At 64.8% G+C, this 45,224-nt stretch carries 38 protein-coding genes and 1 pseudogene (1 of these 39 only partly in view); 22 read left to right on the top strand and 17 right to left on the bottom strand.

Translation table 11 applies throughout. The features are described from left to right. A pseudogene (locus tag ACXJKC_RS07895) lies at positions 1-516 on the top strand (tetratricopeptide repeat protein); the annotation flags it as partial. Between the two features lie 12 nt (positions 517-528). Here the strand turns inward: ACXJKC_RS07895 and ACXJKC_RS07890 are convergent. Both ACXJKC_RS07890 and ACXJKC_RS07885 read right to left on the bottom strand, forming a co-directional pair. Continuing rightward, the gene (locus tag ACXJKC_RS07890; protein ID WP_456696141.1) at positions 529-2,643 is read right to left on the bottom strand and encodes a S9 family peptidase; all 2,115 of its coding nucleotides are present in this window, start codon (positions 2,641-2,643) and stop codon (positions 529-531) included. Beyond that, positions 2,640-4,016 (bottom strand): DNA polymerase IV, encoded by a 1,377-nt coding sequence (locus tag ACXJKC_RS07885; RefSeq protein WP_456696140.1) that lies wholly within the window; start codon positions 4,014-4,016, stop codon positions 2,640-2,642. The genes ACXJKC_RS07890 and ACXJKC_RS07885 overlap by 4 nt, the downstream gene beginning before the upstream one ends. Before the next feature lie 81 nt (positions 4,017-4,097). On the opposite strand from ACXJKC_RS07885, the gene ACXJKC_RS07880 reads away from it, so the two are divergent. From ACXJKC_RS07880 to ACXJKC_RS07860, 5 genes are all read left to right on the top strand, one after another. Beyond that, entirely contained in the window at positions 4,098-5,117 is a 1,020-nt protein-coding gene (locus ACXJKC_RS07880) for a DUF4192 domain-containing protein (RefSeq protein WP_456696139.1), read from the top strand. Positions 5,118-5,153: 36 nt separating this feature from the next. Beyond that, a complete protein-coding gene (locus ACXJKC_RS07875) occupies positions 5,154-6,632 on the top strand; it encodes a glutamate-cysteine ligase family protein (protein WP_456696138.1) in 1,479 nt (492 codons plus the stop codon). A 102-nt stretch (positions 6,633-6,734) separates the two neighbouring features. Further along, on the top strand, positions 6,735-8,096 hold the full coding sequence (locus tag ACXJKC_RS07870) for an RNA polymerase sigma factor (RefSeq protein WP_456696137.1): 1,362 nt from the start codon (positions 6,735-6,737) through the stop codon (positions 8,094-8,096). 229 nt (positions 8,097-8,325) lie between these two features. Then, complete coding sequence (locus ACXJKC_RS07865) at positions 8,326-9,840, top strand: glycosyltransferase family 61 protein (RefSeq protein ID WP_456696151.1); 1,515 nt, start codon at positions 8,326-8,328, stop codon at positions 9,838-9,840. Positions 9,841-9,956: 116 nt separating this feature from the next. Continuing rightward, entirely contained in the window at positions 9,957-11,492 is a 1,536-nt protein-coding gene (locus ACXJKC_RS07860) for a phospholipase D-like domain-containing protein (RefSeq protein WP_456696136.1), read from the top strand. Positions 11,493-11,506: 14 nt separating this feature from the next. Here ACXJKC_RS07860 and ACXJKC_RS07855 read toward each other — a convergent pair whose 3' ends face one another. Then, positions 11,507-11,773, bottom strand: a complete 267-nt coding sequence (locus tag ACXJKC_RS07855; protein ID WP_456696135.1) for a DUF7455 domain-containing protein — start codon at positions 11,771-11,773, stop codon at positions 11,507-11,509. Positions 11,774-11,933: 160 nt separating this feature from the next. On the opposite strand from ACXJKC_RS07855, the gene ACXJKC_RS07850 reads away from it, so the two are divergent. Beyond that, positions 11,934-14,021 (top strand): DNA gyrase/topoisomerase IV subunit B, encoded by a 2,088-nt coding sequence (locus tag ACXJKC_RS07850; protein WP_456696134.1) that lies wholly within the window; start codon positions 11,934-11,936, stop codon positions 14,019-14,021. A gap of 112 nt (positions 14,022-14,133) precedes the next feature. Here ACXJKC_RS07850 and ACXJKC_RS07845 read toward each other — a convergent pair whose 3' ends face one another. Genes ACXJKC_RS07845 through ACXJKC_RS07830 form a run of 4 tightly spaced genes read right to left on the bottom strand, consistent with a single transcriptional unit; the run spans position 14,134 to position 19,641 of the window. Continuing rightward, positions 14,134-14,628 (bottom strand): beta-class carbonic anhydrase, encoded by a 495-nt coding sequence (locus ACXJKC_RS07845; RefSeq protein WP_456696133.1) that lies wholly within the window; start codon positions 14,626-14,628, stop codon positions 14,134-14,136. A gap of 30 nt (positions 14,629-14,658) precedes the next feature. Continuing rightward, positions 14,659-16,416, bottom strand: coding sequence for an MFS transporter (locus tag ACXJKC_RS07840; RefSeq protein WP_456696132.1), 1,758 nt, complete (start codon positions 16,414-16,416; stop codon positions 14,659-14,661). Between the two features lie 23 nt (positions 16,417-16,439). After that, a complete protein-coding gene (locus ACXJKC_RS07835; protein WP_456696131.1) occupies positions 16,440-17,153 on the bottom strand; it encodes an LppX_LprAFG lipoprotein in 714 nt (237 codons plus the stop codon). Positions 17,154-17,157: 4 nt separating this feature from the next. After that, entirely contained in the window at positions 17,158-19,641 is a 2,484-nt protein-coding gene (locus ACXJKC_RS07830) for a DNA gyrase/topoisomerase IV subunit A (RefSeq protein ID WP_456696130.1), read from the bottom strand. Between the two features lie 98 nt (positions 19,642-19,739). On the opposite strand from ACXJKC_RS07830, the gene ACXJKC_RS07825 reads away from it, so the two are divergent. The 4 genes from ACXJKC_RS07825 to ACXJKC_RS07810 all read left to right on the top strand — a co-directional run bounded on the left by ACXJKC_RS07825 (position 19,740) and on the right by ACXJKC_RS07810 (position 24,855). Next, positions 19,740-22,433: a bifunctional acetate--CoA ligase family protein/GNAT family N-acetyltransferase gene (locus tag ACXJKC_RS07825; RefSeq protein ID WP_456696129.1), complete on the top strand. Its 2,694-nt coding sequence runs from the start codon at positions 19,740-19,742 to the stop codon at positions 22,431-22,433. Then, entirely contained in the window at positions 22,433-22,999 is a 567-nt protein-coding gene (locus ACXJKC_RS07820; RefSeq protein ID WP_456696128.1) for a DUF5998 family protein, read from the top strand. The genes ACXJKC_RS07825 and ACXJKC_RS07820 overlap by 1 nt, the downstream gene beginning before the upstream one ends. Next, on the top strand, positions 22,996-24,105 hold the full coding sequence (locus ACXJKC_RS07815; RefSeq protein ID WP_456696127.1) for an alkaline phosphatase family protein: 1,110 nt from the start codon (positions 22,996-22,998) through the stop codon (positions 24,103-24,105). Before ACXJKC_RS07820 ends, ACXJKC_RS07815 begins: the two co-directional genes overlap by 4 nt. 63 nt (positions 24,106-24,168) lie before the next feature. Further along, positions 24,169-24,855, top strand: a complete 687-nt coding sequence (locus ACXJKC_RS07810; protein ID WP_456696126.1) for a ferredoxin--NADP reductase — start codon at positions 24,169-24,171, stop codon at positions 24,853-24,855. A 62-nt stretch (positions 24,856-24,917) separates the two neighbouring features. On the opposite strand, the gene ACXJKC_RS07805 is transcribed toward ACXJKC_RS07810, so the two are convergent. Next, positions 24,918-25,754, bottom strand: coding sequence for a hypothetical protein (locus ACXJKC_RS07805; protein WP_456696125.1), 837 nt, complete (start codon positions 25,752-25,754; stop codon positions 24,918-24,920). A gap of 173 nt (positions 25,755-25,927) precedes the next feature. On the opposite strand from ACXJKC_RS07805, the gene ACXJKC_RS07800 reads away from it, so the two are divergent. Then, positions 25,928-26,581, top strand: coding sequence for a thymidine kinase (locus ACXJKC_RS07800; protein WP_456696124.1), 654 nt, complete (start codon positions 25,928-25,930; stop codon positions 26,579-26,581). Positions 26,582-26,589: 8 nt separating this feature from the next. Here the strand turns inward: ACXJKC_RS07800 and sepH are convergent, their stop codons facing one another. Further along, positions 26,590-27,570 carry a septation protein SepH gene (sepH, locus tag ACXJKC_RS07795; RefSeq protein ID WP_456696123.1) on the bottom strand — a complete coding sequence of 327 codons (981 nt, stop codon included), beginning with the start codon at positions 27,568-27,570 and terminating at the stop codon, positions 26,590-26,592. A gap of 118 nt (positions 27,571-27,688) precedes the next feature. On the opposite strand from sepH, the gene ACXJKC_RS07790 reads away from it, so the two are divergent. After that, positions 27,689-28,309, top strand: a complete 621-nt coding sequence (locus ACXJKC_RS07790) for a trimeric intracellular cation channel family protein (protein ID WP_456696122.1) — start codon at positions 27,689-27,691, stop codon at positions 28,307-28,309. 15 nt (positions 28,310-28,324) lie between these two features. Here ACXJKC_RS07790 and ACXJKC_RS07785 read toward each other — a convergent pair whose 3' ends face one another. After that, positions 28,325-31,735 carry a proline dehydrogenase family protein gene (locus ACXJKC_RS07785; RefSeq protein ID WP_456696121.1) on the bottom strand — a complete coding sequence of 1,137 codons (3,411 nt, stop codon included), beginning with the start codon at positions 31,733-31,735 and terminating at the stop codon, positions 28,325-28,327. Between the two features lie 51 nt (positions 31,736-31,786). Further along, positions 31,787-32,956, bottom strand: a complete 1,170-nt coding sequence (locus tag ACXJKC_RS07780) for an MFS transporter (RefSeq protein ID WP_456696120.1) — start codon at positions 32,954-32,956, stop codon at positions 31,787-31,789. A 50-nt stretch (positions 32,957-33,006) separates the two neighbouring features. Between ACXJKC_RS07780 and ACXJKC_RS07775 the strand changes: the two genes are divergently transcribed. The 3 genes from ACXJKC_RS07775 to ACXJKC_RS07765 all read left to right on the top strand — a co-directional run bounded on the left by ACXJKC_RS07775 (position 33,007) and on the right by ACXJKC_RS07765 (position 35,216). Further along, positions 33,007-34,047, top strand: coding sequence for a ferrochelatase (locus ACXJKC_RS07775; RefSeq protein WP_456696119.1), 1,041 nt, complete (start codon positions 33,007-33,009; stop codon positions 34,045-34,047). Then, entirely contained in the window at positions 34,044-34,853 is an 810-nt protein-coding gene (locus tag ACXJKC_RS07770) for an inositol monophosphatase family protein (RefSeq protein ID WP_456696118.1), read from the top strand. The genes ACXJKC_RS07775 and ACXJKC_RS07770 overlap by 4 nt, the downstream gene beginning before the upstream one ends. A 63-nt stretch (positions 34,854-34,916) precedes the next feature. Then, a complete protein-coding gene (locus tag ACXJKC_RS07765; RefSeq protein WP_456696117.1) occupies positions 34,917-35,216 on the top strand; it encodes a DUF4193 domain-containing protein in 300 nt (99 codons plus the stop codon). On the opposite strand, the gene ACXJKC_RS07760 is transcribed toward ACXJKC_RS07765, so the two are convergent. Both ACXJKC_RS07760 and ACXJKC_RS07755 read right to left on the bottom strand, forming a co-directional pair. Further along, the gene (locus ACXJKC_RS07760; protein ID WP_456696116.1) at positions 35,191-35,646 is read right to left on the bottom strand and encodes a DUF4235 domain-containing protein; all 456 of its coding nucleotides are present in this window, start codon (positions 35,644-35,646) and stop codon (positions 35,191-35,193) included. The two genes, ACXJKC_RS07765 and ACXJKC_RS07760, sit on opposite strands and share 26 nt — an antisense overlap. Next, positions 35,630-36,106 carry a DUF3093 domain-containing protein gene (locus tag ACXJKC_RS07755; protein WP_456696115.1) on the bottom strand — a complete coding sequence of 159 codons (477 nt, stop codon included), beginning with the start codon at positions 36,104-36,106 and terminating at the stop codon, positions 35,630-35,632. The genes ACXJKC_RS07760 and ACXJKC_RS07755 overlap by 17 nt, the downstream gene beginning before the upstream one ends. 54 nt (positions 36,107-36,160) lie before the next feature. Here ACXJKC_RS07755 and dut point away from each other — a divergent pair, with 54 nt between their 5' ends. The 4 genes from dut to ACXJKC_RS07735 are packed head-to-tail and all read left to right on the top strand — an operon-like array spanning position 36,161 to position 38,270. Beyond that, complete coding sequence (gene dut, locus ACXJKC_RS07750) at positions 36,161-36,628, top strand: dUTP diphosphatase (RefSeq protein WP_456696114.1); 468 nt, start codon at positions 36,161-36,163, stop codon at positions 36,626-36,628. Continuing rightward, positions 36,628-37,254, top strand: coding sequence for a DUF3710 domain-containing protein (locus ACXJKC_RS07745; RefSeq protein WP_456696113.1), 627 nt, complete (start codon positions 36,628-36,630; stop codon positions 37,252-37,254). Before dut ends, ACXJKC_RS07745 begins: the two co-directional genes overlap by 1 nt. Positions 37,255-37,263: 9 nt before the next feature. Beyond that, on the top strand, positions 37,264-37,614 hold the full coding sequence (locus ACXJKC_RS07740; RefSeq protein ID WP_456696112.1) for an OB-fold nucleic acid binding domain-containing protein: 351 nt from the start codon (positions 37,264-37,266) through the stop codon (positions 37,612-37,614). Further along, positions 37,611-38,270 carry a DUF3159 domain-containing protein gene (locus ACXJKC_RS07735; protein WP_456696111.1) on the top strand — a complete coding sequence of 220 codons (660 nt, stop codon included), beginning with the start codon at positions 37,611-37,613 and terminating at the stop codon, positions 38,268-38,270. The genes ACXJKC_RS07740 and ACXJKC_RS07735 overlap by 4 nt, the downstream gene beginning before the upstream one ends. Positions 38,271-38,397: 127 nt before the next feature. Here ACXJKC_RS07735 and ACXJKC_RS07730 read toward each other — a convergent pair whose 3' ends face one another. After that, positions 38,398-39,060 (bottom strand): potassium channel family protein, encoded by a 663-nt coding sequence (locus ACXJKC_RS07730; RefSeq protein WP_456696110.1) that lies wholly within the window; start codon positions 39,058-39,060, stop codon positions 38,398-38,400. Then, entirely contained in the window at positions 39,060-39,722 is a 663-nt protein-coding gene (locus ACXJKC_RS07725; protein ID WP_456696109.1) for a potassium channel family protein, read from the bottom strand. The genes ACXJKC_RS07730 and ACXJKC_RS07725 overlap by 1 nt, the downstream gene beginning before the upstream one ends. A 69-nt stretch (positions 39,723-39,791) precedes the next feature. Between ACXJKC_RS07725 and ACXJKC_RS07720 the strand changes: the two genes are divergently transcribed. Further along, positions 39,792-41,804, top strand: a complete 2,013-nt coding sequence (locus ACXJKC_RS07720; RefSeq protein ID WP_456696108.1) for an APC family permease — start codon at positions 39,792-39,794, stop codon at positions 41,802-41,804. Then, positions 41,801-43,015 (top strand): class I SAM-dependent RNA methyltransferase, encoded by a 1,215-nt coding sequence (locus ACXJKC_RS07715; RefSeq protein WP_456696107.1) that lies wholly within the window; start codon positions 41,801-41,803, stop codon positions 43,013-43,015. Before ACXJKC_RS07720 ends, ACXJKC_RS07715 begins: the two co-directional genes overlap by 4 nt. 103 nt (positions 43,016-43,118) lie before the next feature. On the opposite strand, the gene ACXJKC_RS07710 is transcribed toward ACXJKC_RS07715, so the two are convergent. Continuing rightward, positions 43,119-44,609, bottom strand: coding sequence for a DUF6297 family protein (locus tag ACXJKC_RS07710; RefSeq protein ID WP_456696106.1), 1,491 nt, complete (start codon positions 44,607-44,609; stop codon positions 43,119-43,121). Further along, positions 44,606-45,224, bottom strand: partial view of an ABC transporter ATP-binding protein gene (locus ACXJKC_RS07705; RefSeq protein ID WP_456696105.1) — the 3' portion only. Its footprint extends 20 nt past the window's final position; the window shows 619 of its 639 coding nt (coding positions 21-639); the start codon falls outside the window, past its right edge; it ends in the stop codon at positions 44,606-44,608. The genes ACXJKC_RS07710 and ACXJKC_RS07705 overlap by 4 nt, the downstream gene beginning before the upstream one ends.

The following is a 45,224-nucleotide window of genomic DNA, read 5'->3' as shown; positions in this document are numbered from 1 at the left end:
CATGCCCTGGCAGCTCGCGCGCGCGCCACGCGTACGGGACTCGTCCGCGAAGCCTGCGGTGAAACTGCCTACGCCGCCGGTAAATGGGCCGAGGCGCTCTCAGAATTCCGCACCGCCCGCCGCATGAACGGCAACACCGCCTACGCACCCATGATGGCCGACTGCGAACGCGCCCTCAAACGCCCCACCAAAGCACTTGAGTACGACACCCCCGAAACCCGCTCCCACCTCGACGAAGCCGGCAACATCGAACTCACCATCGTGGTGGCCGGTGCCCGACGCGACCTCGGACAACACGACGCAGCACTGCGTCTCCTCGAAACCGAGCCCCTGCACACCAAGGGTCGTGGGGAGTGGGTCCCGCGGCTGCGCTATGCCTATGCTGACACGCTGCTCAGCGCTGGCCGCAAGGACGATGCGATCGAGTGGTTCCATCGCACCGTTGCAGTCGACGGCAACAAAACCACCGACGCCGAACAACGCCTCACCGAACTCGGTGAGACGCCGCAGAGCTGACCCAGCGAGCCGTTATGCCTGGGTGGCAGTTTCGATGATCCAGGCGAGTTCCCAGGCTCGTTCCTTCCAGGAGGCGTAGCGGCCGCTGACGCCGCCGTGGCCGGCGTGCATTTCGGTCTTCAACAGGATCGGCGCACCGCCGGTGGCGCTGGCACGCAGTTGCGCTACCCACTTGGCCGGTTCGACGTACATGACCCGCGTGTCGTGCAGGCTGGTCACCGCGAGAATCGCCGGATAGTCGTGCTCACCGACGTTCTCGTAGGGGGAGTAGGACTTCATGTACGCGTAGACGTCGGGATCGTCGAGGGGGTTGCCCCACTCATCCCATTCGATGACCGTCAGTGGCAATGACGGGTCGAGGATCGTCGTGAGGGCGTCGACGAACGGAACCGCGGCCACGATGCCGGCGAATGCGTCTGGCGCGAGATTGGCGACTGCGCCCATCAATAGCCCGCCAGCACTGCCGCCCTCCGCGATGAGCCGGTCGGCCGAGGTCCAGCCTTCATCGACCAGATGCCGTGCACTGGCGATGAAGTCGGTGAACGTGTTGCGCTTGTTGAGCTGTTTGCCGTCGTCGTACCAGTGCCGACCAAGCTCTCCGCCGCCTCGCACGTGCGCGATCGCGAAGACGAAGCCGCGGTCGAGCAGCGACAGACGCATGACCGAGAAACTTGGGTCCATGCTGGCTTCGTAGGAGCCGTAGCCGTAGAGCAGCGCGGGCGCTGAGCCATCGCGCGGAGTGTCTTTGCGGCAAACGATCGATATCGGAACACGGGTTCCGTCGTCGGCGATCGCCCAGGTGCGGTGCTGCTCGTACTGATCGGCATCGTAACCGCCGAGAACAGGTGCCTGCTTGCGCAGGATCAGTGTGCGGTTCTCCGGGTCGTAGTCGAACACCGAGGACGGCGTGACGAATGAACCGACACCGACTCGGATCAGCGGTGGGTCCCATTCGGCATTCGAACCGACGCCGCTGGTGAACAGCTCCTCGCCGAAGTCGATCTCGGTCAACTCGCCGATGCCATCGGGCCCGATCGGCATGATTGCTACCCGGGCCAGCGCGTCGCGACGCAATGAGATCACCAGATATCGTGCAAAGACATCGACATCTTCTAGGCGGGTCGTATCACTGCCGGTCAGGATGACCGTGCGGTCTTCGGGATCGTCGACGGGCACTGTGACGAGTTCGAAGTTGAGCGCATTCTCGTTGTGCAGGATGACGAAGCGGTCTTCTCCGTTGACGACCGCATGTTCCAGCGAATACTCGACACCTTCGCGGCGGGGGAGTACTACGCGGAATTCGCCCTCGGGCTGATCGGCTTCAAGCACGCGATACTCGCTGGTGATCTTCGAGCCGATTCCGATCACGAGATAACGCTCGGAATGGGTCCGGCCCACCCCGATGAAGTACCGCTCGTCGGACTCCTCGAAGACGAGGACGTCGTCGCCGGTCGTGCCGACGGTGTGGCGCCACACACGATGGGGGCGCCAAGCGTCGTCGACAGTCGTGTAGAACAGGTGACTGCCGCCCGCTGACCAGGTGGCCCCGGCGCTGGCGCCGGCGATCTCGTCGGGAAGCACTTCACCGGTGCGCAGATCTTTGATGCGGATCGTGTAGCGCTCATCGCCTTGCACGTCGATCGACCAGGCAAGGAAGTTCTCGTCATCGCTGATACTGAAGGCGCCGAGCGAGAAGAACTCGTGACCTTCGGCCTCCACATTGGAGTCGAGCAGGATCTGCTCGCCCGGGATGGCGGTTTCGGCGTCGAGGTCAGGCGGCGTCCAGTCGTCGACGTCGTTGACCGCGCAGCGGCAACGGATCGCGTATTGCTGTCCCTCGACAGTGCGGGCGTAGTACCACCATGCGCCGTGCCGCGTGGGTACCGACATGTCGGTCTCGAGGGTGCGGGACTTGATCTCGTCGAATATCTGCTGACGCAGCGGCTCGAGATGCGCCGTTGCCGCGTCGGTGTGTGCGTTCTCTGCTTCGAGATAGGCCAGCGTGGCGGGATCTTCCTTGTCACGCATCCACTCGTAGGCGTCGACGAAGTCGTCGCCGTGGTGACTGCGCGTGATGGGGCGGCGCTCGGCAACCGGCGGGGGAACGATGGAAGCAGGGACAGTCATGTCTGAAACGTACCGGTGTGCCCCGCACCGAGTGCAGGGTCATCGGCCGCAAAGGTGTGAACAGGTCCCGGCGGCGTCCACCGGGTTTCGAAACGGACTGTCACTCGGCCGAGCCCGGCTCCCCAGACCCAGCCGTCGCCGTGGGCTTCGTGGTGCACGTCCATGCCCGGATGCCAGCGCAGGGGGCGCTCCTCGGGAGTTTCGGGCTCGTCGTGTTGATCGACCGGCTCGTCGATCTCTTCGTCGGCGAACAGGTCGTCCTGCACCCAGTCGGCCAGGCCGCTGACCCCGACACCGAGGAGGCGTAGTCCATTGCTGATGTCCTCGCCGGCGAGGAGACCGCGAGCGGTCGTCGCGAGGATGCGGGCATTGTCCGTCGGATGGGGCAATGTGGAGGATCGGGTATGTGTCTCGAAGTCGTGATGACGCATCTTGAGTGTGATGGTGCGTCCTGACAGGCCGTTCTTGCGCAGTCGTGCCGACACGCTGCGCGCCATTCGGTCGATGATGGTCTCGAGCTGCAGCCGATCGGAGATGTCTTGGTCGAAGGTGTCCTCGACGCTCACCGATTTGGTCTCACGATGCGCCACGACAGGACGATCGTCGATGGCTCTGGCCAGGCGGTGCAACGACCGACCTGACGATTGGCCGAGCAGCCGGACCAGTTCATCCTCGCTGGGCACGCGAAGGTCGTCGACCATCACGATGCCGACCCGGCGCAGGCGTTCTGCCGTTGCCGGACCGACACCCGGTATCGCGGTGACCTGCATCGGCCCGAGGATCGCGGACTCAGCGCCGGGGGCGACGATGAAGACGCCGTCGGGCTTGTTGATCTCGCTGGCGATCTTGGCCATCAGTTTGGAGGACGCGACACCGACCGAAGCCGTGAGGCCGCCGGTGATCTGGGTGATGTCGGCCCGGATCGCAGCGACGATCTCGGCGGTACGGTTCGGATCGAACTCGCTTCCGGCCGACAGATCGACGAATGCCTCATCGAGCGAGAGGGGTTCGATGAGTTCGGACTCCTGCCGGAGCCGATCCATGACGAGGCGGCTGGCTTCGCGGTACGCGTCGAATCGTCCGCCGAGGAACGCTGCGTGGGGGCAGCGGGCCCGGGCCTCGGCGGTGCGCATGGCTGATCGCACGCCGTGCACGCGCGCCTCGTAGGACGCCGTCGCGACCACTCCGCGCTGGCCGATCCCGCCAACAATGACCGGGCGTCCGCGCAGGGAGGGTTTGTCGCGCTGTTCGACCGACGCGAAGAAGGCATCGAGGTCGAGATGCATGATGGTCCGCCGTGAGGTCGGGGTGCTCACCGCAGCGGACGCCATGAGGACATTGTGACCGGTGCCTCCGACATCTGTGTTGTCCACATGCGCGCGCCTTGATCTGGTCGTCCACAGACGGGCCATGTCCGGGTGCTCACCCCCGGGTATGAAGGTGAGGCTGGCTGTATGACCAATTCACCCACGCGATTCACGGCCCACGATGTTCCCGACTTGATCAATGCGCTGCCGACGCTGTTCGGTTTCCGTCCTCGGGAGTCCCTTGTCGCGATCGCGACGCACGGGCCCAGGCGGCGATTCGGCTTCCGAATGCGTATGGACCTGCCGGGTGTGGCGTCTTCAGCGGCGGCAGCACGAATGGTCGTGGGCCACCTGCGTAACAATCACGCGGAGGGGGCGATTCTGATCGCGGTCACCCAGCACCAAGACACCGCCCTCGCACTCCTGGACGCGATCCATCGCGAGCTGGACGATTGCGGTGACATCGAGCTCATCGTCCGTGCGAGGGCGGACGACGAGCGCTACTGGACCGATGAACTGGCCGCGCCGCCGGACGGCACGGCCTATGAACTATCACTCCATCATCTGTCGATAGTCCAGGCCGTGGCTGCCGGCCAGGAGATACTGCGTGACCGCGAAGAGCTGGTCGCCCGATTCCAGGCTGTGTCGGGAGAACGCCGACGCTGGCTCGAGGCCGGCGCGACGGCTGTCCTGGCCGAGGTCGTACCGCAGGTGGCGCGATCGACACCCGGTGAACTCTCGTCTGTCGGGATGTCGGTCGTGGGTCCCATCCTCGAGCGTGGCCTGGCCGGAGAGGCGATGTCCGACGCCGACCTTCTGCGAGTCGCCATCTGGGTCTCCTGCGTCTCGGTGCGTGACGAGGTGTGGGGCCGCATAACGCATGATTCAGCGCGTGAGATGTTGACGGTTCTGACCACCGTGTCCCAGAGCGTGGTTCCGCCCTTCGAACCGGCGGTCCTGAGTCTGACCGCATTCGCAGCGTGGTTGGCTGGTGACGGCGCGCAGGCGATCATCGCCGTCGAGCGCGCCCTCGACGCCGACCCATGCTATTCGATGGCGTGTCTGTTTCTCAGAATCTTGGACGATGGCATCCCACCGACCGCGTGGGGCGCAGCCCGCATGGACGAGGCGACGCAGATGGGATCCGAAGTCACAGTTGTTCTCTGACGCGACGTGGCTCGCCAACGCATCTAGTGTGGGCCCATGGGTCAGGACGTCGATGCGCGTGAGTTCAGCCGTGAGGATCGCACCAGGTACAGGGCCAAAGTGCGTCGTTGCCTCGACGTCTTCGCCCAGATGTTGGGGGAGCGGGACTTCTCGTTCGACCACACACAGGTCGGGATCGAGATCGAATTCAACCTCGTCGACACCCAGGGTGATCCGGCGCTCCGCAATGCCGAGGCGCTTGCGGCGATAGCCGATCCCGACTTCCAGACAGAGCTCGGCCTCTTCAACATCGAGATCAACGTTCCGCCGCAGCGGGTCGACGGCATGGGACTGGACCGGCTGCAGGAGGCTTTGCGCGATGATCTCAACGCAGCCCAGGACAAGGCTTCGGGGGTGGATGCCCATCTGCTCATGATCGGGATTCTGCCAACTTTGCAGGACGGACATTTCAGCCGTAGCGCGATCTCAGCCAATCCGCGCTATCACTTGTTGTCAGAACAGATTCTGGCCGCACGGGGTGAAGACATCGAGATCGTCATCGACGGCGTCGATCGCCTGGAGACCACCGCTGACACGATCATTCCCGAGGCTGCCTGCACCAGCACCCAGCTGCATCTGCAGGTCCAGCCCGAAGATTTCGCTGCGACCTGGAACGCCGCTCAGGCGATCGCAGCAGTCCAAGTCGCGATCGGCGCGAACTCGCCATTCCTTCTGGGTCGGCACCTGTGGCACGAGACGCGAATCGCTCTGTTCGAGCAGGCCACTGACACCCGCAGCGAGGAACTCAAGGCACAGGGCGTCCGGCCTCGCGTGTTCTTCGGTGAACGTTGGATCACCTCGGTGTTCGATCTGTTCGAGGAGAATGTGCGCTATTTCCCTGCGCTGTTGCCTATCGTCGATGAGGAGGACCCCGTCACCGAGCTCGAGGCAGGTCGGGTGCCGAACCTCGGGGAGCTGCGACTGCACAATGGCACGGTGTATCGCTGGAACCGGCCTATCTACGACGTTGCAGATGGTCGCCCGCACCTGAGGATCGAGAACCGTCTGCTGCCAGCGGGCCCGACAGTGCTCGACACGATGGCGAATGCGGCGCTGTTCTACGGTTTGGTCACAGTGCTGCGATCGAGCGAGCGTCCGGTCTGGTCGCAACTGTCATTCAGGGCAGCCGAAGACAATTTCCATCAGGCGGCCCGCGAAGGTATCGACGCCGAGATCTACTGGCCCGGCGTGGGGACGGTTGCAGTGCGAGAACTCGCTTTGCGCCAACTCCTTCCGCTGGCGCACGCCGGTCTCGAACAGATGGGCGTCGACGCGAGCGTTCGCGAACGTCTTCTCGACGTCATCGAGCAGCGGTGCATCACCGGACGCAATGGGGCCACCTGGCTGATCCAGGAGTTCGAGCATCACAGTCTCGGCACGACTGACCGTCTCGCCGCGATGCGCGCCACGACGCAGACATATGAGTCGCATATGCATGACGGAGCTCCGGTTCACCTGTGGCCGACGCGAGCCTGAGAGCACCCTGAGATGGAAACACTTGGATGCTCATGACACACTGGAGCGAGAGGTTGACCACAGGCCTCATTGTTGCGCCCATCTACCGTTTGCGAGGTTGACGTGCCGGTGAATCCCACTTCTGGATCACGCCTCCGGGCCGTCACACAAGACCCCGAGACGACTGCACCGGTCAAGAAGACCGTCGCCAAGAAGACCACCACCACTGCGAAAACAGAAACGACTGTGACGAAGACTTCAACGAGCCCCGCCAAGAAGACCGCCGCGAAGAAGACTGTCGCGAAGAAGCCCGCCACCAAGAAGGTGTCAGATCCTTCGGAGGAGGGCAGCGTACCCGCGAGCGTCGACCTGGCCGACGCGCTGGAGATTCCTCCAGCCGACGGTGCAGTCCTCGTCGATGCTCAGGGCAAGAAGATTCTGCCGGACATCCCCGATGAGGAGTTCGAGAAGGATCTGAAAAACGATCCTTCGCTCAAGGAGGACGAGAAGTCGTCCTACACGCTTTCGGCTGCCGACGAGTCCGATGAGCCGGTCCAGCAGGTCATGGTCGCCGGCGCCACGGCCGATCCGGTCAAGGACTACCTCAAGCAGATCGGCAAGGTCTCCCTGCTGACTGCCGGCCAGGAGGTCGAGCTGGCCAAGCGCATCGAGGCGGGACTGTTCTCGGAGGAAAAGCTGGCCAAGGGCGGCCGTCTTTCTGAGAAGTCCCGTGAGGAGCTCGAGTGGATCGTCGTCGACGGCCGCCGGGCCAAGAACCACCTGCTCGAGGCCAACTTGCGCCTCGTCGTCTCGTTGGCCAAGCGCTACACCGGACGCGGCATGCTGTTCCTGGATCTCATCCAGGAGGGCAACCTGGGCCTGATCCGTGCAGTCGAGAAGTTCGACTACACCAAGGGCTTCAAGTTCTCGACGTATGCGACCTGGTGGATTCGTCAGGCGATCACCCGTGCGATGGCAGATCAGGCTCGCACGATCCGTATCCCCGTCCACATGGTCGAGGTCATCAACAAGCTCGCCCGTGTCCAGCGGCAGATGCTGCAGGATCTGGGCCGCGAACCCACTCCTGAAGAACTCGCACTCGAGCTCGACATGACACCTGAGAAGGTTGTCGAGGTCCAGAAGTACGGGCGCGAGCCGATCAGCCTGCACACTCCTCTCGGTGAGGACGGCGACTCCGAGTTCGGCGACCTGATCGAGGACTCCGAGGCCATCGTCCCGGCTGATGCGGTGTCGTTCACGCTGTTGCAGGAGCAGCTGCACGCCGTCCTCGACACGCTGTCCGAGCGTGAGTCGGGCGTCGTCTCGATGCGCTTCGGTCTGACCGACGGTCAGCCCAAGACGCTCGACGAGATCGGCAAGGTCTACGGCGTCACGCGTGAGCGTATCCGCCAGATCGAGTCCAAGACCATGAGTAAGTTGCGTCATCCGTCGCGTTCACAGGTCTTGCGCGACTACCTGGACTGACCCGAGAAGGCCGCTCACGATCCCACGCCTCTTCGGCCTAGGATCGTGAGCGGCTGTCTTATTTGTCTGCGGAGAGCGCGGACAAGCCTGTAGGCTTTCGTGCGTGCCACGGATACGGAGCGTCAGAAGGGCCCGCATCCCACGTCCGTTGCGGGAGCGAAAGCTCTCGCGTCTTCTTGAACGAATTGCCAACGACCTGGGAAGGTCACTGAACGATCTCTTGATCGTTGTGTTGGTCGACGATGACAGCCAGATTCCGTCCGGCGCTGGGCCGTTCACGCTGGTGCCGGTGCACGGCAATATCGCGGGGGCGGCAGCTGCCATGCGGCACCAGCCCTCACCAGACCTGATCCTCGAGATGTGCGCGCAGGTCGACCGGCTCAAGCTCTTCAGGGCTGTCTTTTGGTCTTTGGCCGATGGCGGCCGCTATGTCGCGGTCGATGCGGGAACCCCTTGGTCCGATGCATTGGAATCCGTGCTCCGATCGGCCGAGAGTGGATCGGTTGCTGCTAGCCGTCGGCGCACGGAACTGATCGAGTCGGTTGACCGGCGGAGCAGCGCTGGTAGGACCTCGACGGTCGTCAAGCGGGGAGAGCATCACGGCATCCTTCGACACTCCGACGTCGAGGAGACATTGGCCGCCCGCTACGGGGACGAGTGGGGTCAGGTACTCGCTCGCCGGGACGCATATCAGTACAACTCGCGGGCCGAGGTCATCATGCACGGTGAACCGTCGAAGACCGAATGGCCGCGCGCGATCGACGTACCTGATCTCTCGGTACGTGAATATCGCGATGTCACGTGCCACATGCGCGAAATCATCACCCGGGACAATCTCATTCTTCCTGACAGCTATCGGCACTGGCAGCGGAAGAATCTGTTCCACCGTAGGGTCCATCCGGCCTCCGAGTTCTTCGGGCGGCTCGCCGAGGAGACTCGACGGGGCGAGAGCAGGACCGAGTCGGGAACGTTCTACAGTTTGGACTCGGCCTTCCCAGCACACTTCGGCCACCTGATGACTGAGACGATTTCGCGTTACTGGGGCTGGCGACATGCGGTGCGGTCCTCCCCGGGGATCCGTCCGATCATGACTCACCAGGAGGGAAAGCCGCGGCTTCCCGCCTGGAAGTCGGATGTGCTGCGTGCCCTCGGGATCCGAGTCGAAGACATCTTGTTCGTGCCGTCCGGGGAATCGGTTCGGGTCGACAGGCTCATCGCGGCCATGCCGCAGCTTGCCAATCCGAACTACATCGACCTCGGCATCAGGCAGACCTGGGACGAGATCGCGTCGGGAGTAGGGCCAGATCCCTCAGCTCACGGAAGGCCAGAGAAGATATTTCTCTCACGTCGGCGGCAGACGCAACGGACCTGCAGCAATACCGCGGAGGTGGAGAACTTCTTTGAGTCACAGGGCTTCACGATTCTGCTGCCTGAAGAGCTCGGCTTCGCTGAGCAGGTGCACATCTTTGCTCGTGCGAAGGTCATCGCCGGATTCGCCGGGAGCGCCTTGTTCAACGCGATGTTCAACTCCACCGCGAAGATCCTGGTGTTGAGCAGCCAGAGCTATGTTGCGGCGAACGAGTACCTGATCGCCTCGGTCAATGGCAATGAGCTGCACTACTTCTGGGCTCCGCCGCTGATCGAGCAGCCCGAAGTAGGGTTCTCGGTGGATGCGTACCGGTCTGGATTCGAATTTCCCATCGAAGAGCATCGGTCGGGTCTGTTGTCGGTCATCGAGGGATAACGCGCGCCATCTTGTCTGTCCCGGGCACATAGGAGCTTGTGAGTTAGACTGTCACGACATCGTCGAGCATCTCGGAGAGAAGACCTGTGCAAAAAGCCGGAAGAACACAGCGTGCGGTGCGCATTTTCGGGGCGGGTGTCCTTGCAGCAAGTCTGCTGACCGGTCTGGCGTCGGTGGCCTCCAGCGCGGAGATCGACACCGCGGAGCCCGCTCCAGCAGCGACGACACCACCGGCCGACGAGACTCAGCCCAAGGCGACGACACAGGTTGCGGCCGAGCCCTGGGCAGGCTATCCCGTCACCTTGGAGACGAACTTCGCTCGACCTTACAAAGCGATCTCCAGCAGGGGGAACAGTGACTTCACCCAGCTGAACGACCTGGAACGTATTATCCGCGGGTCGTACCGCGATCCGAGGTCGGGCAAGATCCGTCCGTCGAGCGTGCGTAAGTCCAACACCGTCTTCTTGTCGGTCTCCCGAATGGAAAACTCCTATCGGGTTGGCCGGGAGCTGATCAGGGCCGCCAAGCAGGGTGTCACGGTGCGTGTCATCCATGGCAAGGCCTCACAGTCCAAGGAGTCACGTGCTCTTCAGCGCGCGCTCAAGTCGAGGTCGCTGCGCAATGCGAACTTCAAGATCTGCTCCAAGGGCAAGAGCCTTGCCTGCTTGTCGAGTCTCAACGGCGCGATCATGCACTCCAAGCTGCTTTTGGTCAGCAGCACCTTCACCCGTGACAACAAGCCCGCCAAGGGCGTCATCTGGACCGGTTCGGCCAACCTCGGTGGACCCAGCGGTGAGCGCACCTACAACAACGGTCTGACCGTCTACAACGATAAGAAGTTGTGGTACCAGACCCGCAGGCTGTGGGACGACATGTACGCCGAGCGCAATATCGGCAATGACTACCTGAAATACGTTAAGAAGCACAAGGGACGTTACGGGTTCAGCACGGCGCGACGCGAGGGTTATACCCGGGCCTCAGCCGACTACGGGATGTTCTATTCGAACCTCGCCAATGTGACGATCTACGCGACGCCGATCAGGGCCACGCCGTCCAACGGCAAGGATCCGGTGCTCAACCTGCTGAAGCGGATCGTGCCTGATGACCAGTGCCGGATCCGCTTGCAGGAGAACCGTTTCAAGTACCGCCGCATCGCCGTTGCACACAAGCTGGTCGAACTGGCCGACGCGGGCTGCAAGGTTTCGGTTGTGGCTTTCGAGGATGATCTCAAGGTCAACCGTGTCGCGCACTGCCAGCTGTATATCCGGGTTTGCCGACCGATCCTCGACGTCTTCAAGACCGCTAGTCGCCGCATCGAGGTTGCCTGGGCCAAGCCCCATGACAAGACGATCATGGTTGAGGCGAAGCTGACTCGGAACCGGTTGAACCCCGAGGAGGTGGCGGTCGACGGCACGACGTCTGGCAATTGGCCGTACACGGGCATCCGTACCAAGATCGTCCAGGCTGGCTCGGCGGCCCTCACCGGATCGAACCTGGTCGCCAGCGACGAGATCACCACCGAGACGACCGATCCGGCCGTATATGAGGACTATCTCCAGCATTGGAAGGCGATTTTGAACTCGCGGGAGATCCACAACTACCCGGCCAGATCATCTGGCCGGCCCCTTCGCGTTGTCGGTGGATTCAGGTAGTGGGGTTCGGGGGATCAGACTCCGTCGTCGACCATCGCCGAGGAAGTCGGGCTGAGCCGCTCGGACTCATCATGGATGAGTGCGGACAGTTCGCGGAGCTTGTCTTCATGCTGACGAGCGTGGTGGGCGCAGAACATGAGTTCTCCGCCACCGCCGAGAGTCGCACGGACGTAGGCCTGAGCGCCGCATCGGTCGCATCGGTCGAGGGAGCTCAGCATGGGGGCTGTCAGTGTTGTCACGGTGACCTTCTCTCTGAGCCGGTTGGATGTACTGGTCAACATCCAATCATGACCGGCTATTCCGTGCCCGCGCACTGACCGAATGGTGACTCTCCACATAGATACTCCCCTCCGGGTCCAAACGAACGGAGGCGCGCGGCGCGGCGTGGCGACTGGCGCGTGTCAGGCAACGTTGCGGGGGTTGTGCTGGCTACTGTTGGAGGTGCTCAACCGATTTGCGAAGGAAGCCATCATCGACAGCACGTATGACGCGAGAAACCTCCTGGTCCTAGAAGGATTGGAGGCAGTGCGCAAACGTCCCGGCATGTATGTCGGCTCGACGGATACCCGCGGCCTGATGCACTGTCTGTGGGAGATCATCGACAACTCGGTCGACGAGGCGCTCGGTGGCCATGGTTCGCATATTCTCGTCGCTCTGCATGCAGACGGATCGGTCGAAGTGCACGACCAAGGGCGCGGGGTGCCGGTCGACATCGAGAAGAAGACCGGCCTGACCGGCGTCGAGGTCGTCTACACCAAACTGCATGCGGGCGGAAAGTTCGGCGGCGGTTCTTATGTGGCCACCGGCGGTCTGCACGGAGTCGGCGCTTCGGTCGTCAACGCATTGTCGTCGCGACTTGACGTTGAGGTCGACAAAGGCGGGGCGACCTGGGCGATGTCGTTCAGACGAGGGGTCCCAGGAGTGTTCGCGGGGGAGGGTCCCGACACCGATTTCACCCCGACCAATGAGCTGCGCAAGATCGGCAAGGTCGCGAAGGCGCGCACCGGCACCCGGGTGCGGTACTGGGCCGATCCGCAGATCTTCATCAAGGGCGCCAAATTCTCCTACGAAGAACTGGTCGCACGTGCCAGACAGACGTCGTTCCTCGTTCCCGGGCTCGAACTGGTGATCCGTGACGAACGGGGCGAGGTGCCCAATGAGGAGAAGTTCCGGCACGACGGTGGTATCGCCGAATTCTGCGAGTTCCTTGCGACCGACGATCCGGTGACCGAAGTCCTCCGTCTTCAGGGCGAGGACGTCTTCACCGAGACCGTGCCGTTGCTCGACGCCAAAGGCCATATGACCCCCCAAGACATCGAGCGCACCCTCGGCGTCGATGTCGCGGTGCGCTGGGGTGTCGACTATGACGCGCAGGTCAAGTCATTCGTCAACATCATCGCGACCCCCAAGGGCGGAACTCATGTCAACGGCTTCGAGCGGGCCGTCACCAAGACGTTCAACGAAGTCCTCAAGACGACTCGGCTGTTGAAGGCCGGCGATGCCGACATCATTAAGGACGATGTGCTCGAAGGCATGACGGCGGTCGTCACAGTTCGTCTGGCCGAACCCCAGTTCGAAGGGCAGACCAAGGAGGTTCTCGGGACCCCGGCGGTGACCAAGATCGTCAACCAAGTCGTGGCCCGCGAGCTGAAGGCCTTCCTGACGTCCAACAAGACGGCTCACAAGGCCAAGGCGCGCCTGCTCATGGAGAAGGTCGTCGGGGCGTCGAAGACCCGTCTGATGGCCCGCCAGCAGCGCGACACCCAGCGCCGTAAGAACGCGCTGGAGTCCAGTGCACTGCCTGCCAAGCTCGCCGACTGCCGCACCAACGACGTCGAGCGCTCTGAACTGTTCATCGTCGAGGGCGACTCGGCTCTCGGCACGGCCAAGTCGGCGCGCGACTCCGAGTTCCAGGCCTTGCTGCCGATCCGCGGCAAGATCCTCAACGTCCAGAAGGCCAGCATCGGCGACATGCTGAAGAACGTCGAGTGCTCATCGATCATCCAGGTCGTCGGAGCCGGTTCGGGGCGAACCTTCGACGTCGACGCGGCTCGCTATGGCCGCATCATCTTCATGGCTGACGCCGATTCCGACGGAGCACACATCCGTTGCCTGCTGGCGACGTTGTTCTTTCGGTACATGCGGCCCCTGGTCGACGCCGGACGGGTCTACACGGCCGTCCCGCCTTTGCACCGGATCGAACTGACCACCCCGAAGAAGGGGCAGGAGAAGTACGTCTACACCTATTCCGACGGTGAACTGCAACGCAAGCTCGCCGAGCTCAAGCGCAAGGGCGTCGCGTGGAAGGACCCGGTCCAACGCTACAAGGGCCTGGGCGAGATGGATGCCTCGCAGTTGGCTGAGACCACGATGGAGCCGCGTCACCGCACCTTGCGCCGTCTGACCGTGGACGACGGCGAGGCCGCGGCCGACGTCTTCGAGCTACTGATGGGCAATGAGGTGCCGCCGCGCAAGGAGTTCATCGTGCAGGGCGCCTACGAGATCGACGCCGACATGATCGACGCCTGACCCCGCCAGCTGGTGCGGTTTCCCATGAGGCCCAGGGAAACGCTCACGCACCTAGCGCTGTGACGCTTGGTGTGTGGCAAGAGGCCTAGGCCTCATGGGAAACCGACGACGGTTAGATGACTTGTTCGAGGAGTCCGGAGTCGACGTCGTACAGGAATCCGCCGACCGCGATGTCCGAACTGATCAGGGGGTGGGTCTTGACCCGGTGGACGTCGGCCTGGACCGTGAGACGCTGATCGACGATCGCCCCCAACGTCATCCAGGACGCGTCGGTGCCGGCGCTCTCGGCGATACGCGCCTTGAGCTCGTCCTCGGTCGACGTCGCCATGGCGCAGCGGGTGTGCTCGACGACCAGGATCCGGTCGACCTTGAGCAGCGTCACGCCGAGGACCAAAGCCACGAGGGCCTGGTCGGTGACCCGGCCACCGGGATTGCGCAAGATCTTGGCATCGCCCGGCTGAAGGCCGATCATGCGCAACGGATCGATACGCGAATCCATGCACGTCACCATGGCGACGCCAGCGTGCGCTATGCCGTCGAATCCCGACAAGGAGAAGTCGTCGGCGTATGACTGGTTTGCTACGAGCAGATCATCGAAGTCACTCATGACGATCAGAGTATCCAGCGCTCGCGTGAGTCAGCTGGCGGGTTCCCGATCTTCTCGATCAGGATTTCGCAACAACCAGAACGCGAGTACGGCGGCGATCAGGGCGCAGACGGCCGCCCCGATGAACACGGCGTGCAGTTGGGTGACTCCGGCGCCGATCTGGGCATCTTTATAGGCCTTGCAGAGCGTCGCCTTGCCGTCGCACAGCTCGGCCGCGGGCGGAATCTTGCTGGCTGCGTCGTAGAACGCCCGCAAGCCGATCGTGGTCAGTGCGGAGATGCCCAGCAGCATGCCGACCATACGTGCCACGACGAGCAACGCCGAGGCGACGCCGTGCACGGCGTCGGCGGTGTGTGCCAGTAGTGCGGCGTTGACCGGGGCGATCGCGATACCGAAGCCGAGCCCGCCCAGGATCAGCGACCAGGTCTCGGCGCTGTTGTCGAGCGAGGTCTTGTCCCAGGTCGCCATGTGCCAGAACGCGATGGCGCTCATGAGCATCGCGACTGAGGTCAGGACGTGGGCGGGCAGCCTGCGCAACAGCCAGCCGCCCAGCAATGCGCCGATCGGCAGGGCGATCAGGAATCTGACCAGGACCAGCGCGGCATCGAGCTGTGAGTCACGGTAGACCGTCAGGCGGGCGAAGAACGGAATATCGACCAGCGCCGCGATCAGCGAGGCGCCGATGAAGAACGACACGATCAGCGCGCCCCACGCCGGACGCGAGCTGAGGGCGCCACGGGGGATCAGAGGCTGTCGAGCTCGCCGCTGCCGCACGACGAAACCGCCGAAGGCAAGCACGGCGACCGGCAGGAGCCAGGGTGCATACGGCGAGATCGCTCCGCTTTCGGGTTCGGCCGAGGCGAACGTGACGATGACCGCGCCGAGTCCCAACGTCAGCAGCAGCGCACCCCAGACATCGGTCTCACGGGCCAGGGCGGGCCAGCTGTGCCAATTGATCAGGGGACGGCGGGCCAATATCTGTCGGAGCAGAAACAGCGCCAGGACGGCGAATGTCGCCAGGGCGAGAGGCGTCAGCCAACGCGATTCTCCTGTGACCGGCAGATAGGCTCTGCCGATCTCGACGTCCTGAACGAATCGGGTCGGTGCCAACATGACCAGCGTGGCCCCGGCCAGCGTCACGAGGGCCAAAACAGTTCCGAGGTAGTCGAATCGGGTGCGGTCGGTGTGTCTGTCAGGGCGTGAGAGGCGATCTGCGTCGCGCAAAGCCAGCATCGCGGCGACAAGCACGAGACCTATTGCGCAATTGAGCCAGAAGATCGTGCGCCAGTCGCCGAACGCCAGGACGGCCGCGCCGTAGAGGGGGCCGAGGACGCTGCCGAGTTCTTGGACCGCTCCCACGATTCCGAGCGGGAGACCGCGTTTGTTCGGCGGCCAGAGATCGGCGACCAGCGCCAGGGTCGGGGGAATCAGCCCACCGCCGCCGATGCCCTGTATCAGACGGCCTGCCACGATCGTCTCGAGGTTGTAGGCCGCAGCTGTCACCAGGGATCCGACAGCGAATACGACAAGGGCGCCGAGCAGGACCGGCACGCGTCCGCGCAGATCGGAGATCCGGCCGATGAGAGGCAAGACCCCGACATATCCCAGCAGAAAGCCGCTGACGATAGGAGCGCCGCGCTGCAGCTCGTCGACGTTGAGCCCGACCGTGCTCATCATGTCCGGCAGGGCCAGCACGACGACATATGTGTCAGCCGCCGCGAAGGCGATGGCGATCGCAGCGAACGCCAAGAGGACCTTGGAGGCGGGTCGGATCGTCGTGCCGCTCATGCCGGTGATCGAATCGACTGTGGTCAGGGTGCCTTGATGGTCACGGGCGCGTCGGACGTCTTGAGCCCGACGGTGTAGGTGACGTCGCCGCCTTCGGGGTAGAACTTCCCGGTCAACGTGGCGTCGCGCAGCTGATCATCGTCATCGAGGCGGTACGTGACCTTGAACGTCTGTCCGGTAGCCGCCGAGGGGATGATCGTGGCCACGACACTGCCTGGCAGCGTGCCCTTGATCGTGGTCAGCACGTCTTTGCCGTCTCGCGACTGTCCGCCTTCGGCGATGGATTCGGTCTTGACCAGGATCTGGGAGATGCCGTCATCGGCAGAGAGCAGCGAGGCCGGATCCGGCGCCTTGAGCGAAGCCGGGTCGATCGTCAGGAACGTCGGAGCGAAGTCGGTCTTGGCGTAGACCTTGCCGTCCAGTGCGACGACCTGCGCAGCGAGGCTGGAGCCTCCCGTGATGACCGTGACCTTGCCCTTGAACGCCGGCGAGTGATTGCCCTGGCCCGCGGCCGACAGTAGACCCGTGATGCCGTCGGGCAGGGTCTTGGTCGCCAATGAGATGTCGATCGTCTCGGCCGAGTCCAGGGTCTTCTTCGCGGCCGCCAAACGGTCGGCCAACTCCGAGGAGCCGCCGTCCTTGGCACCCGAATCGTCTGATGAGTCAGAAGAACCGGTGCATCCGGCGAGGAATACGCCGCTGGCGAGCAGGACTGGGAGCAGGTGACGGATACGCACGGGCTCAGTCTTGCACGAGCGGGGGCTGGTCGACCGCGATACTCCCCTGGCGCGCGGGAGGACCGGCCACCGCGACGATGGGCTGAGCGACCGGGACACCGGAGCCATCACGTCGATCGGTCGGCTCGGGCAGGTCGACGGCCGATCCGCTGGTCGCGCACGCCATGGGGGTTCCGTCGCCGACCCATGCCAGCAGGAGACCGTCCTCGCCCTTGAGCAGGCGCTGGCACCGCACACCGCCGGTTGCCCGGCCCTTGGTCGGGTAGATCGACAGTGGGCTGACTTTGACGGCACCGTTCTGGGTGCCGGGCAGCGCATCACCCGAGCCCGCGATCGTGACGACGTTGGCGGCCTCGACATCGCTGACGACTCCGAATGACACGACGCTGCTACCTGCGGCGAGCTTGACTCCGGCCACACCGCCACCGCTGCGACCCTGCGGACGGACGAGAGACGCCGAGAAGTACAGCAGTTGGGCATCGGACGTCACGAAGGCGAGTTGCTCGTCGCCCGTCATGAGCGCGGCAGCCCCAACGACGGCATCGCCATCGGCCAATGAGATGAGTTCCCACTCGTCACGGCTCAGATGATCGGGCTTGACCCGCTTGACGGTGCCTTGTCGAGTGCCGAGCGCAATACCTGGCCCATCCTCGTCGAACGTCATCAACGCCAAGGCGGGCGAACCGAAGTCGGCCACCTCGCTCAGCGGGAGTCCGCCCTGCAGATTGGGGGAGTGAGCTCCTGGCGGCAACGTGGGAAGCTCGAGGACGCTGATGCGTCGCACCGTGCCGGCCGCGGTGATGACGCCGATCTCGGCTCTGGCCGTGGTGCGGACGACCGACACGATCGTGTCGTGCTTGACCCGGCGGTCGACCTCGCCGAAGGGGGAGATGTCCGACGTGCGTGCCAGCAGACCTGTCGCCGAGAGCAGGACCCAGCAGGGATCGTCCGCGACCTCGAGCGGCGCTGCAGCGGCGGTCTTGGTCTGCCCGGAGGATTCCAGCAATACGGTTCGGCGTGGATTGCCGAACTTCTGCGCCATGTCGTTGAGTTCGTCGCCGACGGTCTTGCGCAGCAGGGTGTCGTCGTTCAGGATCGCGTCGAGGGATTCGATGAGCCGGCGCAGCTCGGAGATCTCGTTCTCGACCTCGATACGGTCGTACTTGGTCAGACGTCCCAACGTCAGATCGAGGATGTAGGTCGCCTGGATATCGGACAGGTCGAACACCGCGATGAGACGTTCCTTGGCGGCCTTGCGGTTATCGCTCGCGCGGATCAGCTGGATGACCTCGTCGATGTCGACGAGAGCCAGCATGAGTCCTTCCAGAACGTGCAGGCGATCTGCGGCCTTGCCGCGCCGGAAGGTCGTCCGACGACGGACGACGTCGATACGGTGCGCGAGATAGACCTCGAGCATCTCCTTGAGACCCAGCGTTCGGGGCTGACCGTCGACCAGCGCCACGGCGTTGATGCCGAATGAACTCTCCATCGGAGTGCTCTTGAACAGCTGCTCGAGAATCGTCTCCGGGATGAAGCCGTTCTTGATCTCGATGACCAGGTTCAGGCCTTTGTGCCGGTCCGTGAGGTTCTTGATATCGGAGATGCCCTGCAGCTTCTTGGCCTGGACGAGCTTCTTGATCGCCTCGATGACCTTCTCGGGTCCGACGTTGTAGGGCAGCTCGGTGACGATGATGCCCTTGCGCCGGGGTGTCACGTTCTCGATCCGGGTCGTGGCCCGCATGCGGAACGAGCCATTGCCCGTCGCGTAGGCGTCGCGGACGCCCTCCAGGCCGACGATCTTGCCTCCGGTGGGCAGATCGGGGCCGGGTATGAACCGCATCAGATCGTCCAGGTCGGCCTTCGGCGACTTGATCAGGTGCCGCAGAGCTTGGACGACTTCGATCAGATTGTGCGGGGCGATATTGGTCGCCATACCCACGGCGATACCACTGGCACCGTTGACCAACAGGTTCGGCAGTGCCGCCGGGAGGACGACCGGCTCGGTCTCCCGCCCGTCGTAGTTGGGTCGAAAATCGACGGTGTCCTCGTTGATCGACGCCGTCATCGCCTCGGCGGCGGCGTCCATGCGGATCTCGGTGTAACGCATCGCGGCCGGAGGATCGTCCTGCGAGCCGAAGTTCCCGTGGCCGTCGGCCAACGGCAGCCGCAACGACCAGGGCTGCACCAGGCGGACGAGCGCGTCGTAGATCGCACTGTCGCCGTGCGGGTGCAACCGGCCCATGACCTCGCCGACCGGACGGGCGCTCTTGACGTGACCGCGATCGCTGCGCAGCCCCATGTCGTCCATCGTGTAGAGCAGACGTCGCTGAACGGGTTTGAGTCCGTCGCGGGCGTCGGGCAGCGCACGTGAGTAGATGACCGAATACGCGTATTCGAGGAAGCTCGACCGCATCTCGTCGCCGACATCGGTGTCGAGGATGTGCTCCTCGAACTCTTCGATGGGTGCCTGCTTGCTGCTCCGGGCCATGCCTGCCTCTCAAGAGATTGCGTCGCTGTCTATTTTCACCCCCTGACCATTGGTGGGTGTCACCGCCACGCCGGGACCCGACCCGATAGGTTTGTACCGTGACCATTGAGGTGCATCCCGTCGAGCACTGGGAAGCCGACGTCCTGCTCAAGGATGGTCGTGTCGCGCAGTTGCGACCGATCCTCGAAGCGGACGCCGACCGCCTGGTCGAGTTCTACTCGCGCGTGTCGGAGGAGTCCAAGTACTTCCGGTTCTTCGCGCCCTATCCCAAGCTGTCCGACAAGGACGTCAAGCGCTTCACGACAGTCGACTACGACCGGCGGGTCGCGTTCGTCGTGACAGTGCATTCGACGATCATCGGCATCGGCCGCTATGACGCGGTCTCCGAGGACGAAGCCGAGGTCGCCTTCCTGGTCGAGGACGCCCATCAGGGCCGTGGTGTCGGCCAGCTCCTGCTCGAACATCTGGCTCAGGCAGGCCGGGAACGCGGCATCAAGACGTTCGTGGCCGATGTGCTGCCGTCCAACTCGCGGATGCAGCAGATCTTCCGTGAGATGGGCTATCAGGTCCAGGGCATGATCGAGGACGGCGTGCAGCGCCTGATCTGTCAGATCGACGCGACGGATCTGTCGATCGGCGTGATGCGGGCCCGCGAGCAGCGGGCCGAGGCAGCCTCGATCGAACGTATCTTCCGGGCGCGCAGTATCGCTGTCATCGGCGCCAGCCGTCGCCAGGGATCCATCGGTCAGGCCATGGTCCGCAACCTGGTGCTCGGCGACTTCGGCGGAAGCGTGTACGCCGTTAATTCGCAGGCCGAGGCGGTCTCGGGTCTGCCCGCGTACAAGACCGTCCAGGACATTCCCGGCGATGTTGACGTCGCGATAGTCGCAGTTCCGGCTGATTCGGTCCGCGAGGTCGTACTCGACTGCGCCGCCAAGGGAGTTCACGGCCTGGTCGTGATCTCGGCCGGATTCGCCGAGGAAGGTCCCGAGGGCCGCCGTCGGCAGCGGGAGCTGCTCGGACTCAGCAGGTCGTACGGGCTACGACTCATCGGGCCCAACTGCCTCGGCATCATCAACACCGCGCCCGAATTGCAGCTCAACGCCTCACTGTCGCCGTCGATGCCACCACAGGGACGAGTCGGATTCTTTTGCCAGTCCGGAGCGCTCGGCACCGCGATCCTCGAATCCGTGTCACGGCGAGGTCTGGGTCTGTCGACGTTCGTGTCGGCCGGCAACCGCGCCGACGTGTCGGGCAATGACCTGTTGCAGTACTGGCAGGAGGACGACTCGACCGAAGTCATCTTGTTGTACTTGGAGTCGATCGGTAACCCCCGCAAGTTCTCGCGCATCGCCCGCAGGGTCTCGCGCACCAAGCCCATCGTCGCGGTCAAGTCGGGGCGGTCGACCCAGGGTGTTCCGGTGGGGCACACGGTTGCCCGCACCTCGGCGCCGCAGTCCGCGGTCGACGCAATGTTCCGGCAGGCCGGGGTCATCCAGGTCGACACCCTCGACGAGATGTTCGACGTCGCTCAGCTCCTGGCCCACCAGCCGCTTCCGCGCGGCAACCGCATCTCGATCGTCGGCAACTCCGACGCCGTGGCGCTGATCGTCGCCGACGCGGCTGCTGCAGCAGGCCTGCGCGTCACCGAACCGGTCTCGCTGGGCGCCGATGCGACGGCCGACGACTTCGAGATAGCCATCGAGACGGCGATTGCGAGCCCCGACATCGATGCTCTCGTCGCGGTCTACATCCCGCCGCTCAACACGACCGGCGAGGACGTCGCCGATGTGCTCGCGGCCGTCGGCGAGCAGTCCGACAAGCCGATCGTCTCGACATTCCTCGGCAGTGAGGGCGTCCCGGTGCTGTTGCGGGTTCCCGATCTCCTCGGAGGCTCGGCAGGTCGCGGTTCGGTGCCGTCGTACGCCGCGCCCGAGTCAGCCGTCCGTGCCCTGGCCAGAGTCGTCAACTACTCGGAGTGGGCTGCCCGCGAGCACGGCGAATTCCGTGCCTCGGACGAACATCGCACGGGTGACGCGCGCGCGCTGGTGCGGGACGTGCTCGCGATGGCGCCGCGCGGTGCCATCTTGTCGACCGATCAGGTACATGCCCTGCTCGCCTGCTACGGCATCGATCTGTGGACCTGGATCAATGTGCACACCCGGCAGGAGGCCATCGACGCCGGCGAGAAGCTTGGCTGGGACGTCGTCCTCAAAGCAGGAAGCGAGCATCTGCGCAGCCGTCCCGACATCGCCCACATCTGGCGGGGCATCGCCAACGCCGACGAAATGGGCGAAGCATGGGACCAGCTGACCAGCTGGACCGGCATGCGCAAGGACACCAAGTTCTTCGTCCAGCGAGTCGCGCCTGAAGGGGTTCCGGTCTCGTTCAGCGTCACTGAGGATCCGTTGTTCGGTCCTTTGGTGTCATTCGGATTGGCCGGGGCACCGAGTGAGCTGATGGGAGATCGCTCCTACGGGATCCCGCCACTGACAGATGTCGACGCCGAGACCATGATCGCCAATCTGCGTTCGGCGCCACTGCTCTACGGCTACCGCGGTTCAGAGCCGGTCGACGTCGATGCGCTGCAAGACGTCATCGTGCGACTCGCCGCGATGAAGGATGACCTGCCGGAGATAGCCGAGCTCGATTTGGAGCCGGTTGCCGTCCACGCCAACGGGTTCACCGCGTTGAGCGCCCGGGCCAAGGTTCTTCCTTCGACGGATCGACGCGGCGAGTGGTACGTACGGCGGCTCAGTCAACCCGCACCCATGGGCGATACGCTCGCGTGATGACCACCGACCAGACCGCGGCCCTCTTCGATGAGGTTTCACGTAGCGGCTACTACCCGGAGATCGTCGCCGAGGGTCTCAGGGACGCCCTGGCCGGCGAGATCGTGCATGGCTACGTCCTGCATCACGAGCCCACCTTCGACCGCGACGAGATTCGCCGTCACATGACCGTGCTCGCACTCACGACGAGCAGGCTCATCTTGTTGCACACCGATGAGCATCCCGGCGACGATCTGCTGCCCACGCCGTACACGTCGACAAGCTCTGAGGCCGTCGCGTTGAGCCAGGTTCGTTCGGTCATCGTCACCCGCATGGTGACGTCGAAGAGCAAACAGCTCGAAGAGGCGCTGCTCACAATCGGCTGGGGGGCGGTGTCGCGGGTGGAGCTGGAACCGGCCCGATGCGGCGATCCCGAGTGCGAAGCCGATCATGGATATTCCGGCAGCCTCACCGGCGATGATTTCTCGCTGCGATTGGCTGCCGCCGGCGATGGCGGTGCGGCGGTGGAGCGACTGCTTGGATTCGCACGTACCTTGTCGGCCGCCACGACCGGCCGGACTTCATGAGGGCCGACGTTCCCGGCATCGGTGGACGCGCCACGATCGACCAGATCATGCCGTCCGTCGGGGCTGCTTTGGGCGTCGACGGGCTGACCAACAGTCTGGGTCTGCCCGAAGCTCCGCGATGTGTCGTGTTCCTGGTCGACGGGATGGGCCTGGACCTGCTGCGTGAGCACGCCGATGCGGCTCCGTTCCTGTCGTCGCTGGCCAATGTCGAGGATGTGGTCTGCGGAGTACCGTCGACGACGGTCACGAGTCTGACGTCGCTCGGCACAGGCGTGCGCGCCGGTGAACACGGGATGGTCGGTTACACGAGTCGAGTCCCCGAGACCGGCCAACGGCTCAACTCCCTGAAATGGGACCAGCCCTTGGATCCTGCTGTCTGGCAGCCGTATCCCACGGTGCTGCAGCGGATGTACGACGCCGGAATCTCGGCGTCCTCGGTCAACGATGCCCGCTTCGAGGGCACCGGTCTGACGGTCTGCAGCCAACGCGGTGTTCCGTTCCACGGCATCAATTCGGTCTACGAGCGACTCGATGTCGTGCTCGACGTCATCGAGTCGAGCCCGCGGTCCGTCACATACGCATACGAGTCGCGCCTCGACCACACGGGGCACAGCAAGGGCTGCCGCTCAGACGAGTGGCGCACGATGCTCACGACCATCGACACCGAACTCATGGAGCTTCGCGACGAGTTGCCGCGTGACACGCTGCTGATCGTCACGGCCGACCACGGAATGCTCGACCTGCCGCTCGAGGACAGGTTCGACGTCGACCTGGAACCGCGTCTGCTCGACGATGTGACCCTGTTGGCCGGCGAGGCCAGATTCCGGCACCTGTACACCCGGCCGGGTGCAGAGACTGACGTCGCGGCTCGCTGGCAGGAGATGTTGGGGGAGCGGGCCGTCGTGCGCACGCAGGACGGTATCGAGGACTGGTTCGGTCCGATTTCTCCAGGCGTCCGTGGTCGTATCGGCGACGTCGTGGTGGCATCGCTGGGCGAGTTCGGGGTGTTCTCGTCCCGTGAGTTCGCGATCGAACTCAAGATGACCGGATTCCACGGTTCGATCACCGATGCCGAGCTGAAGATTCCGGTACTCGTCTCGACGTAGAGGCGGGTCGGGCACTCGTGACCCAGAGCAATGCGGGTGTCTCGGCTCTGCCAGGCTTGCCGGGTGGCACACCAATACGTCGACATCGAGCTGACGGTCAAAGAGGTACGACCCGAGACGCGCCAGCACCTCAGCGTCGTCTACCAACGACCGCGCGGGTTCGACTACGAGCCCGGCGACTGGGTCGACCTGCACTTCGGATCTGATCTTCGCGGCGGCAAGACCTACTCGCTGTCGTCGTCCCCGACCGAGCCCGACTTGATGATCACCTTCAAGGAGGGCCTCAGCGAGGTCAAGAAGACTCTCGCGGCGTCCAGGCCGGGTGACTCGGCCACGATCACGGCATATGGCAACGACTACGAGTTCCACCTCAACGAGCACCGCGACAGCGTCCTCATCGCGGGCGGAGTGGGCGTCGCGCCGTTTCGCAGCATGATCAAGGAGATGGTCGACAAGCGCAGCAGGGGTTCGGTGGAGATGGTTTACCTCAACCAGACCGATGCATTCTTGTTCAAGGACGAGTTCGACGCCTGGCGGACGGAGCTCGTCGACGCCCGATTCGACTACCTGGTCACCAAGGGACTCAAGCGCAAGGAGCGCGAACGGTTGCTGAGCGGCCTGATCAGCGTCGAGGCCCACCACTACTTCGTTGCCGGCCCGGAAGGCATGGTCGAGTCCACCGAGGAACTGCTCGACGCAATAGGTGTCGACCATGACGACATCCGCATCGACAGCTTCGGCGGGTACTAGCACCCCGATCCAGCTGCGAGTCAGCCGAAGCCGTCCCCGGTCACGGTGCCGACTGCGGCAGGTCAGCCGAAGTCGGCGAACAGCTTGTCGTAGACATAGCCATCCTTGAAGGAGACTGACATGTACTGGGACCTGTCGCAGGTCTTGTACTCCCGGCCCTGGTATCCGCCGGCATCGTAGAAGACCTTGCCCGACGTACCCATCTTGGAGGTGACGGTCGATTTCGAATCGCCATATTTGACCCGGTTATAGGCCGATTTGGTGGCGCATCCCCGCGGCTTCTTGCCCTGCTTGATGGTGAGGGACTGGGTCTTGGTCTTGGTATGAGTCTTGCCGTAGAGAGGCGCGCTTCTACGTTGGTAGATGTCCACGGGGCTGTAGGTGCTGTACGGGCGGATGTCGTCGCCGATTTGCAGGTTTTCCTCGTAGGTGAAGAAGTCGCCGCTGTGGAGTTCGACTTCGCTGACGGTGGCCCCAACCAGAGCGCAGGTCAGCGTGTAGTCCTCGACACCCCACACCCCGGTGACGGTGCACCTGGTCCACCAGATGCCGCCATCGTTCTCCCAGCTGGGGAGCTCATCACCTCTTGAGATGGCAAGCACATTCGTCGGTGCCATCTTGTAGGTGCGATACTTCACGGTTTGGGTGACCTGGTATTTGCCGGCTTTGAGCTTGACGCTCTTCTTTTTCTTCGCGAGCGTCTTACGGCCCTTTTTCACCGTCAGGGTCTTGCTACTGACCTTGACCTTGCCGCTGGTGGTGACGCGCGGCTTGATTGTCGTGGACTTCTTGTACGGAACCGTCTTGGACGCGATCGGTTTGATCGTGACTTTGTTGCTGGCGGCCTCCGCTGGCACAGCGGACAGGACGGTCAAGGACAAGGCGCCGGCGATCAGCATCGGCATGGTGCGGGGCATCGCATTTCTCCTGCTTCGTGGCGCTCGATGTCCGTACGCCGTGCAGTAGCCACACTAGTGTCTGCGCGGTGCAACCATCGGTGATTGGATTGTTTCAGTGTCCGAGACACGATCACGATGTCTTGGCTGAGAGCCAGCAATGAGAGAATATCCAGGTGGCGGACCTCAACTTCTACAGTGGCACGATGGACTGCGGCAAGAGCACCTTGGCGCTCCAGATGGATCACAACCACCGGGCTCGCGGACGAGTCGGGCGAGTGTTCACGTCACACGATCGCGCCGGCACCGCGACGTTGTCGAGCCGCTTGGGATTGGCCGTCGCCGCGATCGAGGTCGACGACTCCTTCGACTTCTGGCAGTTCACGGTCGACGAGCTGACCCAGGGTGGTCGCATCGACTACTTCGTGTGCGACGAGGCGCAGTTCTACACCGTCGAACAGATTGACCATCTCGCCAAGATCACCGACGAGCTCGCGATCGACATCTTCGCATTCGGCATCCTGACCGATTTTCGGACCAAACTGTTCTCGGGATCATTACGGTTGATCGAGTTGGCCGACCGGGTGCACACGCTCCAGGTCGAAGCCCTGTGCTGGTGCGGCGAGCGGGCCACCCACAATGCGCGTACCGAGGATGGCGTCATGGTCACGGAAGGCGAAGTCATCGTCGTGGGCGATGTCGACGACATCGACCGTCCCGTACGCCAGGTGGGGTACGAGGTGCTGTGCAGGCGGCACCATCGTCGCCGGATGACGACGGCTACCGCGAAGGCTGCTGCGATGTCGCCCGACGTCCTGCCGTTCGACTGAGAGCCGGTTCAGTCGGACTTGTCGCCGAACATGATCTCGTCCCAGCTGGGGACGCGACGACGTTCGTGACGCTTCTTGCGCGGGCCCATAGTGTCGGGAACCGCGACATTGGTTTCGAGGGAATCCTCGAAATCGTCGGCGACGGTCTCGACCTCGGGCGCCTGAGACTCGGCCTCGGTCTCGCTGATTGCCAACTGCTCCAGGGCCCGCCGATCGCGAGCCTCCTTGAGCGAGGAGACGCCGGTGAGCGGCTCCTGGACGGCAGGAGCCTCCGGGAGAGCCGGCTCGTCTTCCTGCGCAACGGGCTCTTCGGGCTCCAGGGGCAGTGGCTCAGCCGGACGTCCGGGTGAACGCACCGCGTCGGCGATTGCCATGTCGGCCGAATCCGGCAGGGCGACATCGCCGACCAGATCGTGGGCGTACTCATCGGCCGGCATGACGTAGCGGCTCTTGACGTCGAACAGGAAGGTCGCAGGCTGCGTACGATCCGCAGGAGTGACGACAACGGTCCAACGGCCGTCTTCGCGTCGCCAGGCATCCCACAGCGCGGCTTCGGGCACACCGCCGGCCGTCACGATGTTGTCGTCGACCAAGGTACCGAGCAGCACACCGGCGCCACCGATGTGCTTGCGGCGGATCGTGGTCTTGCGGGCCTGCTCGCACATGAATTCGCGCTCGGCGAGCACCGGTCCGGCGAAGCCGCTGATGCTCTCGACCGTGACGCCTGCGGAGTCGGCCACCGATTGGGGAGATTCCCCCCGGCGGATTCGGGTCTGGATGTCGCGCGGGCTGAGTGAACTTTCCATGCGGATCTCCAACTGGCCGGAGCTGCTTCCGGGACGGGACTGCCCATTGTGCGGGGACTGTGAGCCGATCAGGGAAGTGAGACGTTGATCAGCTGGGAGGCGGAACTTGTCGCCTGTTGTGACATCACGTGCGACGAGGAAGCGCTTGTCGTCGCTCCAACCCTCGATCCTCAGGTCACGCATGTCATCGCCTTCGATATTGACGTCTTCGGGTGGGCGTTCACACGAAGTGTAGTTTTCATCGTAGGCGGGCGAGCCACGGAAATGCTGCGACGCGCCGAGACGCGATAGCGTCATGGCCGTGTCCGACACCTTGTTGTTGATCTTCGATCTCGCCGGGATCGCCGTATTCGCATCCACGGGAGCCCTGGTCGCGGTCCGCAAGGAGCTGGACGTTTTCGGCGTGGCGGTGCTCGCGCTCATGACGGGTCTCGGCGGCGGAGTCATGCGCGATGTCCTGATCGGCGCGGTGCCGCCCAAGGCGCTCGACGACTGGCGATATCTCGTGGTGCCGTTCGCGACTGCGCTGGTGGTGTTTTTGTTTCATCCGACGTTCGGTCGTCTGGAGCGGGAGATCATGCTGCTGGACGCGCTCGGGCTGTCGCTGTTCTGTGTGACAGGCGCGGTCGCGGCCGAGGCGGCCGGTCTCAACGTGCTGGCCTCGTCGGCGCTGGGCATGCTGACCGGGATCGGCGGCGGCATGTTGCGTGACGTGGCATCGGGCCGTGTCCCAGCGGTCTTCCGGGGTGAGTTGTATGCCACACCGGCCTTCGCGGGTGCGCTCGTGGCCGCGGTCGTCGCGCATCAGGACTGGTCGCAGTGGTGGTACGGATTGGGCGCCGCGATCTGCCTGGTGTGGCGGGTGCTGGCGCTACGGCGTGGCTGGACGGCGCCCCTGCCGCCTGGCACGCACCTCGGCTGACGGCTTGGTAAACCGTCAGCGGGGGAGGAGCCCCGCGAAGTCGGGATCGGAGTGGGAATATCCGAAACGATGATGAGTGATCGAAATCGACTGCTCGAGCAGGAAGGGCAGTGCTTCGATCCGGCCGGACTGGGTCACGGGATCCGCGTAGACCGTCACATCCGGATCGCCGTCGAGGACGGTCGCGAGCCCCTTGGCATCGGTGCCGACCAGACGTACCCGCGAAGGACGTTCGCGCACGACGCGCGCGGTCCAGCCGTCGTCGGCCTCGACCCAGACCTCAGGGGCAAGGCCATCCGGCAGCGGTGTGCGGGAACTGACCGAGACCGGCGCTCCGGTCCGCGCCGCAGCCAGCAGGACGCGCACGAGTTCGGGCAGGTAGCCGTCGAATCGCACCGTGACGGGCGTCGGGACATAGCGCAGCAGATTTCGTTCGACCCCGAGCGCTGAGACATCTTTGGCCACACCGTACTCGCGGGTCCACGCGATGTCGTCGGACGCCGCCGCGGCCCGGAGGTCCGCGAACTCGGCCGCCGTGACGTGAGACTCGACGGCGGCGAGGACTGCGGCCACAGCGGGCGCGAACCTGATCTGCGTCGATACGGCCCGCAGCGGGCGAGGCTGCCAGGAGCCGAGGCAGGTCAGATAGTTGGGACCACCGGTTTTGGCGGTCGCGCCGACCGATGAACGCTTCCAGCCGCCGAAGGGCTGCCGCTGCACGATCGCGCCGGTGATGCCACGGTTGACGTACAGATTGCCCGCTTCGACGGCGTCGATCCAGGTCGATACCTCGGCGGCGTCGAGGGAGTGGATACCGGCAGTCAGGCCGAAGCCCGTGGCGTTCTGCCATCTGATCGCCTGCTCGAGCGACGAGGCGTGCATGATGCCGAGCACCGGACCGAGGTATTCGGTGGTGTGAAATGCGCTGCCGGGCCTGACACCGGTTCGGATGCCGGGTGACCAGAGACGTCCGTCCGTGCTGAGCTGGCGCGGTTCAAGGAGCCAGCGCTCACCCGGCCCGAGTGTTGTGAGGCCTTCGGTCAGCTCATCCGAAGGTGCCTCGATGAGCGGGCCCACTGCGACCTCGAGATCATCGGGCATCCCGATCTTGAGCGATGAGACCGCGTCGATGAGCTGACGTTCGAAGCGGGCCGAACCGGCCATGGAGCCCACCAGAATGGCCAGACTCGCGGCCGAACGCTTCTGACCGGCATGCGAGAAGGTGCTCTCGACCAGATCGGCGACCGCGAGGTCGATGTCGGCGTTGGGAGTGACGACGATTGCGTTCTTGCCGCTGGTCTCGGCCATCAGCGGCAGATCGGCCCGCCACGAGCGGAACAGCCGTGCGGTCTTCCAATCGCCGGTGAGGATGACCCGGTCGACACCGGAGTGCGAGATCAGCGCCTTGTCCAATGGACCTTCGTCGATCGTGACGAAGCGCAGCACTTCGCGGGGGACACCTGCCTGCCACAGAGCCTCGACCATGACAGCCGCGCAACGACGGGTTCGGGGTGCGGCCTTGACGATCACGGCGCTTCCGACGGCGAGGGCTGCGAGCACCGAACCGGCCGGGGTCGCAACCGGAGAGTTCCATGGCGGCACCACGACGACCAGCGAATCGGGCACGAATCGGGCACCGTCCACGACTTCGAGCCGGCGTGCCGAATCGGCGTAGTAGTGGGCGAAATCGACGGCTTCGCTGATCTCGGTGTCGGCCTCGGGGACGGTCTTGCCTGCCTCGGCCGCCATGACCGACACCAGATCGCCGCGTCGTGCGCCGAGCGCATTGGCTGCCTGGTGCAGGATCCAGCTGCGCACCTCCGGCCCGCGGGCTTCCCATGCGACTGCGGCATCACGGGCATCGTGGATGATCGTCTCGAGGCTGGCCGGACCGGGAACCTTGCCGATCTGGACCGTTTGACTGCCGAGCTGGGTGTACGACGAGCGCGCCACAGCGAGCCGAGCCCATTCGCGATTGGCCTCGATCGACGGATCGGTGTCGGGGGTGTTGACAAAAGTGTCGCCGGGACGCATCGAGAGCTCGGTCAGACGGTTCTGCACCCGGTGGGTGGCCGGTGCTGCCGCTTCGGTTTCCTTGACCGAAGCGACGAAGCGCTGGGCCTCGCGCTCGAACAGTGCCGGTTCGGGTGCCAGTTCGAATGCCGCCGACATGAAGTTGTCGGTGCCGGAATTCTCCTGGAGCAGTCGCACGAGATAGGGGATCGCGGCGTCGAACTCGGTGGGGTGCACGACCGGTGCATGGAGCAGCAACGGGCCGACGTCGGCCCGCACTCCGTCGGCCGGACCAGAGGCCATGCCGAGCGCCATCTCGAAGCCGACCCCGTCGCGGACGCCGCGATCGCCGGCGAGCAGCCACGCGTAGGCGATGTCGAACAGGTTCTGGCTGGCGACGCCGATGTGTATGGCATCGACCCGTTCGGGGCGAAGTGCCCACTGCAGGATTCGCTTGTATTGCGTGTCGGTCTCCTGCTTGGTCGACCAGGTGGCCAGAGGCCAGCCATGGATCTGCGCGTCGACGTGCTCCATCGCGAGGTGGCTGCCTTTGACGACTCGGACCTTGATGGCGGCCCCGCCGGCGGTACGGCGCCGCGCCGCCCACTCTTGCAGCGACTTCATGGCGGCCAGCGAATCGGGCAGATAGGCCTGCAGGACGACTCCCGCCTGGAGATCGGGGAATGAATCGAGGAGCCGGGTGAAGACCGCGATCGTCAGGTGGAGGTCTTGGTACTCCTCCATGTCGAGATCGATGAATTTCGATTGGCCGCCAGCGGCCCGGTCGAACAATGGCGTGAGCTGTTTGACGACCCGGTCGACGGACTCATCGAATGACCACATCGACAACTGGCTCGCGACCGACGAGACCTTGATCGAGATGTGGTCGACGTCGTCGCGTTCGAGCAGTTCGAGCGCGCTGTCGCGTCGTCGAGCGGCCTCGACCTCGCCCAGGACGGTCTCACCGAGCAGATGGAGATTGAGCCGATCGCCGGCCGAGCGCGACTTCTTGATCGCGCGGCCCAGTTGCGACGGTTGTGCGTCGACCATGAGGTGCCCGAGCAGACGACGCACGGTGCGCCGACCGATCCTGACGACGATGCCGGGGAACAGGACCGCTGCCATCGAGCCCAGTTTGAGCAGTAGGCGCTGGCCGAACGGCAGAGACGGCGGAAGATCTCGGCTGAGGGCACGGAGATGACGCGTCGCGACGCGGTGGTCGGCAGGACGAACGACCCGGTCGAGGAAGCCGATCGTGAACTCCAGTCCGCGGGGGTCCCGGAGCAGCGTCGCGAGGCGCTGGGCCGCGGGATCGGGTCGGCGTCCACGTGAGCGTTGACCGTCTGGGCTGTGGGGATCAATCCAGGCTCGGACGAGCTCGACGCTGCGGTCGGCAAGAGGCAGTTCGGTCATCGTGGGCCAATCCTAGTGACTTTGGTCCCGGTTGTTCACACTCCGTTGAACTCAGTCCGTCGAGCGGACGCTCCACGCGATCGCGGCACTGATGAGCCCGGCCGAGAGAGGCACTAAGAAGCCTGTCGATGCGCCGTGCCCGTCGATCACGACACCGACGACGGCAGCGCCCGGTGCGATGCCGACCGACATCCCGGTCATGCTCCAGGTGAGCCCCTCGGTGAGTCGCGAGGACGGCACTTGGCGCTCGATCAGTTGGACCATCGAGATGAGGCTCGGGGAGATCATGAATCCACCGAAGAACATGCCGACAGCGAGCAGGGGAATGCTCGACAACAGCATGAACGGAAGGAACAGCAGGCCGAGCAGCAGGATCGAGACCCGCAGGCGGCGCAGCGGATTCACGGCCTGGGGCAGCGCGCCGACCGCGACTCCTGCGACGAGACTGCCGGCTGCCCAGGCGGCCAGGACGAGACCGGCAGCACCGCGATTGCCGTGTTCGTCGGTGAAGCCCGCGATGACGACCTCGGCCGATCCGAAGATGATGCCGAGGCAACATGACACCGCGACCAGCGGGCCGAGCAGGACCCACCCGATCGGCGTGGGCTCCGTGCGATGCACATCGCTGACCGGCGGTGCGGTGCCGCGCTGCGCGGCGAAGGCCCAGCTGCCGAGGAATGCGGCGGTCGCAGCGAACAGGAGCCCGGAGATATCGCTGACATGCAGGGTGAGAAATGTCACGAGCACGGGGCCGACGATGAACGCGACCTCGTCGAGGACCGCCTCGATCGAGAATGCGGTGTTGAGCTGTTCACGGTCGGTCAGCAGATGTGACCAGCGGGCGCGGACCATGCTGCCGACCTGAGGGGTCGTCAATCCGGTGAGGATCAGGCACAAGTGCGGCCACGGAGCATCCCAGCCGGCGTCGAGCACGAGGATGAACGCGGTCATGCCCAGCAGATAGCACGCGCCGACCGTGTACAGGACCGTGCTCTGTCCCAGCCGGTCGACGAACCGTCCCTGCCAGGGGCCGAATGCTGCCGCCGAGAGCACGTAGGCCGCCGACATGACGCCGGCCTCGCCGTACGAACCTGTGCGCTCGTGGATCAGCAGGACGATGCCGAGTCCGGCCATCGACATTGGCAACCGGGCCCACCATGCGGTGAACGAGAACAGCGCCGCGCCCTGGTGCGACAGCGCGTCCCGGTACTTGGTCAGCATCCTTACCTTCCCAACGGGTGACCATTCGGTCCCGGTGCGAGAATAGGGCCATGAACGTTCGCCCCTTCGACGCGCTCCTGCTTGTCTCGTTCGGCGGTCCGGAACGGCCCGGCGATGTCGTGCCCTTCCTCGAGAATGTGACGGCCGGGCGCGGTATCCCGCGCGAACGTCTTGAAGAGGTCGGCCAGCACTACTTCCTGTTCGGCGGCAAGTCCCCGATCAACGACCTCAATCGTGAGCTGCTCGACGCATTGCGCAAGGACTTCGCCGATCACGGTCTCGACCTGCCGATCTACTGGGGCAACCGCAATTGGGATCCGTATCTGCGCGATACGGCCCGGCAGATGGCAGCGGACGGGATCGAACGAGCGGCCTGTTTCGTCACAAGTGCCTATTCGTCGTATTCGGGTTGCCGTCAGTACCGCGAGAATCTGTATGACGCGACGACGGGCCTCGACATCGAGCTCAGCCGCTTGCGGCACTACTTCAATCATCCGGGTTTCATCGGGCCGTTCAACGAGGCCACTCGGGAGGAGGTCGAGTCCGCGCCGGCTGGCACGCATGTCGTGTTCGTGACGCATTCGATCCCGACGACGATGAACGAGGCGAGCGGAGGCCCTGGCCGTCAGGCGTATGTGCGACAGCACGAGAGCGTTGCCGAGCTCGTCGCCGCGGGCGCCGGCGCTGACAGCTGGTCCTTGGCCTACTGCTCGCGTTCGGGCTCACCGCACACACCGTGGCTCGAGCCCGATATCAACGACCAGCTGCGGGCGCTGCACGCCGATGGCGTCGAATCGGTCATCGTGGTGCCGATCGGATTCATCTCCGATCACATGGAGGTCATCTACGATCTCGACACCGAGGGCAAGGCGACCGCCGATGATCTGGGCCTGCGCTATCGACGGGTCGACACGCCCGGAGCCCACCCGGACTTCGTCGCGATGGTTCGTGACTTGCTCATCGAGAGGGCCGCAGTCGAACGGGGAGAGACGATCACCCGCTCGAGCCTCGGGCCTTTGGGAGCCTCGCATGACGTGTGCGCCGTCGACTGCTGCGTGAACCCCCGTTCAGCTCTGCCCACGATCGCGTGAACGCGCCTGTGAGCGCTCTGGCGAGCCTTCTGGAGCTCGCCCGGACCGTGGGCCTGGAGGCCGCCGAGTTCGTACGCCGTAGCCGTCCTGACGGTCGCGTCGACGTCGCCACGACCAAGAGCAGCCCGACGGACGTCGTCACGGAGATCGACCAGGCCTGCGAACGGCTGATCCGCGACCGGATCTTCGCCGCCAGACCCGACGACGGATTCGTCGGGGAGGAAGGCGACGACATCATCGGCAGGTCAGGTGTCGACTGGATCGTCGATCCGATCGACGGCACGGTCAACTTCATCCACGGCATCGCGGCCTATGCCGTCGCGATCGCGGCGCGTCGAAACGGCGTCATCGTGGCGGGATATGTCGTCAACATCGCGAACGGCGATGAATGGGGCGCCGAGCTCGGTGCCGGCTCATGGCGGTACGACGGGGACGCGCGGATCATGCTGACCGCACCGGTCGGTGCACCGCTGTCGCGCGCGGTCGTGGCATCGGGATTCCACTACGTCCAGGAGATCCGGGCCAAGCAGGCGGCCGCGATGGCCAGGTTCCTGCCGCAGATCGCCGACATCCGTCGCACCGGGTCGGCGGCGCTCAACCTGTGTGCTCTCGCCGAGGGCCAGTACGACATGTATTTCGAGCAGGGACTGCATCTGTGGGATCAGGCCGCAGCGGGACTGGTTGCGACCGAATCGGGGCTGATCGTGACCGGATTCGACAGCGAGCCGAATGAACGTATGGTGATGGCAGCACACCCAGCCATGGCAGAGGAATATTTTGCCCTGGTTCGCACTTGTGGGTTCTGAGTGTGACGACCACATCGACATGTGGCACAATCACGCCGGTTGTTCCGCACAATAGGAGAGTTGATGGCTACCGACTACGACGCACCGCGCAAGACTGAAGAAGAGCAGTCCGAGGACAGTATCGAGGAGCTCAAGGCGCGTCGGCACGAGAAGAATTCCGGCAAGGTCGATGAGGACGAGACCGAGGCGGCGGAGTCATTCGAGCTGCCCGGAGCCGACCTCTCGCACGAAGAGCTGGCCGTCCAGGTGGTTCCCAAGCAGCTCGACGAGTTCACCTGCTCGTCATGCTTCCTGGTTCACCACCGCAGCCAACTCGCGTCGGAGAAGAATGGCGCGTTCATCTGTCGCGATTGCGCCGACTGACTTTTCGGGGTGACGATGCTGGAGCCGGTTCCTTCGGGGCCGGCTCCTTTGCGTCGCGGGTCGTCGCCGTCACATCAGTCTTGACCAGCGGCTTCATACCCGGGGGCAACTGGCCGGTCGACTTGACCCAGTAGGTCGCCGCGCCACGTCGCGTCGCGACCTTCACGAGTTCGACCATGGCCCCGCCGACCACGGCCCACGCCACGGCCTCACGGGTGCTGACCTCGGGATGACGTCCCGTGGTCGGGGGCTTCTTGCCGGTGACCGCGCGCCAGGTGAGCATCGTCGCGCGCTGGGCTACGAGCCCCGCCGCGATGGTCGCGCCCTTGTCCATCAACTTCCAGGTGCCCTTGCCGGGTGCCTTCGTCGTGGGCGTCGCAGCTGCCTGGGCCTCGAGCGAGGACGGCTTCTTCTTACGCTTCTTTGCCACTGGGAGCGTCTCCGTTCGATCGTGTGGGTGCCAGCGCCGTGGCCAAGGCCTCGGGATGTCGGCTTGAGATCAGCCAGTATGGTGCCGGATCGGTCGGATCGTCGACGACAACGGCGATTCCATGGTCGAGATAGGGCCGAGTCATGAGGTAGGCGCGGGCATCGGCCTCGGTACCGAGACGGGCCCGGTAGGCCGCCCGGTTGAGCGCCGTGGCCTGGCCGATGAATTCAGGTTCCAGGTGGGCCTGGCCGACGCGGAGTCCGTTGGCGTCGACCGTGATCAGGACAGATCCGTAGCGCCAGACCAGATAGCAGCCCGCAGCGGCCAACAGCGCCGTGACGGTGATCGTGATGGGCCACGTCGTCACGACCCAGAACACCCAGCCCCACACGAGGGCAAATCCGATGGCGGCCAGCCACCAGGACACGGGAGCGGTCAGACGTTCGCGGTAGTTCGTCACAGTTCAACTTTGCCTCATGACGGTTGCGGACCCGACGCAGGTAGGGTCGCAGCCATGTTCGAGGTGACTGTGACACGGCTTGATCCGAGCGTCCCCCTGCCGGAGTACGCGCATCCCGGTGACGCCGGCGCGGATCTGGTGACGACGATCGACGTCGAGCTGGCACCCGGCCAACGGGTCCTGGTGCCGACCGGTATCGCGATCGCGCTGCCCGATGGGCTGGCGGCCTTCGTGCACCCGCGGTCGGGGCTTGCGCTGCGTCTCGGCCTGTCGATCGTCAACACCCCCGGAACGATCGATGCGGGCTATCGCGGCGAGATCAAGGTCCTGCTGATCAACCACGACCCGCGCGAGACGATCACATTGAGTCGCGGGGATCGCATCGCGCAGCTCGTGATCCAACGGGTCGAGCGTGCCATCTTCACAGAAGTTGTGGCGCTTGATGGTTCCGCGCGAGGCGCGGGGGGATACGGTTCTACAGGTGGTCATGCGACCGCTGACATCCACGAGGAGAACAGCTAATGGCACGCCGACGCAATAAGAATCAGCCTGTCGAGGAACAGGTCGAGGAGAGCAAGCCGGTCGAGGGGTTCCGTCACCTCGGTCCTTGGGACTCATCTGAGCGTTCGCCGGGGGACGACCCCGCCTATGTCGACCTCGGTGCGCTACTCGTGAAGGTTCGCGTCGGTCTCAATCTCGAAATGCCGGTCGACGAGAACGACAACATCGGTTCGGTTGTACTGATCACCGACAATGCGGCTCTCGAACTGCGGGCATTCGCGGCCAACAAGTCCGGTGGGCTCTGGGACGAGGTCCGTGATGACCTGATCTTGGAGGTTGAGCGGCTCAATGGTCAGTGTGAGCAGGTGGACGGCTTGTTCGGCCCCGAACTCCACGTCCGTGTGCCCGTCGAGGTCGAGGGCGAGGAAGGTTTCCAGCCCAGCCGGATCGTCGGGATAGAGGGTCCCCGGTGGTTGTTGCGCGCGACGTTCCTGGGCGATGCGGGCCTCAATGTCTCCGACGAGGGCATCCTCATGGACGCGCTGCGCGATGTCATCGTCGTCCGGGGCAGCGAGCCCCGGCTGCTGCGTGAAGCACTGCTTCTGACGCCGCCGACGACCGACACCGTCGTCCTCGACGGAGAGTAGAATCGGGGTATGGGACTCTTCAGCCGCACGCTCGAACGGCTGTCGTCAGAGCAGCAAGAGGCCGGCGAACTCAAAAGCGATGCGACCAAGGCAGGTTGCAAGCTCATCGCCTCATTGCCCGACCGTTCGGTCGTGGCGGTGCACGGGGTCCTGCGGTCGGTCACGCTGCGGCCCGTCGACGGTGTGACGGCGCTGGAGGCAGAACTCTACGACGGTTCCGACACCGTCACGCTGATCTGGCTGGGTCGCCGCAGGATCGCCGGCGTCGCGGTCGGACGTCAACTGACCGCGCACGGGCGCATCGGCATGCGGGGTATGGAGCGTGTCCTGTACAACCCGCGGTATGAGCTCGACGCGTGACCAGTAGTCAGGTCACCGTCGAACAGGTCGTTCGCGCCCAGCTGGCCAGGGCACTCGGCGGCCGTCGGGGCATCGTCGAGAGCGCGGTTCCCACAGCGCTGTTCACGGTGCTTTTCCTGACGACCGACCAGATCCGGCTCTCGCTGTACGTCAGCATCGGTGTCACCGCCGGCCTTCTGCTGCTGCGGATTTTGCAGCGTTCGACGACCCAGTTCGTGTTCAACGCCCTTGTCGGCATCGGCATCGGTGCCTTGTTCGCCTACCGCGCCTCACAGTCCGGCGGCTCGGACGAGGACATCGCACGGGCGGTCTTCACGCCCGGGATCATCTACAACAGCGGCTACGCCGTCGTCATCATCTTCACGATCGTGATCGGTTGGCCCATCGTCGGGTTCATGGTGGGTTCTGTCACCGGCGACGCGACGGCTTGGCACAGCGACAAGGCCATGGTCAAGCTGTGCTCGCAGCTGACCTGGATCCTGGCGATCCCGTGCGTCATCCGCGTCGCGGTGCAGCTCCCGTTGTGGCTCAACCACGAGATCGGTCTACTCGGGGCCTCGAAGATCGCTCTGGGCTGGCCGCTGCAACTCGCGTCCTTTGCGGCCATGGCCTGGCTGCTGAGCCGAAACCGGACCCCCATCGAGGGCCCGTCATAGACAGGCCCGCTGACGAGGCGGTTATCGCCCGCCGACGAGCGAGTTCTCGTCCCGGCCTAGCGATCTGATGGCTCCTCGGCGGGCCATAGCAGCCTCCTCAGCCGGGGTCGCCCTGCGCGCGTACCCCTTAGCCCTTGGGGGAGAGGAGTTCGCCCAGGTTGTCTTCGGCCTCACAGGGGGTCACGAACAGGAGTTCGTCGCCTGACTCCAGGGAGCGGTCGGCGTCGGGCGTCTGGATGCTGTTGTCGCGCAGGATCGCGACCAGCACGACATCGGTCGGCCACGGCACTTCGCTGACCCGCTTGCCGACGAACGGCGAATCGGCGGGCATCGTCAGCTCGACCAGGTTGGTATTGCTCTGGCGGAACGTGAACAGCCGCACGAGGTCTCCGACCGTGACGGCCTCCTCGACCAGCGCCGACATCAACCGCGGGGTCGAGACCGAGACGTCGACACCCCAGGACTCGCTGAACAGCCACTCATTGCTGGGATGGTTGACCCGGCCCACGGTGCGCGGCACCGCGAACTCGGTCTTGGCGAGCAGCGAGATGACGAGATTGGCCTTGTCGTCACCCGTCGCGGAGATGACGACATCGCATGATTCGAGCTGTGCCTCCTCCAGAGACGACAGCTCGCAAGCGTCGGCAAGGAGCCATTGGGCCTTGGGCACCATCTCGGAGCGGATCGAGGCCGGCGACTTGTCGATCAGCAAGATCGTGTGGCCGTTGTCGATGAGTTCTTGAGCCACGGAGCGGCCGACGGCTCCGGCTCCGGCGATCACGACGCGCATCAGTCGGCCTCCGGCCCTGCTTCGAGCGCTGCATGGGTGCTCTCGGCGGATGCCTCGAGCATGAAGACGCTGAGATAGTCGCCTTCTTGGATCACGGTGTCGGGGCGTGCGATGAGGCCCGCACCCAGGCGGGACAGATAGGCGACACGGACACTGGCAGCCTCCTCGAGATCGGCGATCCGGTGCCCGATCCAGGAGAAAGGCGCATACACCAGGTCGAGCCGGACGTCGCCGGACTGGTCGCGCCAGGCAGGCTCGGTGCCTGCTGGGAGGAGCCGCCGCAGGACCTGGTCGGCGGCCCAGGGGACCGTCGCCACGGTGGGTACGCCGAGTCGCTCGTAGACCTCGGCACGTCCCGGGTCGTAGATACGCGCGACGACGTTCTCGACCTGGAACTGCTCACGCGCGACACGCGCGGAGATGATATTGGAGTTGTCACCGCTGGAGACTGCGGCGAAGGCGTCGGCCCGTTCGATGCCGGCCTTCTTCAAGACCTCGCGGTCGAAGCCCATGCCGGTCACCGTGATTCCGGTGAATCGCGTCCCCAAGCGGCGAAACGCGTCGGGATTGGTGTCGATGACGGCGGTGGAGTGGCCGCGTTGCTCGAGGCTTCGCGTCAGCGTCGAGCCGACGCGGCCGCAGCCCATGATCACGATGTGCACGCAGGCGACGCTACACCGGCTGGGCCACACGTGCGCGCATGAGGCTTGTGAGGTCTAGCATCATCTCTCGTGGGAGTTACCGAGGTCCTCAAGCGCGCAGTAGTCGGGCGCAAGCTCCGCAGCACCCAATTGGGCGAGACGTTGCTGCCCAAGCGCATCGCCCTGCCGGTCTTTGCCAGTGATGCGCTGTCGTCTGTCGCATATGCGCCCGACGAGATCTTCCTGACCTTGTCGCTGGGCGGTCTGTCGGCCTATGCGTTCAATTGGAAGATCGGCATCGCCGTGACACTGGTCCTGCTGACTGTCGTGGCGTCATATCGCCAGAACGTCCATGCCTACCCCAGCGGTGGAGGCGACTATGAAGTCGCCACGGTCAATCTCGGCCCGACGGCCGGTCTAACGGTCGGCAGTGCGCTGCTTGTCGACTATGTCCTCACCGTCGCGGTGTCGATCTCCTCGGGCGTGCAGAATGCGACGTCCGCGTTGCCCTGGCTCAACGGGCACGAGGCGACGGCCGCATCCGTGCTGGTGCTCCTGCTGATGGCGATGAACCTGCGTGGCACCAAGGAGTCGGGGCGCGCTTTCGCCGTGCCGACCTACCTGTTCATGATCGCGATCCTGATGATGGGCCTGTGGGGCTATTCGCGCTATCTGTTCGGCGATCTGCCGGACGCTCCGAGTGCCAGCTTCGATATCGCGCCCGAGGGGCAGTTCGAACAGGGCCTGACCGGCGTCGCGATGGTGTTCTTGCTGGCACGGGCATTCTCATCGGGTTGCGCGGCGCTGACGGGCGTCGAGGCGATCAGCAACGGCGTTCCGGCGTTCAAGAAACCCAAGAGCAAGAATGCCGCGACGACGCTGCTGTTGCTGGGGACGCTCGCGATCGCGATGCTCATGAGCATCATCGTGCTGGCCGACCTGATGAAGCTGCGGTACGTGGAGGACCCGGCACATCAGCTCCTCGAGAAGGGTGTCCCGGTCGGATCGTCCTATGAGCAGGACACCGTGATCGGTCAGCTGGCCAAGACGCTGTATTCAGACTTCACTCCGCTGTTCTACTTCACGATCGCATGCACCGGCATCATCTTGGTCCTGGCCGCCAATACCGCGTTCAACGGATTCCCGGTCCTCGGCTCGATCCTGGCCCGCGACGGATTTCTGCCCCGCCAGCTCGACACCCGCGGCGACCGGCTGACGTTCAGCAACGGCATCATCGTCTTGGCGCTTGCCGCGATCGTCCTGATCCAGGCCTTCGACGCCGAGGTCACCAAGCTCATCCAGCTGTACATCGTGGGCGTTTTCGTCTCGTTCAATCTGAGCCAGCTCGGCATGATCCGGCACTGGAACAGACATCTGCGCTCGGAGACCGATCCGGCCGAACGCAAACGGATGATGCGCTCGCGGGCGGTCAACACGATCGGCTTGGCGATGACCGCGACGGTGCTCGTCATCGTGCTGTTGACCAAGTTCCTGGCCGGTGCGTGGATCGCGATCGTGGCGATGATCGGCGTCTTCTTGTTGATGCGCGGTATCGGGCGTCACTACGACCGGGTCTCCGATGAGCTGGCGATCGATGACTCCGACGTCATCTTGCCCTCGCGCGTCCATGCGATCGTCCTGGTGAGTCGCCTGCACAAACCGACGATGCGGGCTCTGGCGTACGCGCGGGTGTCACGGCCCAACTCGCTCGAGGCGCTGACCGTCGATTTCGACTCCGACCAGACGGCCAAGTTGATCAAGCAGTGGGAGGAACTGGCCATCCCAGTGCCGCTGAAGGTCATCGACTCCCCGTACCGTGAACTGGTCCGGCCCGTCATCCGGTACGTCAAGGAACTGCGCAAGTCCAGTCCGCGCGACGTCATCACGGTCTACATCCCCGAGTACGTCGTGGGCCGTTGGTGGGAGCAGGTACTGCACAATCAGACCGCGTTGCGGCTCAAGGGCCGACTGTTGTTCATGCCCGGCGTCATGGTGACGAGCGTGCCCTACCAGCTGAGTTCGGCGGGTCTGGCGAAGAAGAAGATGGCCAAGGAACGGCCTGCAGCCGGCGATGTCCGCCGTGGAGTGGAAGAGCGCGAGTGAGCACTGAGGCAATTGTCGACGTCGGCCCGGTCGCCCATGGCGGTCACTGTGTGGCGCGGCTCGACGGGCAGGTCGTATTCGTGCGGCACACGCTGCCAGGGGAGCGCGTTCGGATCACGATCACCGAACGGACCAAGACGTTCCTGCGCGCTGACGCGATCGAGGTGCTCGAAGCCGCCCCGGGACGGGTCGCCGCGCCGTGCGCCTATGCCGGTTCGTGCGGGGGCTGCGACTTCCAGCACGTCGATCCGGCGGTGCAACGTGAGCTGTTGGGCGATGTGGTCCGCGAACAACTGCGCAGACTTGCCGGCCTGACCTGGGACGGCGTCGTGGAGGCAGCTTCGCCCGACGCTCTGGGTTGGCGGACGCGGGTGCAGTTCGCGGTCGATCGACAAGGACGCCCGGGACTGCGGAAGCACCGTTCGCACGAGATCATCCCGGTGGCCGAGTGCGTCATCGCGCATCCGGGATTGCCGACCGTGTTGGGTCGCACCTGGGACGCCGATGCGGTCGAGGCCATCGTGTCGTCCACCGGCGAGAGGCTGCTGGTCACCGACGCCAGCATCACCGACGAGGTCGAGGCCGAGGTCGACGGGATCGTCGCGAGCGACGGCACGACCCGCGGCGGACGTGGAGCCCTGACCGAACGGGTGCACAGCACCGACTTCCGCGTCTCCGGTTCGGGTTTCTGGCAGGTCCATCCCGAGGCCGCCGCCACCTTGGTCGATGCGGTGCTCGAGGGAGCGCAGGTCGAGGCCGGAGACACCGTGCTCGACCTGTATGCCGGAGTGGGCTTGTTCACGGCCTTCCTGGCAGCAGCCGTCGGTGAAACCGGCTCGGTGCTGAGCGTCGAGTCGGATCCGGGAGGTTCGCGCGATGCTCGGCGCAATCTGCACGATCTGGCACAGGTCCGCCTGGTCGGCGAGACGGTCGAACGCGCGCTGCGGCACGGAACCCTCGGCGAGTCCGCTGACATCGTCGTGCTTGACCCACCACGTGTTGGCGCCAAGAAGGCCGTCGCCGATATCGCCGCGCTGGGTCCCCGCCGAATCGTCTACGTCGCGTGCGATCCGGCAGCCTTGGCCCGAGACCTGGCCTCGTTCGCGAGCAAGGGCTATCAGCTGACGAGCCTGCGCGCGTTCGCACTGTTCCCGATGACCCACCATGTCGAGTGTGTCGCGATCCTGGAGCCCAGCCCACCCCCACGCTGACGAGGCTGGTTGTCGCCCGCCGAGGAGGCGCTTGTCGTCCCCGCTGTGAGGCGGGAACTACCTCGCCGAGGGGCCGTAAGTGCCTCCCCAGCGTGAACGGGGGTCAACGCCGTCCGAGTAGCGCGCTCATGACGGCTGCGCAGAGGGCCAGCGACACCATCGCGCCATTCGCATCGGGCGCGACAAGCAGCGGGATTGTCAAGAGCGCGAGGACGTCGAAGCCCCGGGCCGAGCTGACGATCAGCCCGGGCGGAATCGCACCGGCCGGGGAGGTTACCAACGGCATCGAATAGTTCGGGGGCCCCGCCAGCAGCAGTCGGGCGATCGCGGCCACTGCGGCGGCTCCGACAGCCAGCGCGACGACGAAGGCTTCGCCGGCAGTGCCGTCGGAGCCGTGACTCATCGCAGGTGCTGCTGCGAGCGACCACAGGATGACGACACCCCCCGGAACTGCCAGGGTCGCGGCGCGCACGAGCGCGACCGGGATCGGGAAGCAGCGCACGAGGCCTGGGCTGGTGGCGACGGTGCGCAGTGCCGGGAACAGCCACAGCCCGCCGAAGAGTGCCGTCAGCGCGCTGATCGGGATGATCGCGAGGTCGAGACCGAGGGCGACCAGAACGTACGGCACGATCAGCATCGCGGCGAACGCCGTGACCGGGCCAGGGGACCGGCGTAGACGTACGACGTCACGCCACAGAATCGCCCACGCGCCGCCAGGTCCTCGTCGCACGGGCCGGACGGTAGCGACGGTCCGCCATTTGCGGGCGACGAGAACGTCGTAGGCCAAGGTGAAGTCGAGCCCCGCGAGGGCGCCCGACATGCTCGACAGCACGGAGCCCGACGCGGTCAGGTCTGCTCGGCGCAGGGCCGTGACCTGACGCAGTGCCCAGAGTGACAGGGCAACGGCCGCCACCGCCGAGATGCCTACGAAAGTCACGCCCCAGGGGCCGTCGATCCAGGCGGTTCCGGTCCGGGGTGCTCGGCTCATCGTGATGAGCAGCGCCCACACCCAAGCGATCGCGGCAAGGACGAGGGCCGCGTCGCGGGCACGGTGCTGGGGCCGCTGCTGCCAATGTGCTGCGAGCGCCGTCATGCCCGCGGCGGCCAAGGCGGCACCGCAGGCCCAGTACGTGAGCGCAACCGGCGGCAGGCCGGCCAGCAGTCCTGAGACCGCGACCGCTGCGCCGCACGACAAGGCAGATGCCGCCGATGCCAGTAACAGACGGCCCCGGAGAACAGGACGCCGGTCGATAGGCGCGCTGAGCAGCCAGCTGCCGGCGGCAGGGGTGACCATCACCGGACCCAGCACGCCGGCGACCGCCGCCACCAGTGCGAGTGCTCCCAGGGTGGACGGCCACAGCAGGGAGGTGCGGGCGTCGCCGCACGCTGCCGTCGTACATTCAGCGGCGACGTTGACCCGGGTCTGGATCAGCGCGCTGATCGACATCGCACTGATCACGACTGCGGAGAACACCCACACGTACGCCTCGGACAACTGCTCGTACAGGGTCGTGTCGGCCCGCTCGCGCCGCCACGAGCGCATCTGCCGCCGCAGCGCCCGACCTTCGGCCCTACCGGGGGACGTCGCTGTCATCCGAGGTCGAGGATCAAGTCGGCGACGGCATCGACCAGGTCTTCGTCATGGCTCACCAACAAGATCCCCAGGCCGTCGGCCTTCTCGGCGATGAGTCGCTCGGCGAGCCATTCGATGCCCGCCGCGTCGAGCCGCTGTTCGGGCTCGTCGAGGACCAGGAGTCGGCGCGGACGAACGAATGCGCTCGCCAGGGCCAGCCGGCGCCGCTGCCCCGACGACAGGGTGCCGGGAAGCTGGGCGGCCTGGCCTCGGAGTCCGACATCGGCGAGCACGGCGTCGACCACGGATCCGGCGCCCTCGACGCGGTGTGCGCGGGCGAACAGTTCGAGGTGTTCGGCCACGCTGAGGTCGGGGAAGAACGACAGGTCGTCCATCACGACGGCAAGATCTCGCCGCGTCGCCGCGCTGCGTTCGTCGAGTGGGGCACCGTTGAGTTCGACTGTTCCGCTCGTCGGCCGGTCCGCTCCGCAGATGCAGCGTAGGGCGGTCGACTTGCCGGAGCCGTTCGGACCGATGAGGGCCAGCGCCTGCCCGCTTTCGAGATCGAGGTCCAATCCGGTCAGCACCTGGAGATCACCGAAGTGACGCTGTAGGTCTCGGACACGCAGAAGCGGC

The organism is Aeromicrobium sp. P5_D10, assembly GCF_054049535.1.
Note: the sequence above shows the minus strand (reverse complement) of the source record. Positions and strands in the feature narration are given on the sequence as shown.

Excerpts from the sequence above, each read along its gene's own strand:
- ACXJKC_RS07890 (WP_456696141.1), bottom strand. The coding sequence starts at position 2,643 with ATGACTGTCCCTGCTTCCATCGTTCCCCCGCCGGTTGCCGAGCGCCGC.
- ACXJKC_RS07880 (WP_456696139.1), top strand. The coding sequence starts at position 4,098 with ATGACCAATTCACCCACGCGATTCACGGCCCACGATGTTCCCGACTTG.
- ACXJKC_RS07875 (WP_456696138.1), top strand. The coding sequence starts at position 5,154 with ATGGGTCAGGACGTCGATGCGCGTGAGTTCAGCCGTGAGGATCGCACC.
- ACXJKC_RS07855 (WP_456696135.1), bottom strand. The coding sequence starts at position 11,773 with ATGTTGACCAGTACATCCAACCGGCTCAGAGAGAAGGTCACCGTGACA.
- ACXJKC_RS07845 (WP_456696133.1), bottom strand. The coding sequence starts at position 14,628 with ATGAGTGACTTCGATGATCTGCTCGTAGCAAACCAGTCATACGCCGAC.
- ACXJKC_RS07840 (WP_456696132.1), bottom strand. The coding sequence starts at position 16,416 with ATGAGCGGCACGACGATCCGACCCGCCTCCAAGGTCCTCTTGGCGTTC.
- ACXJKC_RS07830 (WP_456696130.1), bottom strand. The coding sequence starts at position 19,641 with ATGGCCCGGAGCAGCAAGCAGGCACCCATCGAAGAGTTCGAGGAGCAC.
- ACXJKC_RS07820 (WP_456696128.1), top strand. The coding sequence starts at position 22,433 with ATGACCACCGACCAGACCGCGGCCCTCTTCGATGAGGTTTCACGTAGC.
- ACXJKC_RS07815 (WP_456696127.1), top strand. The coding sequence starts at position 22,996 with ATGAGGGCCGACGTTCCCGGCATCGGTGGACGCGCCACGATCGACCAG.
- ACXJKC_RS07805 (WP_456696125.1), bottom strand. The coding sequence starts at position 25,754 with ATGCTGATCGCCGGCGCCTTGTCCTTGACCGTCCTGTCCGCTGTGCCA.
- sepH (WP_456696123.1), bottom strand. The coding sequence starts at position 27,570 with ATGCGTGACCTGAGGATCGAGGGTTGGAGCGACGACAAGCGCTTCCTC.
- ACXJKC_RS07785 (WP_456696121.1), bottom strand. The coding sequence starts at position 31,735 with ATGACCGAACTGCCTCTTGCCGACCGCAGCGTCGAGCTCGTCCGAGCC.
- ACXJKC_RS07780 (WP_456696120.1), bottom strand. The coding sequence starts at position 32,956 with ATGCTGACCAAGTACCGGGACGCGCTGTCGCACCAGGGCGCGGCGCTG.
- ACXJKC_RS07775 (WP_456696119.1), top strand. The coding sequence starts at position 33,007 with ATGAACGTTCGCCCCTTCGACGCGCTCCTGCTTGTCTCGTTCGGCGGT.
- ACXJKC_RS07765 (WP_456696117.1), top strand. The coding sequence starts at position 34,917 with ATGGCTACCGACTACGACGCACCGCGCAAGACTGAAGAAGAGCAGTCC.
- dut (WP_456696114.1), top strand. The coding sequence starts at position 36,161 with ATGTTCGAGGTGACTGTGACACGGCTTGATCCGAGCGTCCCCCTGCCG.
- ACXJKC_RS07745 (WP_456696113.1), top strand. The coding sequence starts at position 36,628 with ATGGCACGCCGACGCAATAAGAATCAGCCTGTCGAGGAACAGGTCGAG.
- ACXJKC_RS07740 (WP_456696112.1), top strand. The coding sequence starts at position 37,264 with ATGGGACTCTTCAGCCGCACGCTCGAACGGCTGTCGTCAGAGCAGCAA.
- ACXJKC_RS07730 (WP_456696110.1), bottom strand. The coding sequence starts at position 39,060 with ATGCGCGTCGTGATCGCCGGAGCCGGAGCCGTCGGCCGCTCCGTGGCT.
- ACXJKC_RS07710 (WP_456696106.1), bottom strand. The coding sequence starts at position 44,609 with ATGACAGCGACGTCCCCCGGTAGGGCCGAAGGTCGGGCGCTGCGGCGG.